General features: G+C 59.7%; 50 protein-coding genes (2 of these 50 cut by a window edge). 31 read left to right on the top strand and 19 right to left on the bottom strand.

Annotated elements, in window-relative coordinates; all coding sequences use genetic code 11:
* The 7 genes from ACXAG1_RS15675 to hemB form a co-directional block, all read left to right on the top strand.
* A protein-coding gene (locus ACXAG1_RS15675) for a chloride channel protein (protein ID WP_475120217.1) crosses the window boundary here: on the top strand, nucleotides 1-1,488 show its 3' portion. 333 nt of this gene lie to the left of the window's left edge; the window shows 1,488 of its 1,821 coding nt (coding positions 334-1,821); the start codon falls outside the window, past its left edge; the stop codon is at nucleotides 1,486-1,488.
* Nucleotides 1,489-1,560: 72 nt separating this feature from the next.
* Entirely contained in the window at nucleotides 1,561-1,995 is a 435-nt protein-coding gene (gene hemJ / locus ACXAG1_RS15670; protein WP_475120216.1) for a protoporphyrinogen oxidase HemJ, read from the top strand.
* Nucleotides 1,996-2,101: 106 nt separating this feature from the next.
* Nucleotides 2,102-2,893 carry a bifunctional hydroxymethylpyrimidine kinase/phosphomethylpyrimidine kinase gene (thiD, locus tag ACXAG1_RS15665; protein WP_475090890.1) on the top strand — a complete coding sequence of 264 codons (792 nt, stop codon included), beginning with the start codon at nucleotides 2,102-2,104 and terminating at the stop codon, nucleotides 2,891-2,893.
* Nucleotides 2,894-3,027: 134 nt separating this feature from the next.
* Nucleotides 3,028-4,311 (top strand): glutamate-1-semialdehyde 2,1-aminomutase, encoded by a 1,284-nt coding sequence (gene hemL / locus ACXAG1_RS15660; protein WP_475090892.1) that lies wholly within the window; start codon nucleotides 3,028-3,030, stop codon nucleotides 4,309-4,311.
* Nucleotides 4,312-4,438: 127 nt separating this feature from the next.
* Nucleotides 4,439-5,623 (top strand): benzoate/H(+) symporter BenE family transporter, encoded by a 1,185-nt coding sequence (locus tag ACXAG1_RS15655; RefSeq protein WP_475120215.1) that lies wholly within the window; start codon nucleotides 4,439-4,441, stop codon nucleotides 5,621-5,623.
* Nucleotides 5,623-6,249 (top strand): GntR family transcriptional regulator, encoded by a 627-nt coding sequence (locus tag ACXAG1_RS15650; RefSeq protein ID WP_475120214.1) that lies wholly within the window; start codon nucleotides 5,623-5,625, stop codon nucleotides 6,247-6,249. The genes ACXAG1_RS15655 and ACXAG1_RS15650 overlap by 1 nt, the downstream gene beginning before the upstream one ends.
* A gap of 127 nt (nucleotides 6,250-6,376) precedes the next feature.
* Nucleotides 6,377-7,387, top strand: coding sequence for a porphobilinogen synthase (hemB, locus tag ACXAG1_RS15645; protein ID WP_475120213.1), 1,011 nt, complete (start codon nucleotides 6,377-6,379; stop codon nucleotides 7,385-7,387).
* Nucleotides 7,388-7,516: 129 nt separating this feature from the next.
* Here hemB and ACXAG1_RS15640 read toward each other — a convergent pair whose 3' ends face one another.
* The 3 genes from ACXAG1_RS15640 to mrcB form a co-directional block, all read right to left on the bottom strand.
* Entirely contained in the window at nucleotides 7,517-7,873 is a 357-nt protein-coding gene (locus ACXAG1_RS15640; RefSeq protein ID WP_475090898.1) for a response regulator transcription factor, read from the bottom strand.
* Nucleotides 7,874-8,177: 304 nt separating this feature from the next.
* A complete protein-coding gene (locus ACXAG1_RS15635; RefSeq protein ID WP_475120212.1) occupies nucleotides 8,178-9,170 on the bottom strand; it encodes a winged helix-turn-helix domain-containing protein in 993 nt (330 codons plus the stop codon).
* Between the two features lie 111 nt (nucleotides 9,171-9,281).
* The gene (gene mrcB / locus ACXAG1_RS15630; RefSeq protein ID WP_475120211.1) at nucleotides 9,282-11,978 is read right to left on the bottom strand and encodes a penicillin-binding protein 1B; all 2,697 of its coding nucleotides are present in this window, start codon (nucleotides 11,976-11,978) and stop codon (nucleotides 9,282-9,284) included.
* A 288-nt stretch (nucleotides 11,979-12,266) separates the two neighbouring features.
* On the opposite strand from mrcB, the gene ACXAG1_RS15625 reads away from it, so the two are divergent.
* The gene (locus ACXAG1_RS15625; RefSeq protein WP_475120210.1) at nucleotides 12,267-13,283 is read left to right on the top strand and encodes an adenosine kinase; all 1,017 of its coding nucleotides are present in this window, start codon (nucleotides 12,267-12,269) and stop codon (nucleotides 13,281-13,283) included.
* A gap of 199 nt (nucleotides 13,284-13,482) precedes the next feature.
* On the opposite strand, the gene ACXAG1_RS15620 is transcribed toward ACXAG1_RS15625, so the two are convergent.
* The 4 genes from ACXAG1_RS15620 to ACXAG1_RS15605 form a co-directional block, all read right to left on the bottom strand.
* Nucleotides 13,483-15,267, bottom strand: a complete 1,785-nt coding sequence (locus tag ACXAG1_RS15620) for an EAL domain-containing protein (RefSeq protein ID WP_475090905.1) — start codon at nucleotides 15,265-15,267, stop codon at nucleotides 13,483-13,485.
* A gap of 76 nt (nucleotides 15,268-15,343) precedes the next feature.
* Nucleotides 15,344-15,922 carry a YajG family lipoprotein gene (locus tag ACXAG1_RS15615; protein ID WP_475090907.1) on the bottom strand — a complete coding sequence of 193 codons (579 nt, stop codon included), beginning with the start codon at nucleotides 15,920-15,922 and terminating at the stop codon, nucleotides 15,344-15,346.
* 200 nt (nucleotides 15,923-16,122) lie between these two features.
* Nucleotides 16,123-16,650 carry a copper chaperone PCu(A)C gene (locus tag ACXAG1_RS15610; RefSeq protein WP_475090909.1) on the bottom strand — a complete coding sequence of 176 codons (528 nt, stop codon included), beginning with the start codon at nucleotides 16,648-16,650 and terminating at the stop codon, nucleotides 16,123-16,125.
* Nucleotides 16,651-16,676: 26 nt separating this feature from the next.
* The gene (locus tag ACXAG1_RS15605) at nucleotides 16,677-17,306 is read right to left on the bottom strand and encodes an N-acetylglucosaminyltransferase (protein WP_475120209.1); all 630 of its coding nucleotides are present in this window, start codon (nucleotides 17,304-17,306) and stop codon (nucleotides 16,677-16,679) included.
* Between the two features lie 355 nt (nucleotides 17,307-17,661).
* Between ACXAG1_RS15605 and ACXAG1_RS15600 the strand changes: the two genes are divergently transcribed.
* From ACXAG1_RS15600 to coq7, 11 genes are all read left to right on the top strand, one after another.
* Entirely contained in the window at nucleotides 17,662-19,530 is a 1,869-nt protein-coding gene (locus ACXAG1_RS15600; protein ID WP_475090912.1) for a protein-disulfide reductase DsbD family protein, read from the top strand.
* A gap of 375 nt (nucleotides 19,531-19,905) precedes the next feature.
* Nucleotides 19,906-20,343, top strand: coding sequence for a type II 3-dehydroquinate dehydratase (gene aroQ / locus ACXAG1_RS15595; protein ID WP_475090914.1), 438 nt, complete (start codon nucleotides 19,906-19,908; stop codon nucleotides 20,341-20,343).
* Between the two features lie 88 nt (nucleotides 20,344-20,431).
* Nucleotides 20,432-20,908, top strand: a complete 477-nt coding sequence (gene accB, locus ACXAG1_RS15590; protein WP_475090916.1) for an acetyl-CoA carboxylase biotin carboxyl carrier protein — start codon at nucleotides 20,432-20,434, stop codon at nucleotides 20,906-20,908.
* A 16-nt stretch (nucleotides 20,909-20,924) separates the two neighbouring features.
* Nucleotides 20,925-22,268, top strand: a complete 1,344-nt coding sequence (accC, locus tag ACXAG1_RS15585) for an acetyl-CoA carboxylase biotin carboxylase subunit (RefSeq protein WP_475090917.1) — start codon at nucleotides 20,925-20,927, stop codon at nucleotides 22,266-22,268.
* 400 nt (nucleotides 22,269-22,668) lie between these two features.
* Complete coding sequence (gene prmA / locus ACXAG1_RS15580) at nucleotides 22,669-23,559, top strand: 50S ribosomal protein L11 methyltransferase (RefSeq protein WP_475090918.1); 891 nt, start codon at nucleotides 22,669-22,671, stop codon at nucleotides 23,557-23,559.
* A gap of 311 nt (nucleotides 23,560-23,870) precedes the next feature.
* Nucleotides 23,871-25,145, top strand: a complete 1,275-nt coding sequence (locus ACXAG1_RS15575) for a DUF3426 domain-containing protein (protein WP_475120208.1) — start codon at nucleotides 23,871-23,873, stop codon at nucleotides 25,143-25,145.
* 179 nt (nucleotides 25,146-25,324) lie between these two features.
* On the top strand, nucleotides 25,325-26,362 hold the full coding sequence (gene dusB / locus ACXAG1_RS15570; protein ID WP_475120207.1) for a tRNA dihydrouridine synthase DusB: 1,038 nt from the start codon (nucleotides 25,325-25,327) through the stop codon (nucleotides 26,360-26,362).
* Complete coding sequence (gene fis / locus ACXAG1_RS15565) at nucleotides 26,359-26,658, top strand: DNA-binding transcriptional regulator Fis (RefSeq protein WP_226704799.1); 300 nt, start codon at nucleotides 26,359-26,361, stop codon at nucleotides 26,656-26,658. The genes dusB and fis overlap by 4 nt, the downstream gene beginning before the upstream one ends.
* A 313-nt stretch (nucleotides 26,659-26,971) precedes the next feature.
* Entirely contained in the window at nucleotides 26,972-28,546 is a 1,575-nt protein-coding gene (purH, locus tag ACXAG1_RS15560; protein WP_475120206.1) for a bifunctional phosphoribosylaminoimidazolecarboxamide formyltransferase/IMP cyclohydrolase, read from the top strand.
* A gap of 299 nt (nucleotides 28,547-28,845) precedes the next feature.
* The gene (gene purD, locus ACXAG1_RS15555) at nucleotides 28,846-30,141 is read left to right on the top strand and encodes a phosphoribosylamine--glycine ligase (RefSeq protein WP_475090923.1); all 1,296 of its coding nucleotides are present in this window, start codon (nucleotides 28,846-28,848) and stop codon (nucleotides 30,139-30,141) included.
* Between the two features lie 32 nt (nucleotides 30,142-30,173).
* Complete coding sequence (coq7, locus tag ACXAG1_RS15550) at nucleotides 30,174-30,821, top strand: 2-polyprenyl-3-methyl-6-methoxy-1,4-benzoquinone monooxygenase (protein ID WP_475120205.1); 648 nt, start codon at nucleotides 30,174-30,176, stop codon at nucleotides 30,819-30,821.
* Nucleotides 30,822-31,126: 305 nt separating this feature from the next.
* Here coq7 and ACXAG1_RS15545 read toward each other — a convergent pair whose 3' ends face one another.
* Nucleotides 31,127-31,789: a fumarylacetoacetate hydrolase family protein gene (locus ACXAG1_RS15545; protein ID WP_475120204.1), complete on the bottom strand. Its 663-nt coding sequence runs from the start codon at nucleotides 31,787-31,789 to the stop codon at nucleotides 31,127-31,129.
* Nucleotides 31,790-31,943: 154 nt separating this feature from the next.
* On the opposite strand from ACXAG1_RS15545, the gene serA reads away from it, so the two are divergent.
* Both serA and rarD read left to right on the top strand, forming a co-directional pair.
* Complete coding sequence (gene serA / locus ACXAG1_RS15540) at nucleotides 31,944-33,176, top strand: phosphoglycerate dehydrogenase (RefSeq protein ID WP_475090928.1); 1,233 nt, start codon at nucleotides 31,944-31,946, stop codon at nucleotides 33,174-33,176.
* 134 nt (nucleotides 33,177-33,310) lie between these two features.
* Entirely contained in the window at nucleotides 33,311-34,240 is a 930-nt protein-coding gene (gene rarD, locus ACXAG1_RS15535; RefSeq protein WP_475120203.1) for an EamA family transporter RarD, read from the top strand.
* A 33-nt stretch (nucleotides 34,241-34,273) separates the two neighbouring features.
* Here rarD and ACXAG1_RS15530 read toward each other — a convergent pair whose 3' ends face one another.
* Nucleotides 34,274-35,251 carry an alpha/beta hydrolase gene (locus ACXAG1_RS15530; protein ID WP_475090930.1) on the bottom strand — a complete coding sequence of 326 codons (978 nt, stop codon included), beginning with the start codon at nucleotides 35,249-35,251 and terminating at the stop codon, nucleotides 34,274-34,276.
* Nucleotides 35,252-35,366: 115 nt separating this feature from the next.
* Between ACXAG1_RS15530 and ACXAG1_RS15525 the strand changes: the two genes are divergently transcribed.
* Entirely contained in the window at nucleotides 35,367-37,925 is a 2,559-nt protein-coding gene (locus tag ACXAG1_RS15525) for a S8 family serine peptidase (protein WP_475090932.1), read from the top strand.
* Nucleotides 37,926-38,003: 78 nt separating this feature from the next.
* On the opposite strand, the gene fba is transcribed toward ACXAG1_RS15525, so the two are convergent.
* Nucleotides 38,004-39,068, bottom strand: a complete 1,065-nt coding sequence (fba, locus tag ACXAG1_RS15520) for a class II fructose-bisphosphate aldolase (RefSeq protein WP_043320188.1) — start codon at nucleotides 39,066-39,068, stop codon at nucleotides 38,004-38,006.
* Between the two features lie 248 nt (nucleotides 39,069-39,316).
* On the bottom strand, nucleotides 39,317-40,480 hold the full coding sequence (locus tag ACXAG1_RS15515) for a phosphoglycerate kinase (protein WP_475120202.1): 1,164 nt from the start codon (nucleotides 40,478-40,480) through the stop codon (nucleotides 39,317-39,319).
* Nucleotides 40,481-40,967: 487 nt separating this feature from the next.
* On the opposite strand from ACXAG1_RS15515, the gene ACXAG1_RS15510 reads away from it, so the two are divergent.
* Entirely contained in the window at nucleotides 40,968-41,165 is a 198-nt protein-coding gene (locus ACXAG1_RS15510; RefSeq protein ID WP_475090935.1) for a CPXCG motif-containing cysteine-rich protein, read from the top strand.
* A 112-nt stretch (nucleotides 41,166-41,277) separates the two neighbouring features.
* Here the strand turns inward: ACXAG1_RS15510 and ACXAG1_RS15505 are convergent, their stop codons facing one another.
* The 3 genes from ACXAG1_RS15505 to ACXAG1_RS15495 all read right to left on the bottom strand — a co-directional run bounded on the left by ACXAG1_RS15505 (nucleotide 41,278) and on the right by ACXAG1_RS15495 (nucleotide 43,103).
* Nucleotides 41,278-41,649 carry a hypothetical protein gene (locus ACXAG1_RS15505; protein ID WP_475090936.1) on the bottom strand — a complete coding sequence of 124 codons (372 nt, stop codon included), beginning with the start codon at nucleotides 41,647-41,649 and terminating at the stop codon, nucleotides 41,278-41,280.
* Between the two features lie 115 nt (nucleotides 41,650-41,764).
* Nucleotides 41,765-42,175 carry a hypothetical protein gene (locus ACXAG1_RS15500; RefSeq protein ID WP_475090937.1) on the bottom strand — a complete coding sequence of 137 codons (411 nt, stop codon included), beginning with the start codon at nucleotides 42,173-42,175 and terminating at the stop codon, nucleotides 41,765-41,767.
* 16 nt (nucleotides 42,176-42,191) lie between these two features.
* Nucleotides 42,192-43,103 carry an SPFH domain-containing protein gene (locus ACXAG1_RS15495; protein ID WP_475090938.1) on the bottom strand — a complete coding sequence of 304 codons (912 nt, stop codon included), beginning with the start codon at nucleotides 43,101-43,103 and terminating at the stop codon, nucleotides 42,192-42,194.
* A gap of 141 nt (nucleotides 43,104-43,244) precedes the next feature.
* Here ACXAG1_RS15495 and ACXAG1_RS15490 point away from each other — a divergent pair, with 141 nt between their 5' ends.
* The 3 genes from ACXAG1_RS15490 to ACXAG1_RS15480 all read left to right on the top strand — a co-directional run bounded on the left by ACXAG1_RS15490 (nucleotide 43,245) and on the right by ACXAG1_RS15480 (nucleotide 46,444).
* On the top strand, nucleotides 43,245-43,475 hold the full coding sequence (locus ACXAG1_RS15490; RefSeq protein WP_475090939.1) for a DUF350 domain-containing protein: 231 nt from the start codon (nucleotides 43,245-43,247) through the stop codon (nucleotides 43,473-43,475).
* Between the two features lie 9 nt (nucleotides 43,476-43,484).
* Nucleotides 43,485-44,300 (top strand): transglutaminase-like domain-containing protein, encoded by an 816-nt coding sequence (locus tag ACXAG1_RS15485; RefSeq protein ID WP_475120201.1) that lies wholly within the window; start codon nucleotides 43,485-43,487, stop codon nucleotides 44,298-44,300.
* A 206-nt stretch (nucleotides 44,301-44,506) separates the two neighbouring features.
* Nucleotides 44,507-46,444: a S8 family serine peptidase gene (locus ACXAG1_RS15480; protein ID WP_475120200.1), complete on the top strand. Its 1,938-nt coding sequence runs from the start codon at nucleotides 44,507-44,509 to the stop codon at nucleotides 46,442-46,444.
* Nucleotides 46,445-46,558: 114 nt separating this feature from the next.
* On the opposite strand, the gene ACXAG1_RS15475 is transcribed toward ACXAG1_RS15480, so the two are convergent.
* Nucleotides 46,559-48,865 carry a zinc-dependent metalloprotease gene (locus ACXAG1_RS15475; RefSeq protein WP_475120199.1) on the bottom strand — a complete coding sequence of 769 codons (2,307 nt, stop codon included), beginning with the start codon at nucleotides 48,863-48,865 and terminating at the stop codon, nucleotides 46,559-46,561.
* A 343-nt stretch (nucleotides 48,866-49,208) separates the two neighbouring features.
* Here ACXAG1_RS15475 and ACXAG1_RS15470 point away from each other — a divergent pair, with 343 nt between their 5' ends.
* The 3 genes from ACXAG1_RS15470 to ACXAG1_RS15460 all read left to right on the top strand — a co-directional run bounded on the left by ACXAG1_RS15470 (nucleotide 49,209) and on the right by ACXAG1_RS15460 (nucleotide 52,216).
* Nucleotides 49,209-50,018 (top strand): DUF2884 family protein, encoded by an 810-nt coding sequence (locus tag ACXAG1_RS15470; RefSeq protein ID WP_475120198.1) that lies wholly within the window; start codon nucleotides 49,209-49,211, stop codon nucleotides 50,016-50,018.
* A gap of 226 nt (nucleotides 50,019-50,244) precedes the next feature.
* Complete coding sequence (locus tag ACXAG1_RS15465; RefSeq protein WP_475120197.1) at nucleotides 50,245-51,381, top strand: hypothetical protein; 1,137 nt, start codon at nucleotides 50,245-50,247, stop codon at nucleotides 51,379-51,381.
* A 10-nt stretch (nucleotides 51,382-51,391) separates the two neighbouring features.
* On the top strand, nucleotides 51,392-52,216 hold the full coding sequence (locus tag ACXAG1_RS15460; RefSeq protein ID WP_475120196.1) for a hypothetical protein: 825 nt from the start codon (nucleotides 51,392-51,394) through the stop codon (nucleotides 52,214-52,216).
* A 53-nt stretch (nucleotides 52,217-52,269) separates the two neighbouring features.
* Here the strand turns inward: ACXAG1_RS15460 and ACXAG1_RS15455 are convergent, their stop codons facing one another.
* Nucleotides 52,270-52,788: a peroxiredoxin gene (locus tag ACXAG1_RS15455; protein ID WP_475120195.1), complete on the bottom strand. Its 519-nt coding sequence runs from the start codon at nucleotides 52,786-52,788 to the stop codon at nucleotides 52,270-52,272.
* A 224-nt stretch (nucleotides 52,789-53,012) separates the two neighbouring features.
* On the opposite strand from ACXAG1_RS15455, the gene ACXAG1_RS15450 reads away from it, so the two are divergent.
* Both ACXAG1_RS15450 and ACXAG1_RS15445 read left to right on the top strand, forming a co-directional pair.
* A complete protein-coding gene (locus ACXAG1_RS15450; protein ID WP_475120194.1) occupies nucleotides 53,013-54,308 on the top strand; it encodes a hypothetical protein in 1,296 nt (431 codons plus the stop codon).
* A gap of 531 nt (nucleotides 54,309-54,839) precedes the next feature.
* The gene (locus ACXAG1_RS15445; protein ID WP_475120193.1) at nucleotides 54,840-55,508 is read left to right on the top strand and encodes a hypothetical protein; all 669 of its coding nucleotides are present in this window, start codon (nucleotides 54,840-54,842) and stop codon (nucleotides 55,506-55,508) included.
* A gap of 13 nt (nucleotides 55,509-55,521) precedes the next feature.
* On the opposite strand, the gene ACXAG1_RS15440 is transcribed toward ACXAG1_RS15445, so the two are convergent.
* From ACXAG1_RS15440 to tkt, 3 genes are all read right to left on the bottom strand, one after another.
* A complete protein-coding gene (locus tag ACXAG1_RS15440) occupies nucleotides 55,522-56,019 on the bottom strand; it encodes a DTW domain-containing protein (RefSeq protein WP_475120192.1) in 498 nt (165 codons plus the stop codon).
* A gap of 66 nt (nucleotides 56,020-56,085) precedes the next feature.
* Nucleotides 56,086-57,111: a type I glyceraldehyde-3-phosphate dehydrogenase gene (gene gap / locus ACXAG1_RS15435; protein ID WP_475090954.1), complete on the bottom strand. Its 1,026-nt coding sequence runs from the start codon at nucleotides 57,109-57,111 to the stop codon at nucleotides 56,086-56,088.
* 212 nt (nucleotides 57,112-57,323) lie between these two features.
* Nucleotides 57,324-57,671, bottom strand: partial view of a transketolase gene (gene tkt / locus ACXAG1_RS15430; protein WP_475090955.1) — the final stretch only. The gene runs 1,653 nt beyond the window's last position; only the last 348 of its 2,001 coding nucleotides appear in the window; its start codon lies off the right edge, out of view; its stop codon occupies nucleotides 57,324-57,326.

Genomic DNA, 57,671 nt, shown 5'->3' with positions numbered 1-57,671 from the left:
GGGGTAGTGCACGTACTCGACCGGCTGCACAACCATCAGGGCAAGATGCCAGTAAAGAATGCTCTGCTGCAGTTTTTTGCCGGATCCCTCGCTCTGCTGAGTGGCCAGTCCATTGGTCGCGAGGGGCCTTCGGTGCATCTGGGCGCCGCCAGCGGCAGCTGGGTCGCACACCGTTTGCGATTGCCAAACAACGCCCTGCGCACCCTGCTCGCTTGCGGGGTGGCCGCGGCGATCGCCGCCTCGTTCAACACGCCGCTGGCAGGGGTTATCTTCGCCATGGAAGTGGTGATGCTCGAATACACGGTTGCGGGCTTTTTACCGGTGATGATCGCCGCAGTCAGCGGTAGTGCGGCGACCCGCCTTGCCTTCGGTCACCAGGCGGCGTTCAGTGTACCCGCCTCGCAGCTACAGTCCCTGGCGGAACTGCCCATCCTGTTCTTTTGCGCGCTGGTGGTTGGTGCGCTCGCCGCCCTGTTTATTGTCAGCCAGCGCCGACTGTTACCCCTGCAATTGCGCGTCCACCCACTGTGGCGATTTGCAGCAGCCGGCGTTGCCACCGGTGTGCTCGCACTCTGGGTGCCACAGATACTGGGTACCGGCTACGACACCCTGGAAATGGCCATGCTCGGGCAACTGGGCATCGCCACCCTCTCCGCCATCGTCCTCGCGAAACTCACCGCCACCGCGCTGGCCACGGGCCTTGGCATCCCCGGCGGGGTAATCGGTCCCAGCCTGATTCTCGGCGCCTGCATTGGCGGTGCCGCCGGCCACCTGGCCAACCTCTGGCTCGGTGCTGCTACCGCCAGCCCCGGGCTCTATGCCATGGTGGGAATGGCGGCGATGATGGCAGCGCTTCTCAATGCGCCGCTCGCCGCGCTGCTGGCAATACTCGAGCTTACCTACAACCCCAACGTCTTGTTTCCCGCCATGATGACCATCGTGGTGGCCTGCCTGGTGAGCCGCCAGCTGTTTTCCACCGAAGGCATATATCAGGAATCCCTGCGCGCCCTCGGGAAAAGCGGCACCCCCTCATGGCGCGCGCAAATGCTCAGCCGCGTGGGGGTTGCTGGCGCCATGGAGCGGGCAGTGACCGTCACACCGCAACTTCTCGCGCGCAGCCAGGCAGAACGGCTGATCCACCAGCAGCCCGCATGGCTACTGGTGGATGGAGAAAACGGCGCTCAGGCCCTGCGCACGGCGGATCTGGCGAACTTCCTGCAGCGGCCGAAAAAGGAAGGGGAAGAAGGTGAACCGGAGCAGAGCGAAGCAGAGAAAATTGACCTGCTGCGCCTGCCCGGGGAGCGTCTGCAGCTGGCACCGCTGAGCTGGCGAGCCACCCTGCTGGAGGCCCAGCAGGAACTGGAGAAACGCGGCGCGGGTGCCCTTTACGTGGGGCGCGATTACGACCAGGGAAGCCCGGGTGTACTGAACAGCGATGTGGCGGGTATCATCCTGCCGCAACACATAGAACATTATTACCGGCAATAAACCTCTCTGAGAACGCCGAACGACGAACTGCACTATCGATTAAACCGGTATTCCTCCGGAAAAGGAGCTTCGATGCTTTGGGTAAAAGCCTTTCACATCATCTCAATGGTCTGCTGGTTTGCCGCACTGTTTTACCTGCCGCGGCTGTTCGTCTATCACATCGACGCTACCGATTCGGTAAGCAGGGATCGATTCAAGATCATGGAGCGCCGCCTGTACCGGGGTATTGCCACTCCGTCTATGCTTGCCACCCTGGCGTTTGGCATCTGGCTGATTTACATCAATCAGTCCTACAACCCCGAATACATGAGGGCTGCCGGCTGGCTACACGCCAAGCTGACGCTGGTGGTGCTGCTGGTCGGCTACCACCATATCTGTGGCAGCTATGTGAAAAAGTTTGCCGCGGGCACCGTGACCAAGAGCGGTCGTTATTTCCGCATCTTCAATGAACTCCCGGTACTGGCACTGCTGGCCATTGTGATTCTTGCGGTGGTGAAGCCATTCTAAACCGGCCTCCCAGGGGCCAATCCACCGCGACAGGGGCGCGCCAGGCCACCCGGCCACAGCGGCCCCGGCTAGAATTAGGAAATCTGCGAGGAGTTCCCAAACGCCCATGGATACACGCCAGCCTATTGTCCTCACCGTCACTCACCACGACCCCAGTGGTAGTGCCGGTATTGCCGCCGATACGGAAACCGCTGCAAGCCTGGGGTGCCACTGCGCCTCCGTGGTATCGGCAATCACCGTGGGCGATACCAGTGAATTGGCGGGAGTGGCACCGGTGGACGACAGCCTGCTGGTGGAGCAGGCCCGCGCGGTACTTGAGGATATGCCGGTGGCCGCGATCAAAATCGGTTACCTGGGCTCGGTAGAAAATGTCCACGCGCTGCACAGTGTGCTGCGGGACTACCCGGATATCCCGCTGATCATCGACCCCGATGCGACCCTCGCCGACAAAGAAAGCCTGCTGGCGCCCCCTCTGTGGAAAGCCATGAGTGACCTGCTGTTGCCGCTGGCCACCCTGGTAGCCCCCAACCGACGCGAAGCCCGCGCCATGGCCGGCGAGGCCGATGTGCACGATGCCCAGGCCCAGGAGCTACTGGAAACCGGCTGCCGCTACCTGTTGCTCACCGGCGTACCCGCCTGTGATCAACAACTGGAAAACCGCCTCTACGACGTGCGCGGCCTGGTGCGTGAATTCCGCTGGCAGCGACTCCCTCCGGCAGCCTACGGAGCCTGTGGCACACTGACCACCGCCATCGCCTGCCACATCGCCCACGGCCTCACCATGTTGGAGGCGGTCAATCGCAGCCAGCAGTTCACCTGGAGCGCCATCGCCGACAGCCGCCGCCTGGGAATGGGGCGCCCGGTCCCCAACCGGTTGTTCTGGACCTGCAAGGACTGATCGAAAGCCTCCCGGCCCCGCCCAGTGGATAATTCGCCATCCGGTTTGCGACCGATGGCGACGCCGCCGATAATACGGCTCAATTTCCGATCCCGAATTCCCTTCACACTTTCAAATCCGGTGTCCGTATTTCTATGAGCAAATCCGAATCCCTCTTTGCCGAAGCCCAGAAAGTCATCCCCGGCGGTGTCAACTCGCCGGTGCGCGCCTTCCGCGCAGTGGGTGGCACTCCGGTATTTATTGAGCGCGCCGAGGGCGCCTACCTGTACGACGCCGACGAAAAGCGCTACATCGATTACGTGCAGTCCTGGGGCCCAATGGTTCTCGGCCACGCGCACCCGGATGTGATCGACGCGGTGGTTGAGCAGGCACAGTCCGGTTTGAGCTTCGGCGCCCCCACCGAGCTGGAAACCGAGCTGGCGGAAGAGCTGTGCCGCGTATGGCCGAATATGGACCTGGTGCGCTTCGTCAACTCCGGTACCGAGGCCACCATGAGCGCCATCCGCCTGGCCCGCGGCCACACCGGGCGCGACAAGATCGTGAAATTCGAAGGCTGCTACCACGGCCACTCGGACTCGCTGCTAGTCAAAGCCGGGTCCGGCGCACTCACCATGGGCGTACCCTCTTCCCCCGGTGTCCCCGCAGCGCTCGCCGACCACACAATCACGCTCACCTACAACGATATCGAAGGTGTGAAAAAGTGTTTCGCCGAGATCGGCGACCAGATCGCCTGCATCATCGTCGAGCCGGTGGCGGGCAATATGAACTGCATTCCACCACTGCCGGGCTTTCTGGAAACCCTGCGCGAGGTCTGCGACCAGTCCGGTGCGGTACTGATTCTGGATGAGGTGATGACCGGCTTCCGCGTCAGCCTGACCGGCGCTCAGGGCCACTACGGTATCGAAGCCGACATCACCACCCTCGGCAAGGTGATCGGTGGCGGTATGCCGGTGGGCGCCTTCGGTGGCAAGCGTGAAATCATGGAAAAGATCGCGCCGCTGGGTCCGGTGTACCAGGCGGGTACACTGTCCGGGAACCCCATGGCCATGGTGGCGGGCCTCGAGACCCTGCAGTTGATCCAGAAAGAAAACCTTTACGACGAACTCACCGCGAAGACCGATCGCCTGGTAGATGGCGTACTGGCCGCAGCCAAAGAGGCGGGTATCCCGCTCACCGCCAACAAGGTGGGCAGCATGTTCGGCTTCTTCTTTACCGACGCGGATAAGGTCAGTAACTACCAGCAGGTCATGGCCTGTGACACCGAGCGCTTCAACCGCTTCTTCCACGGCATGCTGGAAGAGGGCGTATACCTGGCACCGGCCTCCTACGAAGCCGGGTTCATGTCCGCCGCCCACAGCGATGAAGATATCGACAACACCATCGCCGCCGCGCGACGCGTGTTTGCCCGCCTCGACTGACCACACTGCTGCTCCGCGACCCGACTCAAGCGGTGGCGGAGCAGCAACGGCTTTTCACGCAAGTCCCTGTTGCGCCCGATCCTCACCTGATCAAAAATGTATACATTTCCAATTAGGTATACATTTTATGGAGCAGGTCGCGCAGCGCTCTCTCAAAGCCGATACCACGCTGTCCGCCATCAGTGCGGGCTTTGCCGCCGTGCTGGTGGGCTTTGCCAGCTCCGTTGCCATCGTGCTGCAGGCGGCTGAGGCTGCCGGCGCCAGCGAGGCACAAATGGTCTCGTGGATCGGGGCCCTCGGCCTCGGTATGGGCCTCACCTGCATCGGCTTTTCCTGGTATTACCGCGCGCCGGTGGTTACCGCCTGGTCCACCCCCGGGGCCGCACTGCTGATAACCAGCCTGCACGGGGTTTCCCTGCCCGAGGCGGTTGGGGCCTTCCTGTTCAGCGCCGTGCTCACATTGGTTCTGGGAGTCTCCGGCGCTTTCGAGCGGATTGCGGCGCGGGTGCCACTACCCCTGGCCAGCGCCATGCTCGCGGGGATTCTGCTGCAGTTTGGGCTCTCTATCTTCACCTCCCTGCAGGCCAGCCCTGCACTGGTGGGCGCGATGCTGCTCACTTACCTGCTGGGACGGCGCTGGCTACCGCGCTACTGCATCCCACTGGTGTTGGCCGTGGGCTTTGGCGCCAGCTGGCTACTCGGGGAAATTCACACAGAGCAACTGAACTGGTCCTTTGGCCAACTGCAGTGGGTGGCGCCGGTGTTTAACCCGGCGGTATTGCTGGGTGTGGGACTGCCGCTGTTTATCGTCACCATGACCTCACAGAATCTACCGGGGGTCGCCATCCTGCGCGCCAGCGGCTATTCCGGGGTCCCCGTGTCACCCGTGGTGGGAGGCACCGGGCTGGCCGCGCTGGTACTGGCACCATTCGGCGGCTTTGCGTTTAATTTCGCGGCCATTTCCGCCGCCATCTGCACCGGCCCAGAGGCACACCCCGATCCCGGACGGCGCTATATTGCCGGCATCGCTGCGGGCGTGTTTTACCTGCTGACGGCACTGTTTGGTGCAAGCGTGGTGATGCTGTTTGCGGCACTCCCCCATGCGATGATCGCCGGTGTCGCCGGGCTGGCACTAATCGGAGTGATCGGCACAAGTCTTGCCGGCGCCACTGCGGACGCCGACAGTCGCGAGGCCGCGCTGGTCACCCTGCTGATTACCGCTTCCGGAGTCAGCTTTTTCGGAATCGGTTCCGCGTTTTGGGGGCTCGCGGGCGGCCTCACTTGCCACTGGCTGTTGCAGCGGGGGCGGTAATGGATCTTTACCAGCAACTCAAACAAGACCTGCAACGGGGGCATTTTTCCCCCGGAACCCCACTCAAACAGACGGAGATCGCGGAGCGCTACGGTGTCAGCCGCATCCCGGTGCGGGACACCCTGGCGCGATTAAAAGCGGAAGGCTGGTTGTGCGAACACGGCAAACGGGGCGTGGCCGTGCCGGTGCTGGACCGGCAGGAAGCGGAAGACCTGTACCTGATGCGTATGCACCTGGAACCTCTGCTACTGGAGCGCGCGGCACCGAACCTCAGCGGCGAGATACTCGGGCGGGCGCGGGACATCCTCGATGCCATGGATCGGAACCCGGCACTCGACGCGGCCGCGCTGGGCCAGCGCAACTGGCAATTCCACACCACGCTATACCGCGCCGCTGCTCGGGTTGCGCTGTTTAACACCGTGGAACAGCTACAGCGCCAGTGCGAACGTTACATCGGCTATCAGAATCGCACTCTCGATTACCAGGCCACCAGCCAGCGGGAGCATCATCAACTGCTCGATTTGCTACAGCAGAGAGACTTCGCTCCGGCATGCGCGCTGCTTGAGCGGCATATTGCCGCCGCGGGGCGCGTGCTGGTGGAGCACCTCAAAGACCGACGTGAGTGAAACCCGTGCTCAGTGAAACCCGTGCCAGTGAAACCCGTGTTCTGGTGTTTGCTATCATGCGCGCCTGTCGAGCAGGCGCAATCACCAAGTCGCGCCCTGCCCATCCAATTTTCGGAGTGCCCACAACATGAGTTTCAGTTCCCATCGCGGCCCCTATCCCCACAGCCGCCCGCGCCGCCTGCGCGCCAGCGAGTTTTCCCGCCGCCTGGTACGGGAAAATCGCCTGAGCACCGACGACCTGATACTGCCGCTGTTCGTGATTGAGGGCCGCGGTGAAACCCAGCAAGTGGCCTCCATGCCCGGGGTGGAGCGACTGACCGTGGACCTGCTCACCGCCAAGGCCAAAGCGCTGGTGCAACTGGGTATTCCCGCGGTGGCGCTGTTCCCGGTGGTAGACCCCTCGGCAAAATCCGACGACGCCCGCGCCGCCTACGACAAGGACGGGCTGGCCCAGCGCGCGGTGCGCGCGCTCAAAGATGCCGCTCCAGAACTGGGTGTCATCACCGACGTAGCCCTGGACCCGTTCACCAGTCACGGCCAGGACGGGCTGATGAACGACGCCGGCTATATCGTCAATGACGACACTGTGGAAGTGCTGGTACAGCAGGCGCTGTCCCATGCGGAAGCGGGCGCCGATGTGGTGGCACCTTCCGACATGATGGACGGGCGCATCGGTGCCGTGCGCACCGCGCTGGAGCGCGATGGCCATGTGAATACCCAGATCATGTCCTACGCCGCAAAATATGCATCCAGCTATTACGGGCCGTTTCGCGATGCGGTGGGTTCTGCTGGCAACCTGAAGGGCGCCAATAAGTTCAGCTACCAGATGGACCCGGCCAACGGCGACGAGGCTCTGCACGAATGCGCGCTGGATCTGGCGGAAGGGGCAGACATGATCATGGTGAAGCCAGGCATGCCCTATCTCGACATCGTGCGTCGGGTGAAAGACGAACTGAAGGTGCCCACCTTTGCCTACCAGGTGAGCGGTGAGTACGCCATGCATTGCGCGGCGTTTGAAAATGGCTGGCTCAATCGCGAAGCGGTGATTCTCGAGTCCCTGCTCGCGTTCAAGCGCGCCGGGGCAGACGGGGTGCTGAGCTATTTTGCAGAAGAGGCCGCGAAGCTGCTGCAGCGGTGATGGCCTAGGAGAAAAGCGTCAGGGGCCGAGGCCGTACGATGTGGCAGCCGGCCCCTCGATCCTGGTATCTAATACCAAATCCCCGGAACCTCTCTGCGGTACCTACTTTGCCCTTGAGACTGCCCGGTATCAGATCAGGCCCAGTGCCGCGCAGCGGGACACCAGCTGGCCCGAGTTGCGGCAGCCCGCTTTGCGCAGAATACTCTTGCGGTGGTTTTTGACCGTATGAATAGAAATGTGCAACCGCTCTGCAATTTCGGCACTGGTGGCACCACTGGCAACTTGCTCCAGCACCTGGCGCTCCCGCCGGCTGAACGGGGCACCTTCCCGCGCAACCACAGCATCGTTTTGCGCTGTTTCCAGTGTCCGCACTGGCGCCGGCCCGACATCGACGGCGCCCGGTGCCTGCGCAACACCAGCCGCACTTTTTTCACCGGATGCTTCCCCAGCCCTCAACAGCACCGCCCCAAGTCCTGACCCCAACATGACTCCCCCGTCCATTGCACTGAAACCCGGCCATCAAGCCGTGGCTCAAAACACCAGCTTTAAATTCTCGAGCTCCCCCGGTTTCCGGTCTTTGCCGAATAGCCTCACCCGCGTGGGGTGGCTCCAGAGGATCAATGGGGCTAATGTAGCCAGCGAGCTGGCCGGAGGTCTTTGAAAGCTTGTGAATACTTGTGAACACAAGAAATGACGGGGGTCTCAGGGTATTGGAGGGGCAAAACAGAGAGATTGCGAACGGACAAAAAATCACCAAGCCCGCGCTGACTCCCGTGCTATTTGGGACTAATCACAGTGGGCTGGAGACGGGAGCAGGATCCGCCTCAAACAGGGGAAGCACCATCTGATACAGCTCTTCGGCGGTCACCGCCACACCATTTCCGCCGCGCTGATGAACCAGCTGTCGCTGGGTTTCCGACGGCATTATGGTGTAGAGAAAATAGGGGGTATGGTCGCGCTTGCTGCGGATGCGCTCCATCAATTTGAACCCGGCGAGAGGCTCGCTGCCGCGGCCCATGTCCGAGATCACCGCGTCGTAGCGATACATGGACAGCAGGGTCATGGCGTCCTCGGTATTGGTCGCCAGGTAAATCGCAATATTTTTTGACTCGAAGTGACTGCGCTCACTGAGGTTGTTGTCCGGGTTGTCATCCACCCAAAGGATTCGCCCGCGCACGTCCGGTGCCTCGCCAATAACCAGCGGCGCCCCATCGTCGGGAATTCGGCGCGCGGTGATCAGATACACCACCAGTGCGGTGACAACCACCACCACCGCGACCGCGGAAAAAAGCCGCCAGAAACTGCGGTCACGGGCTCCGGAAAGCACTCCGCTGCGCCCCCGCGGTGGGGACTCCAGCGCAGCGGCCGGCTCACGGATGGGGTCCGCTTCAGAGGACGGCGCGAGTTCCGCCAACTTTTCCGGGGCTGACGCAAGTGCCGGACCGGGTTCTGCGACGGGCTCAATCCGGTGTAACTGCTCCGCGACCTCGGGCGACAAACGGTAGCCTCGCCCGTGTTGGGTCTGGATCAACTCACCGCTGTAACCCAACTCACGAAACCGTTTACGAGTGTCGGAAACCAACCGCCCCAGCGACCACTGGGATACCACGGTATCTGGCCACAGCTGTTCCAGCAGGGACTGCCGCGCACAGCATTCGGGATAAGCAGCAATCAACAACGCCAACAATTGCAACTGGCGCGCATCCGCATCCACGCTCTGACCATCTGCGGTCAGGCGAAGGTGCGCCATATCCAGAATAAAATTGTCGAATCGATACTGCATCGTCTGACGGATTTGGAATCGTTACCGGCGAAAGATTATGAACGATCGTCTGCGTATAAGGCCAGTACGAAATCCTGTAATCGACCGGGTGACGCGATCATATTGGCCGGATCAGGGCCACTGATCGTCCTCCTCCTGCGGCGGCCAGGGCTGGGCGTCTTCCACAGGCGCACCGCGGCGGCGCTCCTGTTCCTGCAGGCGCTGCTCGAGCTGACGCCGCTCTTCCTGCGCGCGACGCTCCTCCTCCAGATAGCGCTGCTCCTGCAGGCGGCCGGACTCCTCCAGGCGCTGCAAGCGCTCCGCTTCCGTCTGCGGAATGCGCTGCTGGGGTGGGTATTGCTGCGGCTGCTGGGGCACCGGCTGCCCTTCGCGGTCGAGCTGCTCGCGCAACTGGCGCTCACGCTCCTGCTGCTCTTTCTGCTGGCGCTCCCGGCGCTGCTGCTCCGGGTCAATCCCCCAGCCGGGCGTCATGTCCTCTCGCGGCGCCACATTTTCATCGTCCCGATCAAACCAGTTGCGGAACCATCCTCGGCGCTCGCAGCGCGGATCCGTGACCAGCCGGCTCTCGGTGGAAATCGGCACCTCGCGCCCGCCCTGGCAGTGGCGCGGGTCCATATACTCGCCTTTCTCATTGATGGGCTTCCACTCCACCCCGCGCGGCGCCTGGATGCGGCCGTGACGATGGGGTAGCTGGCGCATGATCTCGGTCCAGATATTCAGCGCACCGGTGGCGCCGGTGAGACTGGTGCGCTCGTTGTCATCCCGGCCCAACCATACCACCGCTGTCACGCCCGGACTGAAGCCGGCAAACCAGCTGTCCCGATAGTCGTTCGTCGTTCCCGTCTTGCCGGCAAAGGGCACACTGTTGGGCAGGCGGCGGTAGGCACTTTTGCCGGTCCCCTCACGCATGACCTGCTCCAGACCGTAGCGCAGCAGGTAGATTGGGACTTTGTCCACGCCGCGATTGGTCTTGGGACGAAAGCGCTGTACCTGCGCACCCTCGGCATCGGACACCGCCAACAAGGTGCGCGGCTGCACATGCTCACCACCGTTGGCCATGGTCTGGTACATCCCGGCCACCTCATAGGGTGTCAATTCAACCGCCCCCAGAAACAGCGATGGCACCCGCGGCAGGCTCGCCTGCACCCCCAGGCGACGGATCGTCTGGCGCACGTTCTCAATCCCGAGGTCCAACCCCAGACGCGCGGTGGCCTGGTTGTAGGAACGGGACAGTGCCACATACAGCGGCACCTGACCGTGGCTGCGGTTATTGAAGTTGGCCGGCATCCACACCTGGCCATCATCACCAACCTCGCGAAGCGGCGCATCGTCGATCAGGGTACCCAGGTTGTATTCGTGAGCGCGCTCCAGGGCGGTCAGATACACCGCCGGCTTGATCAGTGATCCAACTTGACGGCGCGCCTCGAGGGCGCGGTTAAAGCCCGGGTAGTGGGGCCGGCGGTCGCCGACCATGGCGAGCACATTGCCGCTGTGGTTTTCCAGAATGACCGTGGCGCCCTGCAGGGAATCCGCCTTGATCCCGCGATCCTTCTCCAGCTTGGTCGCGCCATCGCTGATGGCGTCTTCCGCAAGCTGCTGAACCGAGGGCGACAGAGTGGTGTACACCCGCAGGCCTGCGGTGCGCAGCTCCTCCACCGAGTAATAGGGACGCAGCTCTTCCAGCAGACGCTCGGTAAACGCCGGATAAGGGTTCTGGGCCGCCGCGCCGACAGTGGCCACTTCCAGCGGCTTTTTCTTCAGCCGCGCGAGATCCTCGGCGCTGATCAAACCCTGCTCCTGCATCACATCCAGCACGGTGTTGCGGCGCTCCAGCGCGCGCTTGGGGTGCCGCCAGGGGTTGTAATAGGACGCACCCTTGGCCAGCCCCACCAGCAGTGCGATCTGATGGGGCTCCAATTGATTCAGGGGTTTGTGGAAATAGAATTCAGCGGCCAGTCCAAAGCCGTAAATGGCGCGACTGCCCTGCTGCCCCAACCAGACCTCGTTGATGTACTCCTGCAGGATATAGGCCTTGTCGTAATGGATCTCCATCAGGATCGCCATCAGCGCTTCGTTAAACTTCCGCCACAGGCTGGGCTTGTGGTCGAAGAATATATTTTTCACCAGCTGCTGGGTGATCGTAGAGCCGCCCTGCACCACACCGCCGGCCTTGAAGTTGGCCACCATGGCGCGGGCAATACCGCGGGGGGAGACGCCAAAATGATGGGCAAAATCCTGGTCTTCCACCGCGATCAGGGTTGCCCCCAACAACGGCGGAATTTCCTCGATCCGCACCGGCGTGCGGTCATCGCCGCCACCGAGCAGTGTGCCGATGGGAGCGGCATCCAGGCGGAATTCCTTGATCGTCGCACCGCTTTCGTCACGCAGTCCACTCAGCTCGTCATTGCGCAGGCGAAAGCGTACCCTGGCGGCCTGCTCGCGCTTGTCGGCATGGATAAAGTCCCGCCGCCACACCACGTACTCCATGCCGTCCCGCTGCCACTGGCCGGGTTCATCAATCGACGGCACCTTCTTGTAATTGAGCGCCGCAAACTCCGCCTCCAGCTCGTCCGGGCGCATCACCATGCCCTCTTTCAGTACCAGCGGACGGGCGAACACCCGCGCAGGCAACTGATACTGGCGACTATCGAGGCGCTCGCGCAGCTGCATATCGAGCCACACCATGTACCCCGCAAGCACCAGAACACCCAGCAGGGCGAGCAGACTGAGCCGCTTGATCCAGCGGCCAAGGCGTCCCTCACTGCGATTGGTACGTTTGCTATTGGAGCGGCGTTGTTTCGCTGGCATAGAAATCCGGAATACGATCAGAAAAAGAAATGGAGTAACAAGTACATCGGGCCTGGGCAAATCCGCCTGTTTCGGGCGTGCCTCAAGCTGTTATAGCGGGCATTTATAAGGTCGGCCGCGCACAAGTCAAACCCGGCGGGTCACGGCGCGCCAACGACCGTCGAACCGTCGCCATTTCACCCCACCCTGCAGCGCCGACGAGTGCCGGCAAACTTGCACTGCACCGGCTGGCCGCCATAATGCGCCCAATCAAGAATATTCAGGCAAGCATTACGGACGCTCTACCCCATGCAAAACCCCGCACACAAGTACGAACTCTACGGCATCGGCGCAGCCCTGCTCGATACGGAAATCGAAGTCACCGATAGTGACCTGCAGACGCTCGGGGTAGACAAGGGCGTAATGACCCTGGTGGATGACAGCCGCCAGCAGCAGCTGGTCGACGATCTCAAAAACCACCTGGTCACCGCCAGCCACGCCTGCGGTGGCTCCGGCGCCAACACCATTATCGGCGCAAGCTACTTCGGTCTCAGCACCTTCTATTCCTGCAAAGTCGCCAGCGACGACAACGGCACCTTCTACCGCGACAACCTCGCCGCCGCCGGCGTCGCCTACCCGCAGGTATTAAACAGCGCCGACAGCGGCACCACCGGCAAATGCCTGGTGCTCATCACCCCAGACGCCGAGCGCAGCATGAACACCTACCTGGGCATCAGCGCCGACCTCTCCGTCAGTGAGCTCGACAGCGAGGCCCTGGCACAATCCAAGTGGGCTTACATCGAAGGCTACCTCGTCTCCTCCCCCACCGGCCGCGCCGCCGCCATCGCCCTGCGCGAACAGGCCGAAGCCGGGGGCGTAAAAACCGCCCTGAGCCTATCCGACCCCATGATGGTGCAACTGTTCCACGACGGCCTCAAAGAAATGATCGGCGGTGGCGTCGACCTGCTGTTCTGCAACCGCGAAGAAGCCCTCAAATACTGCAACACCGAATCCCTCGAAGAAGCCGCCCAGACCCTGCGCAATTCCTGCAAAGCCTTCGCCATCACCCTCGGCGCCGACGGCGCACTGATGTGGGACGGCGAACAGGAAACCCGCGTCGCCAGCCCCAGGGTAAAGGCCATCGACACCAACGGCGCCGGCGACATGTTCGCAGGCGCCTTCCTGTTCGGAATCAATCGTGGAATGCATTTTGCCGAAGCCGGTGAGCTAGCCTGCCGCGCGGCGGCACAGGTGGTGAGTCAGTATGGACCGAGACTGCGCCCGGAGCAGCACAAGGAGCTGCTGGAACAGACGGCAAACGCGTAAAAGCGATAAAGATTACTCGGCAACGAAGTCATACAGCCGATGAGAAGGCCGAGCGGCAGGTAAGGGGTTTCCGGAGCGTCTCCAACAAGATGTTTTCGCCACAGCGCCCAAGGATGGGTTCACAACAGTCCTGAAAACCCCCCCCCAGCGCTTGGCCACCACCAAAGGAAATTCAAAACCACCCAAGGCCCAGAAGGAGTCAATTTACAGAAGAAGGCCGCGGCCCACTAATCTCAGGCAAACAGGCAGCAGCGGCAATCCCGAACCCCTGCGCATAATCCACCCCCATCATCCGCAGCTTCTCCAAAAGCTCCGGCGTCTCCGCAAACTCTGCAATGGTACTGATCCCCATCCGCTTCGCCAGATGATCCACGGTACTCACCATCGCACTGTCGATCTCATCTTCCAGCATATTGCGCACAAAGGACCCATCGATCTTCAGATAATCCACCGGCAACTGACGCAAGTACGCCAGCGAAGAGGCACCGCGACCAAAATCATCCAGGGCAAAACTGCAACCCGCCGCGCGCAGCTTGTGAATAAACATCAGCGCCCGGTCCAGGTTATTGATCGCACTCGTCTCGGTAATTTCAAACTGCACCCGGGACGGGGCCACACCGGCCTCCGTCAACTCGCGCAGCACAAAATCCGCAAAGTACTCATCCCCGAGACTGATCCCGGAGATATTGATCGCATAGTGGAAACCACCGGAACCACTGCTCTGCTCCAGCGCCATATAGTGAAAGATCTTGCGGATCACCCAGCGATCCACATCATCAATGATGCCGTAGCGCTCCGCCGCCGGTAAAAACAGCCCCGGAGAAATCACGTCACCATCGCGCCCGCGCATGCGCACCAGCACCTCGTAATGGTGCACCCGGTTTTTTTCCTGCAGCGCCACCACTGGCTGGCGATACAGCATCAAGCGGTCCTCGCGAATCGCCGCGTGGATCTCCGCAAGCCAGGTACTCTCGCGACGCTTCTCCAGCGCCTTGCGGGAATCCCCGAAAAATTTTACCCGGTTGCGCCCCTGATCCCGCGCCGCGCTACAGGCGTCATTGGCCGATGCCAACAATTGGCTGGCGGGCGGTGCATGGGCATCCACACTTACCGCCCCGATCGACAACGCCGGGCGGGTCTCACTGCTCTCCCACTCGAACACAAACTCGTTCACCGCCTCCCGCAGGCGGGTGACAATACGTTTGGCTTCTTCCAGCGTGCAGTCGCGCAATAGCAGGGCAAACTCGTCACTGCCAACCCGGCCCAGCAGGTCACCTTTGCCAAGACAGCGGGTGAGAATACCGGCAAGTGCAATCAATAGCGCATCGCCGGCGCTGTAGCCCAGCGTGTCGTTCACCACCTTGAACTGGTAAACGTCGAGATACAAAAGAATATGGTGCTGGCGAGGACCGGTGTCACTGGTCAGCAGCTGCTGCAGCGTGTGTTCAAAAGTCTGCCGATTGGGGAGGCGGGTCAGGGCGTCGTGGCTACTGTGCCAGCTGAGGCGGGAGGAAATACGGCGGGCTTCGGAAGTGTGCCGCAATACCAGCACATAACCCTCCAGATTGACGCCCTCTTTGACACTATGGATCTGGATACTGAGCTCTACCAGCTCGCCCTCAGCCCCGCGGTGGTCCTCGTCGCGGCGAATGAACGCGCGGAATTCGCGACGGCTGGGCACCTCTTCGCCCTCACCACTGCTCAACGCCAGATCCAGTGGCTCGCCCTGTTCGCCCTGTAGCGAAAGACTCTCGGAAAGCTGTTGCCCGGGTAGCAACCCCATCAGGTTTCCACACAGCTCTCCGGCCAGCGGATTACTGTAGCGGATACGGCCGTAGCGATCGGTAATCACAACGCCGTCCGCCACTTCACCCAGCGCAAGCTCCGCCGCCGCGGCAGTCAACTGCCCATCGGGCAGCGGATCCGGCGCCGCATTATCGAGCAGGCCATGGTAAGTGGCGTTATTGGGGTCGAATTCAGTCAAGGGACATCCAGTTCAATGGGCCTTCACGGTCACACTTGCTGTTTACACAGTGCATGCAAACGACTCGGCCAGCTTATCACAGGTGCTGGCGCAGGAATGCTTTCAGCTTTTCATCTTCAAACGCCCGCTGCAAGGTCGCGCTGAGCAGCTGATTAATCGTGCTCTCTACCTCTTCCTGGCTGGGCTTAATCAGGTTTCGATCCTTGCCACTGGTGCTGTAGTTACCGAAAAAGGTCGCACCCTTGACCGTCACCTGCAGCTGAATCGCAGCACCGGAATCTACCTTGGTGGTGTACAGCTTATTCGGGCTGCTATAGGTAAGCTCGGTCAGATTGGCCACAACCTGCACATCGCCCGCACCTTCGACACCGCGGAATGACCACGACTCAAAGCCCTGATACAGCGCATCGGACATCGCCCGCTCAATATTGTTGGCCAGCGTGACATTGGAAGAGTCCGCGTAGATCCCACCCAGCGAGCCGAGCCCTTCTCCACCCAACTGGTTGGTGCCACGCGCAGAAAGGGTATAACCGCTACCGATATTGTCCGGCGCGACCGCAACCTGCGGCTTGATCTCCACCTGTACCGGACTGTGGGCGCAGGCACCAAGCATGACTGCAAAACCTGTCACCAGTATTGCGGCCAGTGTTTTCATAACGTTCTCCAGTTTGTTGTTAGCGAGCGGTCACACACGGCGCCGCTACTATTCGATGTTGAAACCAAAAAGGTTGAATTCAATAAAGTTGAATCCAATAGGGATCGAGAGACATCGGTCTTCGCGGACTGATGACAACAGAAAGAGAGACTAATTTCTGTTACCTGCTCACTTTTCTCGTTTGCGGAACCCGATTTTATCTACCCGTGACCATGATGATGGTGGTGGTGCTCCTCCACCTCACCCCCGCTTATGCCCGCGGGTAGAGAGTCGTTCAGCCCCAGCACAGGCAGCTTCAGTTTTTGGCTGCCACCGTCGACAAAGATCAACTGGAGCTCAAGCGTGTCACCCGCCTTCAGACGCACGCCGTGCACCATCAGGTGGGTGGCACCCGGGCGCATTTCAAGGGTCCCGTTGCCGGGGACAGAAATTTCCTTCACTGGCCGCATTTTGCTCACACCATTGACCTGCTGAGTGGTGTGCAGCTCAATCCGAGCTCCGGGGTGGCCGGGCAACGCAATATGCGCGAGTGTTCGCGCGCTGTCACCGCGATTACGCAGATGCAGATAGGCCGCCCCCATCGGTGCGCCGGGAGGCATTTCTCTGGCATACCCGAGCGCATCGACCGTCGATGCGCTTGCGCCTGCTGCGAGCGGAGTATCGGCCCGGGCCACAACAGCCAAACAGACCGTCATGCACACGGCAATCAAGGAGTGGATTCTTGTCATTATGCTTCTTCCCTCGCATCCAAAGATCACGGGCTCTTTTGTAACAGTAATCGGGGTGGATTGCCGAGTTTTATATCACCGCGCACACGGTAACCGGGCACGGCCTGGCGCAACTGCCCGTAGATCCAGCGCCCCTCACTGTCATCCCGCGCAACAATAATGACCCGCAACTGATGCTGCCGAATACGCTGCGCGATACCGGTGAGTATCTGCACCATGGCTTCAGAGCGGGCCGACAGCTCAGCAGGCGGCAGGGCAACCGTCTGCGCACCCGGACCATCCAGGGTGACGTCCTCGCGGGCGCGCTGCTGCTCCCGCTGCGCCTGCTTGCGCACTTCGGCAGACAGCGGGTTGCCCGGGGCGATCTCATCGGCGGTGTTCAGCAGGCTGTTCACCCGTCCAAACGAACGCTGGCGCAACGCATCCCGGGCCTGATCCACAAGTTGCATGACCAGAGTCTGGATACCGGCCGCGGCCTGGGTGTTGCCCGGGTCCAGTTGCAGCACCTGCAGGTAAAAATCGTAGGCGCTGGCACCCGCCGGCATGGTAATAAAACCCTCCCGCTGCGCTTCTTCCGCGCGCCCGAGAAAATGGCGGACGGTGCGCGCGCGGATTTGTTCCTGACTGGGTCCCGACGGGGGCGGCGGCGCAACCACTGGCGGAGGCGGTTCCGGCGGTGGCGTCGCGCACCCCGCGAGCAATGCAAGGGCGAGGCAAACCGTCAATCTGGATGGCGCCGGCATACGACGCACGGCACCCAAGTACCGAGCCCTGCCAACCCGCTTCCGAATTGCGACCGATATCAACTTTCTGATAACCACCTCCACGCAGGCAGTGGCCGCAGCAGCCACTGTTGTTTTTTTGTACCAAGACCACCGCTATACTGCCTGCGCTCGGCCCCTATCGCTGCAAGAGGCGCCAGTCACTCCAGCGAAGCCACTCTGTTCCCGAGGGAACACCGGCCGGCCACAACAGTCCAATTCAGCTCGACTATAAAGAATTTTATTGCCAATGACTGCGAAGACATACAGCGTCGGAGATTATTTCCAACACCTGAGCCCGGGCAGGCAGGGGCTGCGAGCCCGCCTGATCACCGCAGCCGCGGCCATGCTCGCCGCGCTGCTGCTGGGCCTGGTGCTGACCACCCCAGCCCGCGCGTCCGACAATCCGTTCGCAGCTCTCAGTAGCGGGCAGGATGAATTCCTGCCGGTGGACCAGGCATACCAGCTGGACTTCCTTCTCTCCGACGGCAATGCCACTGCATTGTTCCAGATTGCACCGGAATACTACCTCTACAGGGACAAGCTCTCGGTGTACCTGGTGGACGGCGATAACAAGCGCGAGCTGCCTCTTACCCTTGAGGCCGGTGAAGTCATCTGGGATGACTACTTCGAAAAAGAAACCGAAGTCTATCGCTGGCAACTGGAGGTACCCCTGGCACTGGCTAGTGGAACAGGCAGAGCCCAGGTACAGGTGCACTACCAGGGCTGCGCTGATGCGGGGCTCTGCTATCCGCCGCAGATACGCAACTTCGAACTGGACCTGACACAGAAAACCGCGACCGCCATTGAAGGCAGCGGTGGATTTGGCTCCGGCGGCAGCGCAACCACAAACACCGCCAAGCCCCTGCAAGCCACCAGTACGGCGGGCAGTAGCGGTGGCAGCCTGCTACTGGCCATGGCACTGGCCTTCGGCGGCGGTCTGCTGCTGAACCTGATGCCCTGCGTGTTCCCGGTACTCTCGATCAAAGCCCTGGCGATTACCCACAACGGCGACCGCCAGCACCTGCACGGCTGGTCCTATACCGCCGGCGTGGTGGCCACCTTCCTGCTGATTGCGGCATTGATGCTTACGCTGCGCACCGCTGGTGAAGCGGTAGGCTGGGGCTTCCAGTTGCAGTCTCCGGTGGTGGTCGCCGCGCTGGCGTATCTGTTCTTCGCCATGGGGCTCAGCCTGTCCGGGCTGACCGAATTTGGCGGCCACCTGATGGGCCTTGGCGCCGGTAGCGAGAGCAAGGGCCTCGGCGGCTCCTTCTCCACCGGCGCACTGGCCACGGTGGTTGCCAGCCCCTGCACCGCGCCGCTGATGGGTTCCGCCCTCGGCTTTGCGGTTACCCAGCCGGCACCCATCGCGCTGGCGGTCTTTGCGGCACTGGGCTTCGGCATGGCCGCACCCTTCCTGCTGCTCACCTATATTCCCGCCCTGGCCCAGCGCCTGCCGCGCCCCGGCCCGTGGATGGACACCCTGAAGCAGCTGCTGGCCTTCCCCATGTACCTGACCGCGGTCTGGCTGCTGTGGGTTCTGGGACGCCAGACCGGTAGCGATGGCGTGGCACTGGTACTCGCCGGTGCCGTGGCCATCGCCTTCGCCCTGTGGCTGTGGCCAGCGGCCACCTTTAACGGTAAGCGCTGGCTGCGCAGCGGCGTCGCCATTGCGGCAATCGCCGGCGCGGTTTGGGTACTGCCCAACCTGAGCACCGCACCCGGTCAACTGGCCCAGAGCAAAAGCGATTACTGGCAAGCCTACTCCCCGGAAGCGCTGGAAAGCGCGCGCAGCGAAGGCCGCCCGGTACTGATCAATATGACCGCTGCCTGGTGCATCACCTGCCTGGCCAACGAGAAAGTGGTGCTGTCCAGCGACGCCATCAAGGCCGCCGTTGGCGACATGGGTTTCACCGCGCTGAAAGGGGACTGGACCAACCAGGACCCGCAGATCACCGAATTGCTGGCCCATTACGGCCGCTCCAGCGTGCCTCTCTACCTGCTGTTCCCCGCCGGTGGCGGTGAGCCCCAGATACTGCCGCAGATACTCACCCGCGATGGACTGCTGACCGCCATGCGCAACGCTGTCAGCGACCAAGCGGTTGTGGAAAGCCGGTAAAACCAACGCCAACAGCCTCCCGAAAGCCGGCGGGCAGCAATGCCGCCGGCGCCACACATTTACCGCCTGTAGCGCCACTGCCACAGAATCAGCCCAGACCACCGTCATTCCAGCCATTCAAATAGGTGAAGCAGCCACCCCTCTTAAAACTTTGCGCTAATTAGGGCGCGAATTTCGGCGAACTGCGCGCAACTTCTCTATTTTGACATTTGAGGCATGGACAGAGGGTCACTTTTGCGGCAAACTCCGGCGCAATTTCGGTAAATCTGCCGTTTGACGTTGTTTTCCGGGCAGTTACATGACTTTTTCCGGATTTTAGTCACAATTTCGCGCGCCCCTCCAAATCTGCGGGCGAGGCATAGAGCGAGGCACAGAATGGCGAAACTGCTGTTGCTACACGGCCCCAATCTGAACCTGCTGGGCACCCGCGAGCCGACCATCTACGGCTCCACCACACTTGCCCAGATCGACGAAGCCGCCCGCGCCCAGTGCGCTGCCGCCGGCTGTGAATTCGACAGCCTGCAGAGCAACCACGAGGGCGAGCTGGTAGAGCGCATCCACCGGGCATTCGCCGACAAGGTGGACTTTATCGTCATCAACCCCGCCGCCTTTACCCACACCAGCATCGCCCTGCGCGATGCCCTGGCGGGCGTATCGATCCCGTTTATCGAAGTGCACCTGTCCAACCCCCACGCCCGTGAAGCTTTCCGCCACCATTCGTATTTATCCGATCTGGCGCAGGGTGTTATCTGCGGGTTCGGTGCAGATAGCTACACTTTGGCCCTTGAGGCGGCCCTCAAGCGGCTGAACTAAGCACTACCCCGTACAAAGGCAATACAGATTTTTCATTCCCCGGCTGCGCGCCGGGGAACCAGCAATCAAAAAATCGAGAGTGAACGTTATGGATATCCGCAAAATCAAGAAGCTGATCGAACTGCTCGAAGAGTCCGATATCGGCGAACTGGAAATTAAAGAGGGCGAAGAGTCCGTGCGCATCAGCCGCGGCACCAGTGGCGCCGCCGCCATGCAGATGCCGCAGATGGCCATGCCGATGGCTGCCCCAATGGCGCCGCAGGCCCCCGCCGCTCCGGCACCGGCCGCCGCACCGGCAGAGCCCGCCGCAGAATCCGTACCGGCGCTGACTGGCCACCCGGTGAAATCCCCGATGGTGGGTACCTTCTACGCCGCCTCCAGCCCGGGCGCCGACCCGTTTGTAAAAGTGGGCCAGCAGGTAAAAGTCGGCGACGTGATCTGCATCGTCGAAGCCATGAAGATGATGAACCAGATCGAAGCCGACAAAGCTGGCACCATCGAATCCATCCTGGTGGAAGACGGTCAACCGGTAGAGTTTGATCAGCCGCTCGTCGTCATTTCCTGAGCGGGGGCGTTTACGCATGTTTGAGAAAATACTGATTGCCAACCGCGGCGAGATCGCCCTGCGGGTGCTGCGCGCCTGTAAGGAAATGGGCATTGCCACCGTGGCGGTGCACTCCCAGATCGACCGCGACCTGAAGCACGTGCGCCTGGCGGACGAGGCCGTATGCATCGGCCCCAACCCGTCTCCCCAGAGCTACCTGAATATTCCTGCGATCATCGCGGCGATGGAAATCACCGACTCGGTTGCCGTGCACCCGGGCTACGGTTTCCTGGCCGAGAACGCGGACTTCGCCGAGCAGGTGCAGAAAAGCGGCTTCACCTTTATTGGCCCGGACGCGGACACCATTCGCCTGATGGGCGACAAGGTTTCCGCCATCGCCGCGATGAAAAAGGCCGGCGTACCCACGGTACCGGGCTCCGACGGCCCGCTGCCGGACGACGGTGAGAAGTGCCTGGAAATCGCCCGTCGTATCGGCCTGCCGGTGATCATCAAGGCCGCCGCTGGCGGTGGTGGCCGCGGTATGCGCGTGGTGCACAGTGAGGGCGCTCTGATCAACGCTATCTCGGTGACCAAGTCCGAAGCCGGTGCCGCCTTTGGCGACAGCACCGTGTACATGGAAAAATTCCTGCAGAACCCGCGCCACGTGGAAATCCAGGTGATGTCCGACGGCCAGGGCAATGCGGTCAACTTCGGCGACCGCGACTGCTCCCTGCAACGCCGCCACCAGAAGGTGCTGGAAGAAGCCCCGGCGCCGGGCATCCCGGACAAGGTGCGCAAAGACGTGCAGGACGCCTGTGTGCAGGCGTGTATCGATATCGGCTATCGCGGTGCCGGTACCTTCGAGTTCCTGTACGAAGACGAGCGTTTCTACTTTATCGAGATGAACACCCGTATTCAGGTGGAGCACCCGGTGTCCGAGATGGTGACCGGCGTTGACCTGATTAAGGAACAGATCCGTGTTTGTGCGGGTGAGAAGCTGTCTTTCAAACAGGAAGACATCAAGATCACCGGCCACTCTTTCGAGTGCCGTATCAATGCAGAAGACCCGAAGACCTTCTTCCCGAGCCCCGGCAAGGTGGAAAACTTCCACGCGCCGGGCGGCCTGGGTGTACGCGTGGATTCACACCTTTACTCCGGTTATTCGGTGCCACCCAATTACGATTCCATGATCGCCAAGATCATCACCCACGCCGAAGACCGCGAAACCGCCCTGGCGCGGATGCGTGTAGCGCTGAGCGAGACGATCATCACCGGCATCAAGACCAACATTCCTCTACAGGAAGAACTGGTCCGCGATGCGGAATTTGCCAAGGGTGGGGTGAACATCCACTACCTCGAGAAGAAACTGGGGCTCGAATAATTCTCTCGGGTTCTTTACCCGCCCCGGAGGTAAGCTGTTTTGGTTAGCCTCCGTGGCGGAAAAGCACCGGGTATCCATTTTCAAAACCGCTGTGAACCCATCCATGGGCGCTGCGGCGGCGACGTCCTGTCGCCGACGCTTTTGAAAATGGATCCCCGGCACTTTCCCTTCAGCAATTCCCTCCCTACCCTGTTAGCTTCCCAGTTCACTTGTAGAATGCACCGAATTTCGAATGGAAGTCGCCCCTGCCGGTAAGACTTTGCGGGACCGTCTGCGGCCCGGATGGCCGCAGCCGAGCCCCCAGGGATGGGTTTACGGCGTGTCCCGCAAAGTCTTACCGGCAGGGGTGACGCCACGAACTATCCGAGCACCCAAAGACCACAAAACCCGGACGAACCCAATGCCCTGGCTCCAACTAAGAGTGAACACCAACCGCGAACAGGCCGAGAAGATCGAAAATGCCCTGCTGTTCGCCGGCGCAGTCTCCGTCACCCTGCAAGACAATGCCGACCAACCCATCCTCGAGCCCGGCCTCGGCGAAACACCTCTGTGGGACGAAACCCTCGTCACCGGCCTGTTCGACGCCGAAGTAGACACCAGCGTCACCGAAGCCAAAGCAGCCTCCTACCTTTGCGAACTCCTCCCCAACGCCCGCTGGGAACAGTTGGAAGACAAAGATTGGGAACGGGAGTGGATGAGCCACTACAAACCCATCCAGTGTGCCGACAACCTGTGGATCTGCCCCAGCTGGTGCGAACCGCCAGCGCCGCAAGCCGTCAACATCATGCTCGACCCTGGCCTAGCCTTCGGCACCGGCACCCATCCCACCACCTTCCTGTGCCTGCAATGGCTGGCCGGCGAGCCGGTAAAAGGTAAAACCGCGGTCGACTTCGGCTGCGGCTCCGGCATTCTCGGCATCGGCGCACTGCTGCTCGGCGCCGAATCCGCCATGGGCACCGACATCGATCCCCAGGCCCTGCTCGCCAGCCGCGACAACGCGGTGCGCAACGGCCTGGATCCCGAGCGTTTCCCGGTTTACCTGCCGGAAAAGGCCCCCAAACCGGAGAAGTCCAGTGCCGACATCATGCTCGCCAATATCCTCGCCGGCCCGCTGGTCGAGCTGGCACCGCAGCTGGTAGAGCGCACCAAGGTCGGCGGTCGTATCTGCCTGTCGGGCATTCTCAATAGCCAAGCTGAGAAGGTAAAAAGCGCCTACAGCCAGTGGATCGACTTTGATCAGAATGGCGAAAAAGAAGAGTGGGTGCGCCTGAGCGGTACAAGGGCTAGGTAGTAGACCGAAGCCAAACGCTAAGGCGCTGATGCCGATGGTCCTTTGCGGGACCTTACGCGGCCATGGATGGCCGTGTCCGAGCGCAGATGGGTGGGGCAAGCGTTTGCGAAGCACTGCTTCGCGCGCAGCCGAACGACGCCAATCTTGATTGGCGGCCGGGCCCGCTTGCGGGTGCTTGTAGCGTGTCCCGCAAAGGACCATCGGCAGCAGCGCCGCCACCCAAGCAACAACGCAGCTCCCGGGCCACAGCACTACGCCAGAGGGCACGGGGCTGATAAACTCCCCCGCTAAAGCAATAATCGTCGAATTCCATGTCGCAACTGGTCACCCGCTGCCCCCACTGCAGCACCTCATTTCACGTCAGCGAACAACAGCTGCGCGCCGCCCGTGGCGCCGTGCGCTGTGGTTCCTGCCTGCAGGTATTCCGCGCCGACGAGAATATCGTCTTCAACGAGGGGGACCCGCAGCCGGCGACCAAGAAAGCCATCGAAGAACTGCTCGAAGACGACGACTTCCTCATCCACGATGATATTGACCTCGACGGCGACGACGACGAAGACCTGCCGCGGCCCAAAAAAGCCGAGCAGAAGGCCCAGCCGCCCAAAACAGAAGAGAAGAAAGAAGAGCGCCAGAGTCCCCTGATCGACGACGCCTTCGGTGAACAGCAGTGGCAGGACCTCGATAGCGAAAAAGTCAGCGACCACGGCGAGCAACTAGACATCGAATCCGAGATAGACCAGCTCGGCGCCGTCTCCGAAGACCCGTGGGCAGAAGAAATCGCCCGTGAAGAATCCAGCGGTATCGATGCCAAACCGCCGGCACTGCAACCGGAAGAAGACCTCTTCGCCGACCAGCACCAGCCCCCCAAAGACAGCATCACCCCGGCCGAGGAGCACGACTTTTTCGCCCCGGAAGAGCCTGACACCTCTCCCGCGGGGGAAGAACCATTCAGCGCCCTGCCAGATGGCAACCTCGATGCTGCGGAGCTGGACCAGCGCCACCTGGACACCGGGCAACTTGAAGCCGCACCCCTGTTACCCAAAGACCAGCTGATCTCAGCCATCGGTCCCGCCCCCATCGAGGTCACCTGGCAGCCCAAACGTCACAATCGGGTACCGGTTTGGCTGTGGGCGCTGGGTTCGGTTGTGCTGCTGCTCGGCCTCGTCGCGCAGGCTGCCTACTTCCAGTTCGACACCCTCAGCAAACGGGACCCGTGGCGCGACCTCTATGCCCAGGTATGCCCCATCGTCGGCTGTACCCTGCCACCACAAGTGGATATCAATGCCATCCACACCGCCAACCTGGTAGTGCGCAGCCACCCGCAAATCGCTGGTGCCCTGGCGGTGGAAGCGGTGCTGCTGAACCGGGCCCCCTTTGACCAGCCTTTCCCCACCCTGCAATTGCGCTTCACTGACCTGAAGAACACGCCGGTGGCCAGCCGTCGCTTCAGCCCTCAGGACTACTTGCGTGATGAGCTCTCCGGGCGCCGCCTGATGCCCGCGGGTAACCCGGTGCATATCGCGCTCGATATCGTCGATCCCGGGGCGGAAGCCGTGAACTACGAACTGCGTATTTCGCCGCAGTAAGCCCGGCTTCCACCGAAACCCCATCCCGCGCCCGCGAACCGAGCGGGTGTGCTGGCGGCAAAACCGACAAAAATTTGCACAAAGTTCGCCCTAAACGACCAGCCATCGAACAATTTGCGCGCTTTTTCGCTTTTCCAGCCGGCGGGCAGCCGCTATCATAGGCCGCTCTTTGACACCGAATGAGACCAGACCCGCGGGAGGGCAAGTTGCCCACGGAAAAGCCAGGCAGCTTCGCCATAGGCCCTTACACAATAAAGGCGCCAGTGATTCTGGCGCCAATGGCCGGCGTTACCGATCGCCCCTTCCGCAAATTGTGCCGAGAGCTCGGCGCCGGTCTCGTGGTTTCCGAGATGGTTACCTCCGACACCAGCCTGTGGAACAGCCGCAAATCACGCATGCGCCTGGATCACGCGGGTGAGGCTGGGCCCATTTCGGTACAGATAGCCGGTGGCGACCCGGATATGATGGCGGACGCAGCGCGGGCAAACGTCGAGCGCGGCGCCCAGATCATCGATATCAACATGGGCTGCCCGGCGAAAAAGGTGTGCAAAAAAGCGGCGGGTTCCGCCCTGCTGCGCGACGAAAAACTGGTCGCCGACATTCTGGAAGCGGTGGTTTCATCCGTCTCAGTCCCAGTGACGCTGAAAATTCGCACTGGCTGGTGCACGGATAGCCGCAACGGGGTAACGGTGGCCAAGATGGCCGAGGATCTCGGAATTTCTGCCCTGGCAGTTCACGGACGCACCCGCGCCTGTGGCTACCATGGCCAGGCCGAATTCGATACCATTGCCGAGATTGTGTCCGCGGTAAAGATACCTGTCTTTGCCAACGGCGATATTACCGGCGCGGAAAAGGCCCGCATGGTGTTGGACTACACCGGCGCCAAAGCGGTCATGATTGGCCGCGCGGCTCAGGGACGTCCATGGATTTTTCGGGAGATTGCGCACTTCCTGGCAACAGGGGAGCAGCTGCCGGAGCCCTCACTGGATGAAGTCAGGGATATATTAAGCACTCACCTGAGTGAACTGCACCGTTTCTACGGTGAGGTTATGGGGGTACGTATCGCTCGCAAGCACGTGGGCTGGTACGTGAAAACACTCGCGGACAGCGAGGACTTTCGCAAGACCTTTAACCAATTAGAAAGCGCAGAAGCACAACATGCCAGCGTTCGTGAGTGGTTTGAACGCCGAATAACTAGAGGGGCAAAAGCGGCATGACTAACGAAGCACTGATTCCGGATACCAGCGATGTGGTATCCACTGGGGGCCAGACTCAACTACAACAACCGCAGGCCTTGCGCGATGCGGTTGAACAGGCGATGGAAAACTACTTCCGTCACCTGGACGGTCAGATGGTGACCGATGTGTACGATATGGTGCTGTCCGAGATTGAAGCGCCGATGCTGGAAGTGGTGATGAAGCACACCCGCCACAACCAGACTCGCGCCGCACAGCTGCTGGGCCTCAACCGGGGTACCCTGCGCAAGAAGCTCAAGCGCTACGGTCTGCTGTAAGGCGACCCGCCGCTACCGGCAGACACAGGCCGGAGCGGTAAAAATTCGACGAGGGGGGATGGGCCAGGCTCATCCCCCCTCGCTATTTGCTAATGATGCAATTTGCCCGCTCAGCACTTCAGATCCGGTGCAGTGGCGCCAAACCACTGGGTACGGAATTTCGAAATCGCATAAATACATCCATGTAGCTCCGGCGGTGCCATCCTTGGCACCGACGGTTTCGAAATTCCGTACCCAGCACTTTGGCTTCGATTCTGACTTAGCGACTTCGTAAACAATTACCCTTTTCAGAAACTACGACGGACCAACAGCTATGACTGACAAGGTGGCCATTCGCCGCGCGCTGATCAGCGTTTCCGACAAAACCGGCATTGTGGAATTTGCCCGCGAACTCTCCTCCATGGGCGTGGAGATCCTCTCCACCGGTGGTACCTACCGCCAGCTGGGCGAAGCCGGCATTCCGGTGGTGGAAGTTTCCGACTACACCGGTTTCCCGGAAATGATGGACGGCCGCGTCAAAACCCTGCACCCGAAAGTGCACGGCGGCATCCTTGGCCGTCGCGGCAAAGACGACGCGGTAATGGATGAACACGGCATCAAGCCCATCGACATGGTCGTGGTCAACCTCTATCCGTTCAAGGCCACCGTCGCCGATCCCAACTGCGACCTGCCCACCGCCATCGAAAACATCGACATCGGCGGCCCTACCATGGTTCGCTCCGCGGCCAAGAATCACAAAGACGTCGCCATCGTGGTCAACGCCCACAGCTACGACACCGTGATCGAGGAAATGAAAGCGGGCGGCGGTCAGCTGGGCTACGAAACCCGCTACGACCTGATGGTGCAGGCCTTCGAACACACCGCCCAGTATGACGGCATGATCGCCAACCACTTCGGCGCGCGTAACACGTCAAACGAAGCCCGCGAGTTTCCCAACACCTTCAACGTCCAGTACGAAAAAGCCCAGGACATGCGCTACGGTGAGAACCCGCACCAGAAAGCGGCCTTCTATGTGGAAGCCGATGCTGAAGAAGCGTCCGTCTCCACCGCCAGCCAGCTGCAGGGCAAGGAACTCTCCTTCAACAACGTCGCCGACACCGACGCCGCCCTGGAAACCGTCAAACTGTTCGACGAACCCGCCTGCGTCATCGTCAAACACGCCAACCCCTGCGGTGTGGCCGTAGCAGCGGACATCAAGACCGCCTACGAACTGGCCTTCGCCACCGACCCGGAATCCGCCTTCGGCGGCATCATCGCCTTCAACCGCGAACTGGACGCCGAGACCGCCCAGCTGATCGTCGACAAGCAGTTCTCCGAAGTCATCATCGCCCCCAAAGTCAGCGCCGAAGCCGCCCAGGCCGTGTCTGCGAAAAAGAACGTACGCCTGCTGGAATGCGGCGAATGGGACAGCACCCGCCCCACCGCCTTCGACTACAAGCGCGTCACCGGTGGTTTACTGGTACAGGAAAAAGACAACGGCATGGTCGCCAGGGAAGACCTCAAAGTGGTCACCAAGGTACAGCCCTCTGACGAACAACTGGACGAACTGCTGTTCGCCTGGAAAGTCGCCAAGATGGTCAAATCCAACGCCATCATCTACGCCAAAGACGGCCGCACCATCGGCGTCGGCGCCGGCCAGATGAGCCGCGTCAACTCCGCCCGCATCGCCGCCATCAAAGCCGAACACGCCGGCCTCGAAGTGAAGGGCGCCGTTATGGCCTCCGACGCCTTCTTCCCCTTCCGCGACGGCATCGACAACGCCGCCAAGGTAGGCATCAGCGCCGTGATCCAGCCCGGTGGCTCCATGCGCGACGAAGAAGTCATCGCCGCAGCGGACGAGCACGGTATGGCGATGGTGTTTACCGGTATGCGCCACTTCCGTCACTAACCGCGACTTCTGACGACTAACTACGCTTACCGACATAGGTACGTAATATTCCCGCGCTATACGGGAAGGTTCTGGGGCTGGTGCCCCTTTCCGAGACCGTCTGCGGCCAGGACGGCCGCAGCCGAGCCCCCAGGGATGGGTTTACGGCGTGTCTCGGAAAGGGGCACCAGCTCCAGGACCGCCACAGGACTGGCAACGAAGCACTCTTAAATACCTCCCAACTCCCAGTCCCTACCCGGCAACCCAGCGCACAATGCTAAACTAGCCCACCTAAATAACAGGCACGGGGAAACTCAAGAATGAACATCCTGGTAATCGGCTCTGGTGGCCGCGAACACGCACTGGCCTGGAAGGCCGCCCAAAACCCCGCCGTAGACACCGTCTTCGTCGCACCGGGCAACGCCGGCACCGCCCGCGAACCCAAACTCCAGAACGTCAACATCGGCGTCGACAACTTCTCCGCCCTGTCCGACCTCGTCGAAGAAAAAGGCATCGACCTCACCATCGTCGGCCCCGAAGTACCTCTGGTCGAAGGCATCGTCGACTTCTTCAACAGCCGCGGCCACAACATCTTCGGCCCGGAAAAAGCCGCCGCCCAGCTCGAAGGCTCCAAAGCCTTCACCAAAGACTTCCTCGAACGTCACGCCATCCCCACCGCCGCCTACCAGAACTTCACCGAAGTCGAACCGGCCGTTGCCTACGTGCGTGAACAGGGCGCCCCCATCGTCGTCAAAGCCGACGGCCTCGCCGCCGGTAAAGGCGTCATCGTCGCCGAAACCGTAGAACAGGCCGAACTGGCCGTGCGCGACATGCTCAGCGGCAACGCCTTCGGCGACGCCGGCTGCCGTGTCGTCATCGAAGAATTCCTCACCGGCGAAGAAGCCAGCTTTATCGTCATGGTCGACGGCGAGAACATCCTGCCCATGGCCACCAGCCAGGACCACAAGCGCGTCGGCGATGGCGACACCGGCCCCAACACCGGCGGCATGGGCGCCTACTCCCCGGCACCGGTAGTCACCCCGGAAGTCCACGACCGGGTGATGAAAGAAGTCATCGAGCCCACCGTGCGCGGCCTCGCCAGCGAAGGCATGCCCTACACCGGCTTCCTGTACGCCGGCCTGATGATCAACGAACAGGGCGCACCCAAGGTCATCGAATACAACTGCCGCTTCGGCGACCCGGAAACCCAGCCAATCATGATGCGCCTCAAATCCGATCTGGTAGAGCTGTGCATGGCAGCACTGGAAAAACGCCTCGATCAGGTAACCGTCGAGTGGGACACCCGCCCCGCCCTGGGCGTGGTACTCGCCGCTCACGGCTACCCGGGCAGCTATCGCAAGGGCGACCCCATCTCCGGCCTGGACAAGGCCGACAGCGAAAACGCCAAGGTCTTCCAGGCCGGCACCGCACTGGACGGCGAGCGCGTCGTCACCAGCGGCGGCCGCGTTTTGTGCGCAACCGCCCTCGGCGACACCGTGGCGGAAGCGCAGGCCAACGCCTACGAGTGCGCGCGCAAGATCTACTGGGAAGGCTCCTTTTACCGCAAAGACATCGGTTACCGCGCGGTAGAGCGGGAAGAAGCCGAGAAAGCGTAAGTATTGTTTCGAGCATTTCGAGGAACACATCAGTGAGCAGCCATCGCCAACTGACCGGACTCGACCGCCTGCTGTTGCAGGCGGACCGCGCCCTGCGCACCCTGAGCCCCGGCTCGCCCTGTCACGAGCGCCCGTCGCCGTCGAAGTCTGTGGATGAAGCGGAACTCGCCGACAGTGAACGTCGCCACGCGGCAGGCCTGATGCGGGTCAACCACAGCGGCGAAGTCTGCGCCCAGGCCCTGTACCAGGGCCAGGCACTCACCGCCAAATTGCCCCAGGTTCGCGCGGAAATGGAACACGCCGCGGACGAAGAGATCGACCACCTGGCCTGGTGCGAACAGCGCCTGGACGAACTCGGCAGCCGCCCCAGCGTGCTCAACCCGCTCTGGTATGGGCTTTCATTTGGGATTGGTGCTGCGGCCGGCAAGATCAGTGACAAGGTCAGCCTCGGCTTTGTTGCCGCTACTGAAGAGCAGGTGTGCAAACACCTGGAAAGCCACCTGCAAGAACTGCCCCCGCAGGACGAGAAAAGTCGCGCGGTGGTTGAGCAGATGTTGGAGGATGAGGCCAAGCATCAGCACGCTGCGCTGGATGCGGGGGGGGCACGGTTCCCCAGCCCGGTTAAGGGATTAATGACCCTCGTATCTAAAGCGATGACCTCCGCAAGCTATCGCCTTTAACACCTCCTTGGCGGTTGTGCTGCCGGATGGGGACTTGCGAGACACGCCGTGAACCCATCCCTGGGGGCTCTTCTAAAACATCCCTGTTTTAGAAGGTCTCGCAAGTCCCCATCCGGCATCACAACCTTCGCACCAACCTTCATCACTACGAAGTAATTGGTCGGAATAGAAGCTGGAGTACCGGGTGATAGGTTTCAAAAGCGTCGGCGACAGGGACGTCGCCGACGCAGCGTACATGGATGTATTCACAGCGGTTTTGAAACCTATCACCCGGTGCTCCAGCGCCACCCAACTAGCAAAAAGACCTATACCACCAAACTCTCACACCGCAACCAATCCTCCTCCAACCCCATAACCACCCGATCCCCAATCTGCAACTCTCCCACCCCGGCAGGTGTACCGGTCAAAACCACATCCCCCGGCAACAGCGTGAAATAACTACTGATATAAGCCACCAGATCCAGAATCGGCGTCAGCATATGGTTGGATTTACCCCGCTGGCGGATCTCGTCGTTCAGCCACAGGGTGTAGGTGAGATTGTCCCAGTCCGGCAGCCAATCCAACTTCACAAACGGCGACAGGGGGCAGGCGCCGTCAAAGCCCTTGGCCTTCTCCCACGGCTGCCCCAGCTGCTTCAGGTCCGACTGCAGCTCACGCAAGGTCAGATCCAGGGCTAACCCCAAACCCGCAATCGCCGCGGGGACATCAGCAGGGTTCGCGTCCGTCAGACGCTCGCCAATCAACAGCGCCAGCTCCCCCTCGAAATGGCAACTGCCCCGGCCCCGCGGTAAGTGGATCGGCTCCGCCATCGGCACCGCCGAAGTCGCCGGCTTGATAAACAACAGCGGCTCCTCCGGAACCGGGTTGTTCAGCTCCTCCGCATGAGCCGCATAGTTGCGCCCCACGCATACAATCTTGCCCAGCGGCAGTTCCACAGGTGTTTTGCAGGTAAATTCGTGTTTATACATAACCAGATTCGATACCTAGGATAGATATTGCGTATAAAGCTTTATATAGCCCTTATGTTATGATGCCGCCCTCGCCGGGTTCCCGGCGGTCTCCAACTATATTTCGACAACCTTTCGCGTAATCTCATCATTACGCACGGCCAAGAGACTCGATATGGCACCTCAGATTTCTCTTCAAAAAGACAAAATCCGAATCCTGCTGCTGGAAGGCGTGCACCAATCCGCCGTGGACCTGCTGAGTTCCCGCGGCTACACCAACGTCGAGTACATCAAGACCGCACTGCCGGAAGACCAGCTGATCGAGAAGATTGCCGACGCGCACTTCGTCGGGATCCGCTCCCGGACCCAACTGACCCGCAAGGTACTGGAGAGCGCCAACAAGCTGATCGCTGTAGGCTGCTTCTGCATCGGTACCAACCAGGTGGACCTGGAAGCAGCCACCGAGCTGGGTATTGCGGTGTTCAACGCACCCTATTCCAACACCCGTAGCGTAGCCGAACTGGTGATTGCCGAAGCCATTATGCTGCTGCGCGGGATTCCCGAGAAGAACATGGTCTGCCACCGCGGTGGCTGGCAGAAGTCTGCGGTGGGCTCCTATGAAGCCCGCGGCAAGACCCTGGGTATTGTCGGCTACGGCGCCATCGGCTCGCAGACCTCCGTGCTGGCAGAAGGCATCGGTATGCGCGTGATCTTCTTCGATGTGGTGACCAAGTTGCCACTGGGTAACGCCAGCCAGGTGAACAGCCTGGACGAACTGCTGGCGCAGTCCGACGTGGTTTCCCTGCACGTTCCGGAGTTGCCCTCCACCAAGTGGATGATCGGCGCCGAGCAGATCGCAAAGATGAAGAAGGGCGCGATCCTGCTGAATGCCTCCCGCGGCACCGTAGTGGAAATCGAGCCGCTGGCGGAAGCGCTGAAGAGCGGCCACCTGGCCGGTACCGCCATCGACGTATTCCCGGTGGAGCCCCGCGGTAACGACGACGAATTCCAGTCACCCCTGCGCGGCCTCGACAATGCCCTGCTGACCCCGCACGTGGGCGGCTCCACCGTGGAAGCCCAGGAAAATATCGGCGTGGAAGTGTCCGACAAACTGGCGCTCTACTCCGACAATGGCACCACCACCAGTTCCGTGAACTTCCCGGAGGTTGCACTGCCCGGCCACGCCGGCGCACACCGCCTGCTGCACATTCACAAGAACGTGCCCGGTGTACTCGGCGCGATCAACCAGGTGTTCTCCGACAACGGTATCAACATCTCCGCGCAGTTCCTGCAGACCAACGAATCTGTGGGCTACGTGGTGATCGATGTGGATGCGGAATACTCCGACCTGGCGCTGGAAAAACTGAAGAACATCCCCGGTACCCTGCGCTGCCGCGTACTTTTCTAACAGCACCCTCAGGCTTCTGACAGACCTCACGGAGGTCTGTTACACTTTCGGAAACCCGGACCAGCGTTATCCCGCTGTCCGGGTTTCTTTTTTCCTGTCGCCTTTCCCTGTCGACCCAGCGAGCAGATCCCCCAGTGCAAAACCAGACTGCAAACAACGCGAGTTCCGATTCAGCCGCCGCAGGTTTGCTGGCCGGCCTCGGCGCCTACCTCCTGTGGGGGTTTGCACCGCTGTATTTCAAGCTGCTGGAATATCTCTCAGCTCCGGAGATTCTCGCGCACCGCAGCATCTGGTCGCTGCTACTGGCGATTGTGCTGCTAGCGGTACTGGGAAAGCTGCACGGTATGGGCGCGGTATTGCGCTCGCGTAAAACCATGCTGGCGCTGCTGATTTCCACCGCACTAATCAGCACCAACTGGCTGATATTTATCTGGTCGGTCACCAACAATCACCTGCTGGATGCCAGCCTCGGCTACTACATCAACCCATTGATCAGCGTATTGCTGGGAGTATTGGTACTCGGGGAAAAACTGCGGCCACTGCAGTGGCTGGCAGTAATGCTGGCGGCGGTAGGTATCGGCTACGAACTCTGGCAGTTCGGCCGCCTGCCGCTGGTAGCGCTGGGCGTTGCGATCACCTTCGGGTTCTACGGTCTGGTGCGCAAGCAAACTCCGGTAGACAGCCTGACCGGCCTCACCGTGGAGACCCTGTTTATGCTGCCACTTGCGCTGGGTTTCCTGTTCTGGACCAGCAGCCCTACCAGCAACCTGCTGAACAATTCCTGGCAGTTGAACGGCTTACTGCTGCTGGCCGGCCCGGTAACCCTGACCCCGCTGCTGCTGTTTAATATCGCCGCGCGCAGGCTCAACCTGTCCACGCTGGGGTTTCTGCAGTATCTCGGACCGACGCTGATGTTTTTCTTCGCGGTGCTGTTGTTCGATGAACCCTTTGATCACGCAAAACTGGTGACCTTTATTTTTGTGTGGGCAGCATTGGGATTTTACTCCGCGGACGCACTGGTGCAGCGGCGCAAGCGCCGGCAGCTGCGCAAGGCGAATTTGTAAGATGGAAGTGCGAGCGGGAAACTAGAGCGCAGCTTACTGGGCCAGCCACTCGTCGAGGGCGGTGAGAATTTTCTGTCGGTAGGGTTGAGTTTCGTTGATCATCTGGTGGCGTGCGCCGCGCACGATGACGCGCTTGCTGTTGGGAAAACGGTCGCCAATCACGCCCATGTTGTAGCGCCAATCGACGGTTTTATCGTCGGTGCCCTGCACCACCAGTACTGCCTTGGCATTGCGCCGGGTCTTCGGAAACAGCGACAACCAGTCCACCATTGCCCCCAGCCAGCGAATTGACATGACCGGTGACTGCAGCGGGTCGCGGTGGGCCTGACGGCGGGCGAATTCTGCATCGTGGGTATTGATGTTGAACCCCCGGCTGGGGTGCGGCAACAAAAAGCGCCCCAGGTAAAACATCCACTTGCGCAGATGCCAGTTCGCCGGGCGCACCAGTGGCGCCAACAGCATTACCTTGTCGAACGGCTGCCACTGACTGAATTGCAGATACGCCAGCAGGGTAGCGCCGCCGGTGCTCTGCCCCATGGCGTGCCAGGGCCCCGGCATCTTGCCCCGAGCACGGCTCAGCAGGGCTTCCAGAACTTCCCGGTACTGCATAAACGTATCAATGGCCACGGGCTCACCGCTGGAAAGACCGTGCCCGGGAAAGTCCACAGACACCACATTGAAACCGCGCTCCAGACCAAAGCGAATAGCGGAACTGTATATCCCCGTATGGTCGAAGTAACCGTGGCAAATAAACAGGGTGCCCTTGGGGTCGGCCACTCGCCAGTACTGCGCCACCAGTTCGAATCCGGCGGAAGAAAAAGTACCAATACCGGTTCCGCTGGCTTCGGCAAAATTCAGGCGATAGAAATTGCGGTAGGAAATTACCGATTCCGGCAGGGGCTGGCCGCAGGAAAAATCCAGCGTGGGTAACTGGCTGCGCAGGGCGGAGTAATCCGGCCGGTGGATGACCGGGCTGGTATCGACGGCACTGAAGTCTTTCAACAGATCCATGACTCAATGGTACTGTATTTCCCTGCCGCCGCCATCCCCAGCCTGCGACGGGGTACCTTGAGACTCCGGGAAGATTCTGGGAGCATCCGGTAAGACGAATCGACATCCTCCAGATATGACAACTACACGACTGATATCCGCGTTTACCGTGACAATCCTTCTCGCTGCCTGCGGTGGAGGCGGATCCGGTAGCGGCGGGAATACACCGGGTGGGTCGTCTGGCGGGGACGCCAGCAGTTCTTCCAGCTCCTCGGGCAGTTCCTCTGGAAGCTCCTCTGGAAGCTCCTCGGGCAGCACTTCCAGCGGTGGTGATTCAGGGCTTTTTAACCTGAGCGGCCGCGTCCAGGCGCGACCATTTTCCGGCAGTGACGCCGATACCAATGACGCACACGCCAGCGCGACAGCGAATAACCGGGCGGCCGATGCGCAGCCCGTGACAGTGCCCGCCCTGATAGGTGGCTTCGCTACCGCCGCTGCCACCGGCGAGTCCAGCGGCCGTTTTCGGGACCAGACCGATAGCGATGACTGGTACACCTTTTCCGCCGTGTCTGGCACACAAGTTCTGTTGCAGATTCACCGCCACCAGACCCTGCTGCCACTACAGAATGATCTGGATCTTTTCCTCTACACCGCGGAGAACTCAGGGGAGCCCATTGCATCCAGTACCGATATCGACGAATTCGAGTCGCTGACGGTTCCGCAAAGCGGCGACTTTCTGCTGCGGGTAAATGCCGCGCGCGGTTACAGCAACTACACCCTGCGGCTGGATCGGCAAAACCAGTCTCACACTCAGGCCAGCCCATCCGTTGCCGACCCCATGGTGGCCGGTGAGCTGCTGGTTCAGCGAGGCGGCGACGCTGCGCAGGATTGGCAGCGGCAGGTATTGTCGCCAACGCTGCTGGACGATGCACTGAGCGCGGCACTTTCTGTCCATCCCGATCTCACCGGCCCACTGCTGCAGCGGCTACAGCTGCTGTACGCGCGCAAATCGCTGCTGGCACAGAGCGATTCCTTACAGGTCGAGCCCAATTTCGTTTACCAAAGTAGCGCCACACCAAACGACCCGCTGTACCTGCGCCAGTGGCATTACCGGAATATCCAGCTGCCCGCGGCCTGGAGCCTGAGCCAGAGCAACAGCGACACCGTGATTGCGGTGCTCGACACCGGCATTTTCAGTGCACACCCGGATCTCGCAAACAAACTACGGGACGGTTACGACCTGATCAGCGACCCGCAACGGGCCAGGGATGGGGACGGGCCGGACCCCGACCCGGAAGATCCGGGCGACCTATCCAGCGATCCGCGCAGCTCCTGGCACGGCACCCATGTCGCCGGCACGGCCGCCGCGGACACCGATAATACTGAAGGGGTCAGTGGCAGCGGCTGGGACACCGCGATCATGCCATTGCGGGTTCTGGGGGTCGGCGGCGGCACCAGCTACGACGCCGCGCAAGCGGTACTGTATGCCGCCGGGCTCGCCAATGCATCCGGCGCTCTGCCCACCCGCAGCGCCGATATCATCAATATGAGCTTTGGCGGCAGTGGCTACTCGCAGATCATGCAGGATGCCATCGACGCCGCGCGCAGTGCCGGCGTCATCGCGGTGGCCGCGGCCGGGAATGATGGGGCAGAGACACCCTCCTACCCCGCCGCCTTGCGCGGTGTGATTGCGGTCAGCGCCACCGATACCGCGGACGCTCTCGCCTATTACAGTAACTTCGGCAACTGGATCGATATCGCGGCCCCGGGGGGAGACATGCGCCTCAATACTGAAGATGGAATTTTCAGCACCTATGTCACCGAAGCCGCAACCAACACCGCCAGTTACGGCAACCTGCAGGGCACCTCGATGGCGGCACCCCATGTCGCCGGCGCCCTCGCACTGATGAAATCGCTCAACCCCGCACTCTCGCCGGACGATGTGGATGCACTGCTGAAGGAAGGAGAGTTGACTCGGGATATCGGCGAAGCCGGTAAAGACAAAGAGTATGGTTACGGCTTGATTGACGCGGAATCCGCCGCCCTCTCCGCCAACCAGACCCCGCAACAGAGCGTCCGCGCGGAACCCGGCCACCTGGATTTCGCCGGCAGCTACCGCAGGCTGACGGTGGAGATTTCCGATACCAGTGGTGGCGACAATGCCATTGACGGGGCTCCCGGCGGCGACCAGCCGTGGATTGTTCGGGTAGACACAGCAGAGTCCGTGGATGCACGCGGCTTCGGTCAATACACCGTGTGGGTAGACCGCACTGCGCTGCCCTATGGCGACCACACCGGCACCGTCATATTCCCGCTCTCCGGCGCCCGTCAGTTTTTACTGCCAGTACAGCTCCACCACGCCGAACCTGTGGCCGGCTCTGTCAGTGCCGGTCAACAGTACCTGCAACTACTCGTTGCAGATGGCTCTGGGAATTACGCTCTTGTGGAACAGGTTACTCTGGATACCGAAAATGGCGCTTACCCATTTCAGTTTGTGGATGTGCCGGCGGGCAATTTCCGCCTCGTCAGCGGCTCGGATCACAACGGCAATGGTATTTTGTGCGAGGCGGGCGAGTCCTGTGGATACTATCCCGGTGCGGAGACCACGTTTACCGTGGATGCCAGCCATAGCGATCTGATTTTTTTCTCGGACTACCTGAACCCCGCGGCGGAACCACAGCCGAAAGCAAAATAGTCTCGTGCAGTTTCCCTGACATAAAACACAGGCACAAAAAAGCGGGCGCAATGCCCGCTATTTTTGGCTGAACCAATCTCAGTTGATCTTCGGTACCAGCTCGCCTTTCTCGTAACGCTGGAACATGGTTTCCAGGCTGACCGGCTTGATCTTGCTGCCGTTACCCGCCGCGTTGAACGCTTCGTAACGGGCCACGCAGATTTCTTTCATGGCCTGGGTAGTGACCTTGAGGAATTTGCGCGGATCGAATTCGGACGGGTTCTGGGCCAGGAAGCGACGCACCGCACCGGTACTGGCGAGGCGCAGATCGGTGTCGATATTCACCTTGCGCACACCGTGCTTGATACCTTCGCAGATCTGCTCCACCGGCACGCCGTAGGTTTCCGGAATCTCACCGCCAAACTCGTTGATCACCTTCAACCACTCCTGGGGCACAGAGGAAGAACCGTGCATGACAAGGTGGGTATCGGGGATACGCGCGTGGATTTCTTTGATGCGATCGATCGCCAGGATATCGCCGGTGGGCGGGCGAGTGAACTTGTAGGCACCGTGGCTGGTACCGCAGGCGATGGCCAGGGCATCCACCTGGGTTTTCTTGACGAAGTCTGCGGCTTCTTCCGGGTCGGTCAGCAGCTGGTCGTGGGACAGTTTGCCCTCCGCACCAACGCCGTCCTCTTCACCGGCCATGCCGGTTTCCAGCGAGCCCAGGCAGCCCAGCTCACCTTCCACGGAAACACCACAGGCGTGGGCCATTTCCACCGCGCGCCTGGTCACGTCCACGTTGTACTCGTAGGACGCCGGTGTTTTGCCGTCGTCCATCAGAGAGCCGTCCATCATCACCGAACTGAAACCCAGTTGGATAGAGCGCTGACACACCGCCGGGCTGGTGCCGTGGTCCTGATGCATCACTACCGGAATATGTGGAAATTCTTCCACAGCGGCCAAAATCAGGTGGCGCAGGAAGGGAGCGCCTGCGTATTTACGCGCGCCGGCGGAGGCCTGCACGATCACCGGAGAGTCGGTCTCGTCGGCCGCCTCCATGATGGCGCGCATCTGCTCCAGGTTGTTGACGTTGAACGCAGGGATGCCGTATCCAAATTCGGCAGCGTGGTCCAACATTTGACGCAAGCTGATTAAAGCCATGAAAAAACCCTTTCTCGTCGAAATTTAGCTGGTATTGAGTGCGTGGGTTTCCTGTGAAATCCCCACTTTGTCGTGCGATTCCTGAAGCGGGGCTCCGGTCGCATCTCTTTTTAATTCGGGTCTCGACCACGACGATTGGTTGTCGTGAGCATAAAATTGAGTCGGGCGGTCTGTGACCAGCCGCCCACGTTGACCCCGCTTAACGCGAGGTCGGCTACTCGCGGTTATCTATTCCGCCGAGCGGCTATTCATTCCGCTGAACGGCTCTCCAGCATCGCCACTGCCGGCAGTACCTTGCCTTCCACGTATTCGAGGAAAGCACCACCCCCAGTAGAAATATAGGAAACTTGCTCGGCAATGCCGTACTTGTCGACCGCCGCCAGGGTGTCGCCACCACCGGCAATGGAGAAAGCGTCGCTACCGGCGATCGCCTTGGACAGGCGCTCGGTACCGCCGCCAAACTGATCGAACTCAAACACACCGACCGGGCCATTCCAGATAATGGTCTTGGCGTTTTTGAGAATGTCCGCCAGCGCCGCAGAGGAGTCCGGACCGATATCGAAAATCATGTCATCTTCGGTCACCGCATCGGCGGGCTTGGTTTCCCCCGCCGCGGATTCGCTGAATTCCTTGCCGGTCACCACGTCGGTGGGCACCGGAATATCGCACTTCGCCATCAGCCCCTTGGCGGTATCCAGCAGGTCGTGCTCACACAGGGACTTACCCACAGGCTTGCCACTGGCTGCGAGGAAGGTGTTGGCAATACCACCACCGACGATCAGCTGATCCACCTTGTCCGACAGGCTCTCGAGCACGGTCAGTTTTGTGGAAACCTTGGAGCCACCGACAATCGCCACCATCGGGCGCGCCGGATTGGCCAGGGCTTGTTCCAGCGCGTCGAGCTCCGCCGCCAGCAGCGGGCCGGCGCAGGCGATGGGGGCAAACTTGGCCACGCCGTGGGTAGAGGCCTGGGCGCGGTGCGCGGTACCAAAGGCGTCCATCACAAACACGTCGCACAGGGCCGCGTACTGCTGGGCCAGTGTTTCGTCGTCTTTCTTCTCGCCCTTGTTGAAGCGCACGTTTTCCAGCAGTGCGACTTCACCGTCTGCCAATTCAATGCCACCCTGCCAGTCTTTGACGACCGGCACGTCTTTACCCAGCAGCTTGCCCAGGTGCGCCGCCACCGGCGCCAGGGAGAACTCTTCCGCGTACTCGCCCTCGGTGGGGCGGCCCAGGTGGGACATCAGCAGGACTTTGGCGCCCGCGTCTGCGGCGGCCTTGATGGTGGGCAGTGCCGCGCGAATACGCGCATCGGAGGTCACTACGCCGTCCTTTACCGGCACATTCAGGTCTTCGCGGATCAGAACGCGCTTGCCCGCCAGATCCTGGTCCTTCATCAATTTAACCGCCATTACCAATCCTCTTTTGCTGGTTGCTGAAGGGCACCACTACAAATCTACTGCGCGTGCGCCTGGCGGCGTCCGGCGGTGCTCGGCATGCTCATGTATCGCTATACACTCCGCTGCCTCCGCTCCGGCGGCCACCACCAGGCACCCGCTCGCTACGATTTCAAGAGGTGCCCTGAATACTCACTCCCCCCACCGCTAGAGCGGGGAAAGCGGGCGCGGATTATACGCTTTTGCGCCGCCGGCGGTCACCGCCCCGGGTCGCGCTATTGCAGCTACCCCGGGCCGGCTCGAACAGGCGCGAGTATATCAATCCGTTTTGTAAATGAATTACCGCACACTGCGGATACAGCGGTGACACCGCTGTCATTTTTACAAGAACGCAAAAAATTCCTGTCGGCCCCAACACGCACTGGCTACCCGCACCGAAAATCAGTGGATCGGGTTCCGGGTCTATATTGGGTAAACAGCGAGTGAGAGTACGGAGGACGGAATGCAAGCGCGCGTGGAAGAGTTTAGTGATCAGTGCCCCTATTGCGGTGAAACCATCCTGATGCTGATCGATACCTCCGCAGGCAGCCGACACTATATTGAGGATTGCACCGTGTGCTGTCGTCCGATCCAGGTGCTCGTCAGCGTGGACATGGAGGGTGACTGGCAGGTACAGCTAAAACACGAGAACGATGTCTAGCCCTGCCGCGCGAGCCATAAAAAAGGCTTGCCGCGAATACGGCAAGCCTTTTAATTTCACGAACCTGTCAGGTCACAAGATAGGTATCACCTGTCAGCTTCGGGAGTACGCCTTACTGCAGATCATTGATGCAGCTGTTGTACTCATTAATGTAAACCGAACTGCCACGATTGGGCACCGCGTTGGACTTGTCAGCCGCAACGTTACGACAACCTTCAATCTGGTCGGCAGTCACACCCGGACCAGGCTGGGTTACCACAGACTGGTGCGTAGTGGTCTGACGATCCATTGCATGAGGCGGATTGGTTTCATAAAAGTAGCCACCCTGCTCGTTAAAACGATAGAAGGTGTCGCCACTTTTATAATAGGTATTACCCATGATCTGCACTTCCTGTGCACCGGACGGCAGCTGAGTCATTGTGCTGTCGGCCTGGGCAAAACCAGCGATTGAACAAAACAGAACTACAGGTAACAGGTAACGCATGATGATCTCCTCATCTCCAATGTGCCCGGTAGTCTACTCACGGCATTTGGACATCCCAATGAATTTTAAAAAATAAAACCATTGAAATGACTTCAATCCCCGCAGAGGTCAGAAATTAATTCTCGCGTTTCGAATCCTCTTTCTGCTCGTCTCTCAGATCCGCCAAACGCTCACTCGTTTCCTCTGCATCCGCGGTTTTCGGAGCAATATTTTCTATCCCTCCCCGCTTTTCCTGCAAAGCTCTTTCTGTAGCCTGCTGTTCATCGCTGTAATCCGGTGCCAGCACCAGTTTCGGCGCATTGCTGTTAAAGCCGATCAGTACCCAGATAAAAAACAGAAGACACAGCAGGCGAATCACCACCGAGCGGTCCAGCAACCAGTGCAAGCCCTCGCCACGCTGACGCAGAAACTGCACACGCAGAAAAATATTCAGCGCCAACAACACACAGGCGGCGATCACGATCCAGCTGGCGAGACCCCCGAGGGCGCTCATCAACCAGTTGGCGATCTGCGAATTGAACTCCATCGTATGACTCCCACAATCAGCGCTTGCGCGCTACCTGTTTCATCTGCTCGGAAAATACCGCCTGCTGCAGGCCAATAGTGCCCAACGCCTCCACCGGAACAAAGACCTTGTTGTTGGATTCCGCCATGCTTTCCAGCACTTCCAGGGTGCGGTAGGAGAGGTATTTATCCGTTACCGACTTGGCCAGCAGATCGTTGACCTCTTTCTGACCCATGGCTTTTTCACGGGCGATGGCACGGTTCATTTTTTCCCGCTCCAAGTCGCGCTCCATCTGGATTTTCTGGATCTCGAACTGGGCCTTCTCCTGCTCGATCAGCTCGCGCCGCTCCGCTGCGCGCTCTTTCGCCTCGGTAATAACCTTGGGAAACTGTACATCGGCAATGCCCAGGCGCTTGATCTTGATCGGTGTGCCATCGAGGGAGGTGGCCACTGCGGTAAACAGTTCCTGGCTCAACATCTCGCGGCTGGAGGCGATTTCATTGATGGAGTATTTGGCAATTACCCGGCGCACCACATCGCGGATCACCGGCTGGGCATAGGTGTTGTACACCTGGTTTACGGAAATATTGCCGTTGTGGGGCGGCATCCGGTCAAAAATATTGTCGATGTATTTTTCATTCACCGCGCCGGTCATGCGGATATCAAAACTCATATTGAGCTGGTCCCTGGGCATAAACAGTTTGAATTTTTCCATGTGGCCAAAATCCGCGATAGCCAGTGTGACCAGCTTGTCGCAGTAGTAGAGACACATATCCAGGCGGAATTTGGACGGCGGCACCGTGTTCGGTTTGTACCCGTTCTTGGTAAGAATCTTCCCTACATGGGCCGGTGGAACCTCCACCCGATCGGCGCAGGCGGAAAGCCCGAGGACCAGCCCAGCTAGGGGTAGCATCAGTAGTAGTCGTGTCAGTTTGGTCAGCTTTGGCATTCCTTTTTATTTCCTTTCATTCCCGAGGGCTTTCATTCGATGGAATACCATAAAGAGCTATGGGGCAGGGAGCAAGCGGAGGAAAATCCGGTGAAGCTGTGATCTAATTGACGGCCTTACCTGACGAGATGGACCTACCAAGTGCAATCAGAATTCCTCACCGCGACCCTGTTCAATCTGGGGCTGAACCTGCTCTATACACTACTGGCACTGCTGATCGGCATGGTGGCGCTGCTGGTCATCGACAAGAAACTGCTCAAGCATGTGGATATCGAGGGCGAGCTGAAAAACGGCAACATCGCCGTGGCCATTTTTGCATCGACCATCCTTATTTTTGTTGCCCTGATTATCTCATTCGGTCTGAAAGGCTAGGAGCACCCCGTGAGACAGTGGCTGATGTTCATTCTGGTGGGAGTTGCGCTGATGGGGCCGGAACTGGCGCGTCAGTGGAAGTCACTGGCGGAGGAACAGGTACTGAGCCAACGCCAGCTCGCAGAGATCCGCAGCGAGACAGACACCTCCCAAGTCAAGGACAACCAGCGCGGTAGCGTGGTCATCAGCGGCAGCGGCTCGCCGCTGACCGAAGCCATGGTACAGCAGGCCGTCGCCAAGCGCTCAGAGCACGAAAGCAGCTATATCTCGGTTTGGAACTGGCAAGGTCTGGAGTCTGTCACCGCCTCCGCCCGCGGTCTCGACCGGCTGCACCACTTTGCCAACAGTTATCTGGTGGGCTTCCAGCCATTTGAAACCAAGTCCCTGTGGGTGCCCCTGTACACGCTGGCGGTGCGCAAGGAGTATCAGTACGACCACCTGCAGTATGCGGGTCTCGCCGATATCTGGCAGACCTCGCGCCAGGCCTATTATCAGAAACGCGGTGACTGTGAAGACCACGCCATTCTGCTCGCTGACTGGTTGATCAACCTCGGCGTCGACGCGCGGGTTGCCCTTGGCACCCATCAGGGGCAGGGTCACGCCTGGGTGGTGGCGATTGTGGATAACACCGAATACCTGCTGGAGGCCACCAGTAAACGCCGCCAGGCCAGCTGGCAGGCAATGCCACTGGCGGCACTGGCAGAGGGTTACGAAGTGGAATTTCAGTTCAATCGGGACTACTTCTGGGCCAAAACCACTTCCACCCCCACGCGCCGCTATCGTGGCGACCACTGGATTCGCAAGTCCCAGTTTATCCGCGGCTAGATTGCGCAAAGGGCCTCTGAGCCCCAGCCTTTTCTCCGCCGCGCTTTCATACTTTTCACCCATACCCGCAAACTCCGCGCCCCTGCTAGGCTTTTTGTTAAGCGCAATGGAACTGTGCGCCCGCGACTACTTGTCAGATCGACTGACGACACCCGTGCAACATTCATCCAGGCTGCGGATTCAGCCGGTCACAGCAGGAAGCTGAAGTGAACACCTATTGCCGCCACGCAACGCGTATCTTGTCCGTATTTTTCCTCTATCTGCTCGGCAGCACCGCCTGGGCTCAACCGACAGCCGGCATTCCGCTGAATGACACCTCATCACTGCCGCAGCGCCTGATAGTAAGGTTTAGTGATGAGCCGGCGCAGGCAGAGCGCCAAACCAGGCTGGCGACACTTTCGCACATTACCGGCACCGACCTGCGTTTCGCACGCAACCTTGCCGGTGGTCGCTTCCAGCTGCTGTCCCTGCAACAGGCCCTGCCGGAAGCCGCCCTGCAAAACCTGCTCACGGTATTGCGCCGACAGCCCGGTGTGGCAACCGTGGAAGTAGACCAGCTGATGCAGCACACGGCGGTTCCCGGCGACAGTCGCTACAGCGAACAGTGGCACTATTTCGAAAGCACCGGCGGCACCAACCTGGAGGCGGCGTGGGACACCCACGATGGCAGCGGGGTCGTGGTCGCGGTGATCGATACCGGTATCACCAGCCACTCGGACCTGAACGACAACATCATTCCGGGCTACGACTTTATCGACGACACCGCCGTGGCCAATGACGGTGATGGCCGCGACGGTGATCCCAGTGATCCCGGTGACTGGTTGCGCGCCTGGGAATGCGGATTCTTCAATCCTTCCCAACCGCGCAACAGCAGCTGGCACGGAACCCATGTGGCGGGCACCATCGCCGCCATGACCAACAACAACCGGGGCGTTGCCGGTGTCGCCCACGGCGCCAGAGTGCTGGTGGCGCGAGTGCTTGGAAAATGTGGCGGCTACACCTCGGATATCATTGATGCCATCGTGTGGACAAGTGGCGGCAGCGTCTCCGGGGTGCCCGCCAATGCAAACCCGGCACAGGTCATCAATCTGAGCCTGGGCGGCCAGGGCAGTTGCAGTGCGGCCATGCAGAGCGCGATCAACACCGCGCGGGGCAATGGCGCCACGGTGGTGATTTCCGCGGGCAACAGCAACGCCAACGCAGCGGATTTCACCCCCGCAAACTGCGCAGGCGTGGTGACGGTTGCGGCCACCGATCGCGAGGGCAATCGCGCCTCCTACTCCAACTACGGAGCGACGGTGGAAATCAGCGCGCCGGGAGGAGAGACCAATGTCAGTGGCAACGGTGTTCTCTCCACCCTCAACAGCGGCACCCAGGGCCCCGCGAGCGAGAGCTACCAGTTCTACCAGGGCACCAGCATGGCGGCGCCACATGTGGCCGGTGTCGCGGCGCTGCTGTACCAGGCAAACCCAGGTCTTACCCCGGATCAGGTCAGCGACGCGCTGCAAAACACCGCACGTGCGCTTCCCGGCAGTTGCAGTGGCGGTTGTGGCGCCGGCATTGTGGATGCGCGCGCGGCACTGAATGCAGTCAGCGGCGGCAACCAGCCACCGGTGTCCGCGTTCAGCTGCAGCGAGGATGAACTCAGCATCGACTGCCAGGACCAGAGCAGCGACGCCGACGGCAATATCACCGACTGGGCCTGGGATTTTGGCGACGGCAACAGCAGCAACGCGCAGAGCCCGAGCCACACCTACGCCACAGCCGGCACCTATTCGGTTTCCCTCACGGTGACGGATGACCAGGGCGCCAGTGCCAGCAGCAGCCAGAGCGTGACCGTCACCGATCCAGATAGCAGTGAACCCAACCAGCCACCGGTTGCGGATTTCACATTTACCGTGGCCCGCTCTACCGCCAGCTTCAGTGACGCCAGTAGCGACCGCGACGGCAGCATCCAGAGCTGGCACTGGGACTTCGGCGACGGCAGCAGTTCCACTGCCCGGAATCCCAGTCACGAATACGCCGAGGACGGCACCTACAGCGTAACCCTGACGGTGACCGACGATGCGGGCGCGAGCCACTCGGTGAGCAAAAATGTAAATGCCACCTGTCGCTTCCGTTGGGGTGGCCGCTGTTACTTTTAATCGCGAAAAATACACAGCCAAAAATGAAAAGAGCCGCGTAATTTACGCGGTTCTTTCGGGATTGTCGGATCGATTGCTGGATTGATTGTCTGGGGCCGTAAATCGACCCCGGCATCAGATCGGCGATCCCGGCGGCATGGGTTTCAGGTCACCCTTGTCCACTTTCAGATCCCCACTCATAAACGCTGCGATACGGTTGGCCTCATAAAAATAATGGGCGTTGTATCCCTGGGGATCGTCACCAAACAATTTCATTTCACCGATCGCGTGCTGGAATCTGGCCAGTTCGAAGTTAGCGCGGGCGCGGGCGGATTCCGGTGCGCTTTTGTCACTGGCCAGTAACATCAACTGATGGATATACACGTGATTGACCCGCTGGTGGATCGCTGCCTGCAGCCCCTGATACTTATCCTTCTCCAGTGACTGCTCGGTAAGTTGCGCGAGCAGGGTATTGAACCCCGGGCCGTCGCCGCGGCGCGCCTGCTGTTGCTGCAACCGCGCGGCACGTTCCGGATGTAACAGGATGGAATAGGTATGCCCCGCAGCCGCTTCCGCCATGGCAATCGCGTCAAAGGCCACGCCGGTATAGGCGGGGAAGCTTTCGTTGCTGCGGCTGTAACCGAATGCCTTTGGAGGCAGCAGTCTCAGTACCTTTTCCGGCAGGGTAAGGAATTCCGGCTGCAGGGTAAGTAACAGAGCATCGATGGCCTGCTGCTGCCGGTCGGCATCGACCATGTGATAACTTTCTGAACCGGCATCGTTGTACAGGTAATCGTAATCCAGTCCACCGATAAGTTTACCCACGGCTTCCGCCTGATAGCGGTGCCCGTAGTAGACCGGTACCAGGGTTTCATCCAGAGACGAGCGCGCGGCACTTGGCCTATTTGCGGCGGGACCGAAATTCTCCAGGGCGTGCCTGCGCAGTTCCGTCATTCGCTGGAACTCTTCCAGTGGCTCGCTGCCGTTATCCCACAGGTGGGATTCAGCGTGGGCATTGTTGATGGTGCGGGAATCGCGGTCGGTAATAAAGCGCAGTTTCTGTTTCTTCGCGTCCTCCAGCACACGTTCGAGATATTCCGACTCATCCCCTTCGGCAATTCCGTAGCCGTAGCGGATCGCCAGTTTGTCCCAGGCGCCAATGCCACTGTCGTAGGCTTCCTGCACGTTCAGGCGATTGTCGTTCATGGTCACCAGCGGTGCCGGGTAGTCCATCACCGAGGCGCGATCTTCCGCGCTGGCAATAAAGTTGTGCGCAAGGCCGATGGTGTGACCCACTTCGTGGGCGGACAGCTGACGAATACGCGCCAGCGCCATGGCTTTCAGTTTTTCTGTATCCGCATTTTCATCGCCGTAGGGCTGCAGCAGACCCTGGGCGATCAGAAAGTCCTGGCGCACGCGCAGGGACCCCAGGGTAACGTTGCCCTTCAGAATTTCACCGGTGCGCGGATCGTAAATGGAGTAGCCGTAGGACCAGCCGCGGGTAGAGCGGTGCACCCAGTTGATCACGTTGTAACGCACATCCAGCGGGTCGGCGCCCTCAGGCAACAGTTTTACCTGGAAGGCATTGTCAAAACCGGCGGCTTCAAAGGCCTCGTTCCACCAGCTGGCGCCATCGATCAGCGCACTGCGCACCGGTTCGGGCACGCCCGGGTCGATGTAATACACAATGGGTTCCACCGGCTCGTTACTGCCCGGGCGCTTTTCCAGACGGTGCCGGAAAATCAGGCGTTGATCCATGGGCTGATCGATGGCGGTCGCATAATCGCGATAGATCAGCGGAAAGTAGCCGGAATTGGCGTGGAAGCGGCGGGGCGTGTAGCCCTCTTCCGGCAGTTCCACCAGGGAGAGGTGCTGACGCAGGGTCACCAGCTCCGGTGTTGGCACCACTTCTTTCAGGTACTTGCCCGGCTCGCTGCCGGTAAACGTCAGCTGCGCTTCAAACTCGCTGTTTTTCGGGAAGCTCTTGGTGCGCGACAGATAGACCGCGGAGCGGCTGCCATCCAGGCTGTAGCTGCCCTGGCCGGTCTGCTTGAGACGGGCGGCGATGCCGTGCTGGTCGCTCAGGATAAACGGGGTGAAATCCAGCAGTACACTGTTACCTTCCTCACCAATGACTTCAAAGCCCCAGATCACCGAAGACGCGAAGGCCTCGGAAACCGCGCGGCGCTCGGCCGGATTTTCCGACAGGGCTCGGTACTTGAGGTTGATCTGGTGCAGTAAGACCTTGTTGCCCACACGCTCAAACTTTACCACCCGGCTCTCACCGACCTGATTGCGATCCAGGCCAACAGGGTTGGAACCCAACCCCTGGGCGAGACCGGTGAGTAGCAACAGCTCACGGTCGAACTCATCGATTTCCAGCAACAGCCGCCCGGTCTTTTCATCCCAGTAATAATCAAAGAGTCCCTGCTGCTTATTCATTCCGGAAGTCATTGCCGAAATAGGTTCGCCGTGAGCAAGGGTACTGAACAGTAAAAAAGATACGATGATCAGCCGGTGCAACATGAATCCCCCGAGGTTTTGCCTATACATGAATTGTTATTCTTTGGGTGGGTTTGAAGGGTACCACTGGCAGAACGCCAGTCCACCGGCAGACGTCACCAATTTTCCGGCTATCACCAGACGATTCATCTACGTCCCGCCCTAAACCCTGAACCTGAGGAATGAGGGGCCGATGGTCAGTGATTGAGACCATTTGAGTACCACTGCATCCAAATGAGAGGCCAGGCACGTCCTAGAGGAAACCACTGAATTGGATCGAGTAATGAAACCCCTGCTCCCCCTACTGTTCACCGCCGCATCCACCCTCGTCACGGTTTCCGCACCAATGGCGGCAGCATCGACCGAGGAGAACGAAGCTGCTGAGACGTACTCCCGGCAGTGCAATATCGATATTCACCACCAGATTACCGTCGGCCCCGGTTTCCTCGAAGTCCGGGATAAAGACAGTGCAGAACCGCTGTTTGCCTTCAATGCGCCAGACCAGCTCGCGGTGGGTGACACCGGCCTGATCCTTACCGCCCAGCAGCAGGAGTTGATGGAGGGCTACCAGCAGGGGCTGCACAGTGCGGGGCGGGAAGTCTCCGCTCTCGCCATCGCGGCGGTTGATGTTGCCACCGAAGGCATGGGCATCGCCCTGGTAGCGCTCGCCGGCCCCGATGATTCAGACACCCGCGCCTACCTCGCCGACGCTCGGCGCCTGCGTGATACCGTTGCCAAAGAAATGGAGCAACCGGGAGAAGTGTTTACTTTTGGCAGCCCCTGGGTGGAAGGCAACTTCAGTACAAAATTCGAAAGCGAACTGGAGCCGCAGATTGCAGATCTCGCCACACGCTTTGCCGGCAAGATTGCCTGGCATGCAATGAAAGCCGCGTTCACCGGCGGGGCCAGTATCGAGGAGCGCGCCGAAGCTGCGGCAGAAGAAGCGGAGAAGGTAGTGGAAGCGAAAGCCGAAGTGTTAGAAGCCCGCGCGGATAGCCTGTGTGAACAGGTACAGGAACTGGACCAGCTCGAGCTGGCGCTACACAGTGCCATTCCTGAGCTGAACGGTATCGAGCTGATCGATTCCAAATAGCCGGCATACGACAGTAGTCCCGCCCCAGAACCAATTTATACCCCCAAGTGTTCGCCGCCTGAACCCCATTCAGCGCGGCCTTCTTTTCGATAAAACGATCAAACCGGTACTGACGTACAAAACAAAATTCGATATTTCAACAGATTACAATCCTTTCGGCATTCAACAACGGAAAACCCATCGCTAGAATAACCGGCTTGAATTTTGACGCTGCAATGGAATTAATATGCAACAGGAAGTCGCCCGGCCGTTTAGTGAATATATCTTTTTGAGCAAGGAAACAGTTGGTAAGGATGGTCGCCGGGTGTTTATTGACCCCGACCTGCTTACCACTTATCTGGAGTTTGTCGAAGAAGACAAGCTCTACGGCCAGCAGGCACTGCAAAAAATGATCGGCCTCAAGAATTCAGCGGCCGGAATAGGCAGCCAGTCCAACCAAACCAACGCTCACCAGCATCGACTTGATTGTCATTCCGTTGTTATCACCTACAGCGTCCTGCAGTCTGGAGCACCGAGTAGTTTTGGCGAAGGGGTGTACATCAGCAAGATTCAGCAGAATTTGAATCGTGGAGAGGGAAATCCGGGCGGGCTTTACAATTGTACTTTAGAGCGTGGAGAGTGGATAAGCAGGGCAGCACGCGACCTTAAGGTTCCGACCCCGATAGCAAGCATCGCTGCAAGTTTCAATAGTGAGTCACAATCGTATGGTGTTCAGAGCACTAGCGAGGCGGTAGGAGATTATCTGGCAAGAAATTCAAAAGGCAGTGAACTCGGCACCAACTTTGCACTTTACTACAGTCCCACCAACATTATCGATAAACTGGGAACATGGAAAACACCCGAGCAAAAGGTGACACCGGAATCGGCCGGTCCGGAGGAGCTGTCTCAGGTCTTGATCAATACGCAAAATGAATACTGGGCACAAACAGACCAGACCCATCACTGGTACGTTTTCGGCCACGGCGCAAAGCTTCTGGAAAAGGCCCTGGTGCTGGTTGAATCCAAAGGTATTGCCAGCCTGTCCCACCATGAATTCAGCTTCGTGGAGCCCCGCTCCAGCCTCGGCAGCCTGCTACCTCGTATAAACCGGCTCCAGGCTAAGTTCAACAAGAATATGAGCATGAAAAGTCTCGGCGCCAGAACCTTCCAGGCCCTCGACCTGGATGCAACGCGCAGAGGACTGCAGTTACATAGCAAAAGCTGGACTGCACTTGAAAATAACCTTAAACCGGCAAACACACTCCTAAACAATGTGAACAGGGCGATCACTCATTACGCGCAGAACCCAGCAGCGATTAGCTCAAACCAGGCTCACAACTTTGTGAGGTTGGTCAGTGAGTTGAAATCCAGAGTGAATTGGTAGGTAGTACTAGATGCGCATGACAACGCTTGGCATTGAGCACGCCGAATACATCCCATTTACATACAGTTCAATTAGCTGCTTCGATCTATCCGGCAATCAACTGATTTTTTCTGGTGAACCGTCTGAACCACACGAGTACCACCCCGGATACATTCCCCACACTTCGGATATTTACAATCACGATATTTACGAGCCATACATTTTCCCGGGGCTGGACCGCCCGTTTAATGGGAACCGCCCCCGTTACAGCTACTTGCATGTAGGATCAATCTTCTGGCGACATTTTGTTCCCTACGGTGAGCAAGTTGCGACACTCGGGTTCTGCCGAGTAAAAATCAATATTTGCTGGCCCGCCCCGGAACTACAGGTATCGCCCTCCGGCTTGCAAGATAAACAAGAGTTTGTGAATCGCGTCTTCGATATTACCAACACGAAAGAATTGGATCCGGAAGACTTCATTTATCCGCAAGAAATCAACGAGCTGATTCACCATAAACTCAAGGGCCGGCACTGGATACAATCTAATCACGGCAGCTACACCGTCGACCGGAGTTACTCGTTTTATACCCCATTCACCGATGAGCACCTGCTGGTGGTGTCATTACTCCCTGAAGGATATTGGAAGCCCGGCACCGAGCCACCACAGGAAGATCTCGAAAAAGTTTTCGTAAGCTTCTGGGACTTTATGGACAAACTGTCCATCATTGAAGATCCATCCCAATCGGACCGTGCACCGGGGATCGAAATGAAGGGAGAAACGCTGGAGCGGCATCTACTGCGGAAAAGCAACGAAGCCGCCGGGGCGGAACCAGAGAGCGGTGACTCACTCTGGTAGTCACCAAATAATTGAGGCCGCAATTGCGGCCTCAATTATCTCTTACTTTAAGATCAGGATTTCTTGGCAACCCCCAGCTCACCCAGAGTGCGCGCCATATCCTGGGCACTGGTGGCAGGCTTGATGTCCTTGTCGATCTTGGTGATGTTCCCTGCCTTATCGATATAAATGGTGACGCGTTTGGCCATATTCAGCACAGGCATTTTCACCTCATAGGCCGCTGCCACCTCACCCGAGGGGTCGCTCAACAATGGGAAATCGGCCTTCTGTTCCGCGGCGAACTTGGTGCTGTCCTCCACCTCGTCGGTGCTGGCCATAAAATAGGCTACATCGTATTCGCGAATCAGGTGGCCATTTTCCGCCAGAGATTTGCACTCGATGGTGCAACCTTTGGTGAACGCCTTCGGATACCAGGCGATCACAACTGCCTGTTGTCCCTTAAAATCAGACAGGGAATAGGTTTTTCCATCCGACGCCTGAAGGGAAAATTCCGGTGCCGGGCTTCCCACCTCCAATGCCAACGCCGGAACAGCGATTGTCAGCATACTCAGCCAAAGAAACAATTTTCTCACCTTACTCTCCTTAAACGATTTCAATTCCGCCGGGCGCTCGCGCCCACGAAAAGTGACTTGATATTCAGTTGCAGTTTCAGGCTTTTTAGCGCTGGCTTCAACGGGAAACGCCTCATAAAATGGCGCAATTTTGCGCAATCCGCATCAGGGAAAAGGGCACCAGGCAGTCATTTCATTGCCGCGCAGGGACAACACACAATAATTGATAGCCCCAAGCCCCTGACATGCCTGAATTCTCCGTTCGCCCAAACCTTACCCTGCGCCTGATTTGCGCCATCGCCTTGCTGACACTGGCCGCCTGTGGCGGCGGAGGCGGAAACGACGCGGTAGAAGACACAGAGTTACAGCCTCCCGCACCATCTTACGCTCCGGGAGACGATCTGGATTCGTCCGACGGCAACACTCCAGCCACCGGCAGCGGAGAATCACAAAGCCCGCTGAATCCCGGTGAATATGCCCAGCTGACTTCCTGCACGCCATTTGCCGGCAATAGCGAGGCCCCTTTCAAGGTGCTTTTTGCCAATCTGGATTCTGCTCCCTTCTTCAGTGAAATCGTGCAGGATGCCGTAACCAATCAGTTCCGCGCACTGACACCTTTCTCCGAATTCCAGAGCCAGTTTGCTTTCTACGAAATCGACCTGCCGGGCTTTTCCGCCCTGGGATGTACTCACAGGGACAAGGGCGGCTTCAGCTGTGACACTGAGCAGGTGCACCGAGCCATTTTAGAGCAGTGCGCCAGTGACGATATTCACGGTATTTTGAAGGTCGTTATCGGTGAAAGTGACTACGGTGCTTCCGGTGGCGAGATTATCTACGTTGCCAGCGACAAGGACTGGCTGAATATCGAAACCACCCTGCACCAGTTGCGCAACATCGTCATCCATGAGATTGGCCATAATTTCGGTCTCGCCGATCTATACGATAGCCCCATCAGTAATGACGGAATAAGTGCAGAGGGGTGGCCCAGCAAATTATCCAGAGAATGGGCAAATTTGGACGGACCTGGATGCAGCAAATGGTGCAATAGTTTCAAACCAGCATCCGAGTATGTGCAGTCCGCAAACGCTACCTGCCCGACGCTCACCGACAGAGCGAGCTGTACCAGTTATATGCGCACCGCAGATGGCACGTGTGAAACCGATGAAAATGGCAACTACAGTTGCTGCGGCTGGTCAGAGGATACCGTTGACGATTACTTCGGCTCTCAATGTACGCCGGTGTGGGGCTCTGAAAACATTGGGCAGGATTGCCTGCAGGGTACCGGCTGCTATTACGGCGGCGCCCACGGCAATAATTCCTGGCGACCGGTGCAAACCTGGGAGGACAGCATTATGTACGGCGCAGGACATTCCCAGTCATTCGACGCGGTATCGGAGCAGGCGCTGCGTGAGGCCATTCGATGCTGCGGCACCTCGGATGACAGCACAGCGTCCTGCGCAGCATTTCGCACGGAGTACGATACATTCCTTTTCGACTACCAGCCGTACAAAAATCGCCTGGGTTCCTGTGGCACTAATTAGGTAGGCGCACCGAAGGCGCGATCTAGACAGTATCGCAGGCCTGACACGCGGAGGCACCGCTGGAGCGGGGTCGGGGTCGGGGTCGGGGTCGGGGTCGGGGTCGGGGCCGAGAATGCGGCCGAGATTGCGGCGATCGACAAATTTTCGCATGGACCCTCGGTTTCGGGATAACATTCTCAGCAAACACCAATAACAAGCCTGCAGGGAAGGTCGATGCCCAAAAATTTTTCCGGATGGTCTCTTCCGCGATTTGCGCGCGCGACATGCGCAACTAGCATTCTATTTGCGTACCCACTCACAGCGCTGTCATTCTCACCCAGCAATCACAAGCATCTTACCTGCCAGGCCATACAGCACTTCCAAAGCCGTTGTGAGCAAGATAAAAATCTTACATCCTGGATCGATGCCTGTGCCGCCGGTGAGGCGTCAAAGGGGGAGGATGACCTGAGTATCCGCAGACTCGCATACTGGCACTTTTACGATAAGGAAAAAGCCCTCCCGCGGAGAGCAGCCGGTTTTGCGTCTCCGCGAATGGACTATCACCTGAGCAAAACCATTCGCGAAATTAACACTGCCGTCAATTCCGGCGACAAGGCTGGAATTTCCCAATCTCTGGGTGCCTTTTCCCACTACATACAGGATCTGGCAAACCCATCACACGTATTGCCGATTTATCACAGCACTTTCCAGAAAGATGAATTCGATGAGTACCCGCTGCCAATTGCGAACGCACTGGACGACAGCCTTTGCGAAAAAGTTGACGTTGAGTATCGATCCCTCACCGGTGACCGGAAAAAATCTCTAAGCATCAACCTGCTTCAGGATATCCCAGACAATATCGCCGCAGAAACTGTGATCAATTTATCCAGTGATTACTCTGCAACGATCAACAGTGAACTGAACAAGCGCACCTGGATTGATTTCTGGAAACCCTGTCATTACGACCAGTTCTGCGAATATTCGGATTCATTTCTCGGCAACAATTTCGGCAAGAGCGAGATTACCGTCACGCAGCCCGACTACCACAAGAAAGAGGCTCCCTGTAAACAGAAGAGCGTCTGCAAGGTAAATGTCGACTACGCGGAATATAACGCGTTTGCGCGGCAGCAAACCCAGCTCGCGGCGATCCACACACTGGTTGCGCTGCGGGTGATTGCAAATGTTGCCAGGATTGAAGAAAACCCGGTGAAACCCGATTGAGTGAGCAAGGTTTTCAAGGAGTTTCCGCTAGAAACCGATTAAACCTGGCCTCGATGCTTTCCGACGCTTGCGCGCGCCCCTTTGCGCGCAAAATCTCAATAACGGTTTCTGCCGTACACAGACAACCCGCGCGCTGATTGCGCCGCAGCGTGAAACGCGAGGCGCCGCCGACCTTGAGATCCACTCTCGGCACCTCGTGCAGGTACGGGCTGCGGTTATACATTTTACGCGCCTCCTGCCAGGTGCCATCGAGCAGGATAAAAACGTCGCACTCTGCAATCCCAAGGGAAGCGGTCTGGCTGCCGCCAACTTGCACCTCACTATCGGGATACAGTACCCCGGTACGCGACTGCGCCAGCAAAGCGAGCAATGTTGCATCCGGTTCGGTACGGTGCCACACAAGACGGCGCAGACTGACAGACGCATCTTCGCTACACACATCCAGCGCCAGCCGCCCGGTATTGGTTGGGCGCTCCAACTCGCGCTCGTGGGTGAGAAGGACTATCTGCACTCTCTATCTACGCTCTCTATCTACGCTCTCTACTGAACTTTCTGTCCGCGCGTCACCGTCCGCTCGTCACTGGATTTGCAGCGCGCGGGTGACGTCCAGCATACGGTTGGCGAAACCCCACTCGTTGTCGAACCAGATCAGCACCTTGACCAGTTTATTGCCGGCCACCCGGGTCTGGCTGGCATCGACGATGCCGGAGCGGGGATCGTGGTTGTAGTCGCAGGAGGCGAGGGGTTCTTCGCTGTAACCGAGCACACCGGAGAATCGGGTTTCCGCTGCGGTCTTGAGTACAGAGTTGACTTCGGCCTGGGTGACGGACTTTTTCAGCTGCACCGAGAGGTCGATGGCGGACACGTTGATGGTGGGCACGCGCATGGCCTGGGCTTCGAATTTGCCGGCCATGTCGGGGAGTATGCGCTCGATGCCGCGGGCGAGGCCGGTGTCTACCGGAATAATGGAGGATATGGCGGAGCGGGTTTTGCGCAGGTCGGTGTGGTGGTAGGCGTCGTTTACCGGCTGGTCGTTCATCGCGGAGTGGATGGTGGTGATGACGCCGGCTTCGATGCCGAAGGCGCTCTCCAGGGCGGCGATGACGGGGATGCTGCAGTTGGTGGTGCAGGAGGCGGCGGAGATGATGGTTTCATTTCCGTTGAGCGCGGTGTCGTTGACGCCGTAGACGATGGTGGCGTCGACGTCGCTTTGCGCGGGCTGGGAGAAGATGACTTTTTTGGCACCGGCTTTTAGATGCAGTTCGGCGCGCTGACGTTCGGTGAAGCTGCCGGTGCATTCGAGGACGATGTCGATCTGGGGATTGCGCCAGTCGAGGTCTTCGAGGTCTCGGTGATGGGTGACGGCGATCTGGTCGCTGTTGATGTGCAGGGTTTCGTTGTGCACTTCGACCTTGCCGTGAAAGCGGCCGTGAACGGTGTCGTATTTGGTGAGGTGCGCAATGGTGGCGCAGTCGGCCAGTTCGTTGATAGCGACGATCTGCAGCTGGTCGCGCAGGTTGGATTCGTAGAGGGCTCTCAGGACACTGCGTCCGATACGGCCGTAGCCGTTTATCGCGAGCCTTATTGGTGCTTGGTTGGGCATGTATTCCTCGGGCCTTGTCCACCGCCTTCGGTCAATGCTCTGGTCCCGTGCGGTGGCGGTCAAGCACCGGGCATAGGGTTTCGGAACCGCTGTGAATACATCCCTGTACGCTGCGTCGGCGACGTCCCTGTCGCCGACGCTTCCGAAACCCTATGCCCGGCACTTGCCCTTCTCGATAAGCCGCTGAACTACGTAAGCAGCTTACCTAGTAATTACTTCAGCAGCCCTTCGACAGCTTCAGTAACTTTCTCAGCAGTGATGCCGAAGTGCTTCATCAGGTCACCCGCCGGTGCGGATTCACCGAAGGTGTCCATGCCAACGATAGCGCCGTCGAAGCCGACAAACTTGTACCAGTAGTCCTTGTGGCAGGCCTCTACGGCTACGCGGGCGCGTACGCTGGAAGGCAGTACGGATTCGCGGTAGTCGGCGGGCTGGGCGCTGAAGGCTTCGGCGCACGGCATGGAGACGACGCGCACTTTGCGGCCGGACAGTTGGTCCGCGGCAGCAGTGGCGAGCTCTACTTCGGAGCCGGTGGCGATGATGATGGCTTCGGGTTCGCC

This window comes from Microbulbifer sp. ABE4_465, from assembly GCF_056160765.1.
The sequence above is the reverse complement of the archived record's forward strand: the minus strand, read 5'-3'. Positions and strand labels throughout refer to the sequence as shown.

Coding starts and splice junctions, on each gene's coding strand:
- hemJ (WP_475120216.1), top strand. CDS start 1,561: ATGCTTTGGGTAAAAGCCTTTCACATCATCTCAATGGTCTGCTGGTTT.
- thiD (WP_475090890.1), top strand. CDS start 2,102: ATGGATACACGCCAGCCTATTGTCCTCACCGTCACTCACCACGACCCC.
- hemL (WP_475090892.1), top strand. CDS start 3,028: ATGAGCAAATCCGAATCCCTCTTTGCCGAAGCCCAGAAAGTCATCCCC.
- ACXAG1_RS15655 (WP_475120215.1), top strand. CDS start 4,439: ATGGAGCAGGTCGCGCAGCGCTCTCTCAAAGCCGATACCACGCTGTCC.
- ACXAG1_RS15650 (WP_475120214.1), top strand. CDS start 5,623: ATGGATCTTTACCAGCAACTCAAACAAGACCTGCAACGGGGGCATTTT.
- hemB (WP_475120213.1), top strand. CDS start 6,377: ATGAGTTTCAGTTCCCATCGCGGCCCCTATCCCCACAGCCGCCCGCGC.
- ACXAG1_RS15640 (WP_475090898.1), bottom strand. CDS start 7,873: ATGTTGGGGTCAGGACTTGGGGCGGTGCTGTTGAGGGCTGGGGAAGCA.
- ACXAG1_RS15635 (WP_475120212.1), bottom strand. CDS start 9,170: ATGCAGTATCGATTCGACAATTTTATTCTGGATATGGCGCACCTTCGC.
- mrcB (WP_475120211.1), bottom strand. CDS start 11,978: ATGCCAGCGAAACAACGCCGCTCCAATAGCAAACGTACCAATCGCAGT.
- ACXAG1_RS15625 (WP_475120210.1), top strand. CDS start 12,267: ATGCAAAACCCCGCACACAAGTACGAACTCTACGGCATCGGCGCAGCC.
- ACXAG1_RS15615 (WP_475090907.1), bottom strand. CDS start 15,922: ATGAAAACACTGGCCGCAATACTGGTGACAGGTTTTGCAGTCATGCTT.
- ACXAG1_RS15610 (WP_475090909.1), bottom strand. CDS start 16,650: ATGACAAGAATCCACTCCTTGATTGCCGTGTGCATGACGGTCTGTTTG.
- ACXAG1_RS15600 (WP_475090912.1), top strand. CDS start 17,662: ATGACTGCGAAGACATACAGCGTCGGAGATTATTTCCAACACCTGAGC.
- aroQ (WP_475090914.1), top strand. CDS start 19,906: ATGGCGAAACTGCTGTTGCTACACGGCCCCAATCTGAACCTGCTGGGC.
- accB (WP_475090916.1), top strand. CDS start 20,432: ATGGATATCCGCAAAATCAAGAAGCTGATCGAACTGCTCGAAGAGTCC.
- accC (WP_475090917.1), top strand. CDS start 20,925: ATGTTTGAGAAAATACTGATTGCCAACCGCGGCGAGATCGCCCTGCGG.
- prmA (WP_475090918.1), top strand. CDS start 22,669: ATGCCCTGGCTCCAACTAAGAGTGAACACCAACCGCGAACAGGCCGAG.
- ACXAG1_RS15575 (WP_475120208.1), top strand. CDS start 23,871: ATGTCGCAACTGGTCACCCGCTGCCCCCACTGCAGCACCTCATTTCAC.
- dusB (WP_475120207.1), top strand. CDS start 25,325: ATGAGACCAGACCCGCGGGAGGGCAAGTTGCCCACGGAAAAGCCAGGC.
- fis (WP_226704799.1), top strand. CDS start 26,359: ATGACTAACGAAGCACTGATTCCGGATACCAGCGATGTGGTATCCACT.
- purH (WP_475120206.1), top strand. CDS start 26,972: ATGACTGACAAGGTGGCCATTCGCCGCGCGCTGATCAGCGTTTCCGAC.
- purD (WP_475090923.1), top strand. CDS start 28,846: ATGAACATCCTGGTAATCGGCTCTGGTGGCCGCGAACACGCACTGGCC.
- ACXAG1_RS15545 (WP_475120204.1), bottom strand. CDS start 31,789: ATGTATAAACACGAATTTACCTGCAAAACACCTGTGGAACTGCCGCTG.
- serA (WP_475090928.1), top strand. CDS start 31,944: ATGGCACCTCAGATTTCTCTTCAAAAAGACAAAATCCGAATCCTGCTG.
- ACXAG1_RS15530 (WP_475090930.1), bottom strand. CDS start 35,251: ATGGATCTGTTGAAAGACTTCAGTGCCGTCGATACCAGCCCGGTCATC.
- ACXAG1_RS15525 (WP_475090932.1), top strand. CDS start 35,367: ATGACAACTACACGACTGATATCCGCGTTTACCGTGACAATCCTTCTC.
- fba (WP_043320188.1), bottom strand. CDS start 39,068: ATGGCTTTAATCAGCTTGCGTCAAATGTTGGACCACGCTGCCGAATTT.
- ACXAG1_RS15515 (WP_475120202.1), bottom strand. CDS start 40,480: ATGGCGGTTAAATTGATGAAGGACCAGGATCTGGCGGGCAAGCGCGTT.
- ACXAG1_RS15510 (WP_475090935.1), top strand. CDS start 40,968: ATGCAAGCGCGCGTGGAAGAGTTTAGTGATCAGTGCCCCTATTGCGGT.
- ACXAG1_RS15505 (WP_475090936.1), bottom strand. CDS start 41,649: ATGCGTTACCTGTTACCTGTAGTTCTGTTTTGTTCAATCGCTGGTTTT.
- ACXAG1_RS15500 (WP_475090937.1), bottom strand. CDS start 42,175: ATGGAGTTCAATTCGCAGATCGCCAACTGGTTGATGAGCGCCCTCGGG.
- ACXAG1_RS15495 (WP_475090938.1), bottom strand. CDS start 43,103: ATGCCAAAGCTGACCAAACTGACACGACTACTACTGATGCTACCCCTA.
- ACXAG1_RS15475 (WP_475120199.1), bottom strand. CDS start 48,865: ATGAATAAGCAGCAGGGACTCTTTGATTATTACTGGGATGAAAAGACC.
- ACXAG1_RS15470 (WP_475120198.1), top strand. CDS start 49,209: ATGAAACCCCTGCTCCCCCTACTGTTCACCGCCGCATCCACCCTCGTC.
- ACXAG1_RS15465 (WP_475120197.1), top strand. CDS start 50,245: ATGCAACAGGAAGTCGCCCGGCCGTTTAGTGAATATATCTTTTTGAGC.
- ACXAG1_RS15460 (WP_475120196.1), top strand. CDS start 51,392: ATGCGCATGACAACGCTTGGCATTGAGCACGCCGAATACATCCCATTT.
- ACXAG1_RS15450 (WP_475120194.1), top strand. CDS start 53,013: ATGCCTGAATTCTCCGTTCGCCCAAACCTTACCCTGCGCCTGATTTGC.
- ACXAG1_RS15445 (WP_475120193.1), top strand. CDS start 54,840: ATGGACTATCACCTGAGCAAAACCATTCGCGAAATTAACACTGCCGTC.
- gap (WP_475090954.1), bottom strand. CDS start 57,111: ATGCCCAACCAAGCACCAATAAGGCTCGCGATAAACGGCTACGGCCGT.